The organism is Cognatundibacterium crateris, assembly GCF_010078235.1.
In the GTDB taxonomy this organism is placed as follows: Bacteria; Pseudomonadota; Gammaproteobacteria; order Burkholderiales; family Burkholderiaceae_D; genus Undibacterium; species Undibacterium crateris.
The window spans coordinates 287,428-345,098 of record NZ_JAABOS010000001.1; the positions used below are offsets into that span (position 1 = coordinate 287,428).

General features: G+C 51.6%; 54 protein-coding genes and 1 tRNA gene (1 of these 55 running past the window's edge). 30 read left to right on the forward strand and 25 right to left on the reverse strand.

The genetic code is table 11. The features are described from left to right. A protein-coding gene (locus tag EYB48_RS01240) for a glycoside hydrolase family 94 protein (protein ID WP_235934829.1) crosses the window boundary here: on the reverse strand, positions 1 to 6,939 show its 5' portion. Its footprint begins 1,884 nt before the window's first position; 6,939 of the gene's 8,823 nt are visible here — the first part of the coding sequence; it begins with the start codon at positions 6,937 to 6,939; its stop codon lies off the left edge, out of view. Between the two features lie 214 nt (positions 6,940 to 7,153). Here EYB48_RS01240 and EYB48_RS01245 point away from each other — a divergent pair, with 214 nt between their 5' ends. From EYB48_RS01245 to EYB48_RS01270, 6 genes are all read left to right on the forward strand, one after another. After that, a complete protein-coding gene (locus EYB48_RS01245) occupies positions 7,154 to 7,552 on the forward strand; it encodes a DUF4398 domain-containing protein (RefSeq protein WP_162018461.1) in 399 nt (132 codons plus the stop codon). Between the two features lie 58 nt (positions 7,553 to 7,610). Then, positions 7,611 to 8,534, forward strand: a complete 924-nt coding sequence (locus EYB48_RS01250; RefSeq protein ID WP_235934830.1) for an OmpA family protein — start codon at positions 7,611 to 7,613, stop codon at positions 8,532 to 8,534. 21 nt (positions 8,535 to 8,555) lie between these two features. Continuing rightward, the gene (locus tag EYB48_RS01255) at positions 8,556 to 8,744 is read left to right on the forward strand and encodes a hypothetical protein (RefSeq protein WP_162018462.1); all 189 of its coding nucleotides are present in this window, start codon (positions 8,556 to 8,558) and stop codon (positions 8,742 to 8,744) included. A gap of 123 nt (positions 8,745 to 8,867) precedes the next feature. Further along, on the forward strand, positions 8,868 to 9,545 hold the full coding sequence (locus EYB48_RS01260; RefSeq protein WP_162018463.1) for a thiol:disulfide interchange protein DsbA/DsbL: 678 nt from the start codon (positions 8,868 to 8,870) through the stop codon (positions 9,543 to 9,545). A 36-nt stretch (positions 9,546 to 9,581) separates the two neighbouring features. Next, positions 9,582 to 10,526: an L-lactate dehydrogenase gene (locus EYB48_RS01265; RefSeq protein WP_162018464.1), complete on the forward strand. Its 945-nt coding sequence runs from the start codon at positions 9,582 to 9,584 to the stop codon at positions 10,524 to 10,526. Between the two features lie 182 nt (positions 10,527 to 10,708). Next, a complete protein-coding gene (locus tag EYB48_RS01270) occupies positions 10,709 to 11,494 on the forward strand; it encodes a tetratricopeptide repeat protein (protein ID WP_162018465.1) in 786 nt (261 codons plus the stop codon). 19 nt (positions 11,495 to 11,513) lie between these two features. On the opposite strand, the gene EYB48_RS01275 is transcribed toward EYB48_RS01270, so the two are convergent. The 15 genes from EYB48_RS01275 to EYB48_RS01345 all read right to left on the reverse strand — a co-directional run bounded on the left by EYB48_RS01275 (position 11,514) and on the right by EYB48_RS01345 (position 29,599). Further along, complete coding sequence (locus EYB48_RS01275; protein WP_162018466.1) at positions 11,514 to 14,750, reverse strand: error-prone DNA polymerase; 3,237 nt, start codon at positions 14,748 to 14,750, stop codon at positions 11,514 to 11,516. Further along, complete coding sequence (locus EYB48_RS01280; RefSeq protein ID WP_235934832.1) at positions 14,747 to 16,321, reverse strand: Y-family DNA polymerase; 1,575 nt, start codon at positions 16,319 to 16,321, stop codon at positions 14,747 to 14,749. Before EYB48_RS01280 ends, EYB48_RS01275 begins: the two co-directional genes overlap by 4 nt. A gap of 44 nt (positions 16,322 to 16,365) precedes the next feature. Then, positions 16,366 to 17,067, reverse strand: coding sequence for a translesion DNA synthesis-associated protein ImuA (gene imuA, locus EYB48_RS01285; protein WP_162018467.1), 702 nt, complete (start codon positions 17,065 to 17,067; stop codon positions 16,366 to 16,368). A 166-nt stretch (positions 17,068 to 17,233) separates the two neighbouring features. Beyond that, a complete protein-coding gene (locus EYB48_RS01290) occupies positions 17,234 to 18,841 on the reverse strand; it encodes a sensor domain-containing diguanylate cyclase (RefSeq protein WP_162018468.1) in 1,608 nt (535 codons plus the stop codon). Positions 18,842 to 19,003: 162 nt separating this feature from the next. Next, positions 19,004 to 19,393, reverse strand: coding sequence for a hypothetical protein (locus EYB48_RS01295; RefSeq protein WP_235934833.1), 390 nt, complete (start codon positions 19,391 to 19,393; stop codon positions 19,004 to 19,006). A 38-nt stretch (positions 19,394 to 19,431) separates the two neighbouring features. Further along, positions 19,432 to 20,700 carry a porin gene (locus tag EYB48_RS01300; RefSeq protein WP_162018470.1) on the reverse strand — a complete coding sequence of 423 codons (1,269 nt, stop codon included), beginning with the start codon at positions 20,698 to 20,700 and terminating at the stop codon, positions 19,432 to 19,434. Between the two features lie 101 nt (positions 20,701 to 20,801). Next, positions 20,802 to 21,134 carry a ComEA family DNA-binding protein gene (locus EYB48_RS01305; protein WP_202927624.1) on the reverse strand — a complete coding sequence of 111 codons (333 nt, stop codon included), beginning with the start codon at positions 21,132 to 21,134 and terminating at the stop codon, positions 20,802 to 20,804. A 59-nt stretch (positions 21,135 to 21,193) separates the two neighbouring features. After that, the gene (locus EYB48_RS01310; protein ID WP_162018471.1) at positions 21,194 to 22,039 is read right to left on the reverse strand and encodes a peptidylprolyl isomerase; all 846 of its coding nucleotides are present in this window, start codon (positions 22,037 to 22,039) and stop codon (positions 21,194 to 21,196) included. A 62-nt stretch (positions 22,040 to 22,101) separates the two neighbouring features. Further along, on the reverse strand, positions 22,102 to 23,403 hold the full coding sequence (gene moeA, locus EYB48_RS01315) for a molybdopterin molybdotransferase MoeA (protein ID WP_235934835.1): 1,302 nt from the start codon (positions 23,401 to 23,403) through the stop codon (positions 22,102 to 22,104). Further along, positions 23,393 to 24,016 carry a molybdenum cofactor guanylyltransferase MobA gene (gene mobA / locus EYB48_RS01320; protein ID WP_162018472.1) on the reverse strand — a complete coding sequence of 208 codons (624 nt, stop codon included), beginning with the start codon at positions 24,014 to 24,016 and terminating at the stop codon, positions 23,393 to 23,395. The genes moeA and mobA overlap by 11 nt, the downstream gene beginning before the upstream one ends. A 76-nt stretch (positions 24,017 to 24,092) precedes the next feature. Continuing rightward, a complete protein-coding gene (gene moaA, locus EYB48_RS01325) occupies positions 24,093 to 25,217 on the reverse strand; it encodes a GTP 3',8-cyclase MoaA (protein WP_162018473.1) in 1,125 nt (374 codons plus the stop codon). A 111-nt stretch (positions 25,218 to 25,328) separates the two neighbouring features. Beyond that, the gene (locus tag EYB48_RS01330) at positions 25,329 to 27,431 is read right to left on the reverse strand and encodes a RelA/SpoT family protein (RefSeq protein ID WP_235934861.1); all 2,103 of its coding nucleotides are present in this window, start codon (positions 27,429 to 27,431) and stop codon (positions 25,329 to 25,331) included. Between the two features lie 250 nt (positions 27,432 to 27,681). Continuing rightward, entirely contained in the window at positions 27,682 to 27,885 is a 204-nt protein-coding gene (gene rpoZ, locus EYB48_RS01335; RefSeq protein ID WP_162018475.1) for a DNA-directed RNA polymerase subunit omega, read from the reverse strand. 30 nt (positions 27,886 to 27,915) lie between these two features. After that, positions 27,916 to 28,560: a guanylate kinase gene (gene gmk / locus EYB48_RS01340; RefSeq protein ID WP_162018476.1), complete on the reverse strand. Its 645-nt coding sequence runs from the start codon at positions 28,558 to 28,560 to the stop codon at positions 27,916 to 27,918. Positions 28,561 to 28,681: 121 nt separating this feature from the next. Next, entirely contained in the window at positions 28,682 to 29,599 is a 918-nt protein-coding gene (locus EYB48_RS01345) for a YicC family protein (protein WP_162018839.1), read from the reverse strand. Between the two features lie 153 nt (positions 29,600 to 29,752). On the opposite strand from EYB48_RS01345, the gene EYB48_RS01350 reads away from it, so the two are divergent. The 16 genes from EYB48_RS01350 to EYB48_RS01420 all read left to right on the forward strand — a co-directional run bounded on the left by EYB48_RS01350 (position 29,753) and on the right by EYB48_RS01420 (position 42,751). Further along, positions 29,753 to 30,763, forward strand: a complete 1,011-nt coding sequence (locus EYB48_RS01350; protein ID WP_162018477.1) for a serine/threonine protein kinase — start codon at positions 29,753 to 29,755, stop codon at positions 30,761 to 30,763. Positions 30,764 to 30,816: 53 nt separating this feature from the next. Continuing rightward, positions 30,817 to 31,758: a PP2C family protein-serine/threonine phosphatase gene (locus EYB48_RS01355; RefSeq protein WP_162018478.1), complete on the forward strand. Its 942-nt coding sequence runs from the start codon at positions 30,817 to 30,819 to the stop codon at positions 31,756 to 31,758. Positions 31,759 to 31,761: 3 nt separating this feature from the next. Next, positions 31,762 to 32,499, forward strand: coding sequence for a ribonuclease PH (gene rph / locus EYB48_RS01360; RefSeq protein WP_162018479.1), 738 nt, complete (start codon positions 31,762 to 31,764; stop codon positions 32,497 to 32,499). Between the two features lie 99 nt (positions 32,500 to 32,598). Next, the gene (gene rdgB, locus EYB48_RS01365) at positions 32,599 to 33,183 is read left to right on the forward strand and encodes an RdgB/HAM1 family non-canonical purine NTP pyrophosphatase (RefSeq protein ID WP_162018480.1); all 585 of its coding nucleotides are present in this window, start codon (positions 32,599 to 32,601) and stop codon (positions 33,181 to 33,183) included. Continuing rightward, positions 33,180 to 34,430 carry a radical SAM family heme chaperone HemW gene (hemW, locus tag EYB48_RS01370; protein WP_162018481.1) on the forward strand — a complete coding sequence of 417 codons (1,251 nt, stop codon included), beginning with the start codon at positions 33,180 to 33,182 and terminating at the stop codon, positions 34,428 to 34,430. Before rdgB ends, hemW begins: the two co-directional genes overlap by 4 nt. A 173-nt stretch (positions 34,431 to 34,603) precedes the next feature. Beyond that, positions 34,604 to 35,794, forward strand: a complete 1,191-nt coding sequence (locus tag EYB48_RS01375; RefSeq protein ID WP_162018482.1) for an HDOD domain-containing protein — start codon at positions 34,604 to 34,606, stop codon at positions 35,792 to 35,794. A gap of 1 nt (position 35,795) precedes the next feature. Beyond that, positions 35,796 to 37,802 carry a putative bifunctional diguanylate cyclase/phosphodiesterase gene (locus EYB48_RS01380; RefSeq protein WP_162018483.1) on the forward strand — a complete coding sequence of 669 codons (2,007 nt, stop codon included), beginning with the start codon at positions 35,796 to 35,798 and terminating at the stop codon, positions 37,800 to 37,802. 48 nt (positions 37,803 to 37,850) lie between these two features. Continuing rightward, positions 37,851 to 37,940 (forward strand) — tRNA-Ser (locus EYB48_RS01385). Between the two features lie 724 nt (positions 37,941 to 38,664). Beyond that, the gene (locus tag EYB48_RS01390) at positions 38,665 to 39,012 is read left to right on the forward strand and encodes a hypothetical protein (RefSeq protein ID WP_162018484.1); all 348 of its coding nucleotides are present in this window, start codon (positions 38,665 to 38,667) and stop codon (positions 39,010 to 39,012) included. Between the two features lie 220 nt (positions 39,013 to 39,232). After that, positions 39,233 to 39,616: a transglutaminase-like domain-containing protein gene (locus tag EYB48_RS01395; RefSeq protein ID WP_202927625.1), complete on the forward strand. Its 384-nt coding sequence runs from the start codon at positions 39,233 to 39,235 to the stop codon at positions 39,614 to 39,616. Positions 39,617 to 39,873: 257 nt separating this feature from the next. Beyond that, positions 39,874 to 40,074: a type II toxin-antitoxin system VapB family antitoxin gene (locus tag EYB48_RS01400; RefSeq protein WP_162018486.1), complete on the forward strand. Its 201-nt coding sequence runs from the start codon at positions 39,874 to 39,876 to the stop codon at positions 40,072 to 40,074. Further along, complete coding sequence (locus EYB48_RS01405) at positions 40,074 to 40,457, forward strand: type II toxin-antitoxin system VapC family toxin (protein ID WP_162018487.1); 384 nt, start codon at positions 40,074 to 40,076, stop codon at positions 40,455 to 40,457. The genes EYB48_RS01400 and EYB48_RS01405 overlap by 1 nt, the downstream gene beginning before the upstream one ends. A gap of 104 nt (positions 40,458 to 40,561) precedes the next feature. Beyond that, entirely contained in the window at positions 40,562 to 40,855 is a 294-nt protein-coding gene (locus EYB48_RS19040) for a hypothetical protein (protein ID WP_202927626.1), read from the forward strand. Continuing rightward, entirely contained in the window at positions 40,821 to 41,132 is a 312-nt protein-coding gene (locus EYB48_RS01410; protein ID WP_202927627.1) for a hypothetical protein, read from the forward strand. The genes EYB48_RS19040 and EYB48_RS01410 overlap by 35 nt, the downstream gene beginning before the upstream one ends. Before the next feature lie 293 nt (positions 41,133 to 41,425). Beyond that, positions 41,426 to 42,586, forward strand: coding sequence for a Fic family protein (locus tag EYB48_RS01415; protein WP_162018488.1), 1,161 nt, complete (start codon positions 41,426 to 41,428; stop codon positions 42,584 to 42,586). A gap of 27 nt (positions 42,587 to 42,613) precedes the next feature. After that, a complete protein-coding gene (locus EYB48_RS01420) occupies positions 42,614 to 42,751 on the forward strand; it encodes a hypothetical protein (RefSeq protein ID WP_162018489.1) in 138 nt (45 codons plus the stop codon). Between the two features lie 157 nt (positions 42,752 to 42,908). Here the strand turns inward: EYB48_RS01420 and EYB48_RS01425 are convergent, their stop codons facing one another. Continuing rightward, positions 42,909 to 43,118 (reverse strand): hypothetical protein, encoded by a 210-nt coding sequence (locus tag EYB48_RS01425; RefSeq protein ID WP_162018490.1) that lies wholly within the window; start codon positions 43,116 to 43,118, stop codon positions 42,909 to 42,911. A gap of 410 nt (positions 43,119 to 43,528) precedes the next feature. Here EYB48_RS01425 and EYB48_RS19405 point away from each other — a divergent pair, with 410 nt between their 5' ends. Beyond that, complete coding sequence (locus EYB48_RS19405) at positions 43,529 to 45,187, forward strand: methyl-accepting chemotaxis protein (protein WP_162018491.1); 1,659 nt, start codon at positions 43,529 to 43,531, stop codon at positions 45,185 to 45,187. Between the two features lie 118 nt (positions 45,188 to 45,305). Here EYB48_RS19405 and bufB read toward each other — a convergent pair whose 3' ends face one another. Next, entirely contained in the window at positions 45,306 to 47,006 is a 1,701-nt protein-coding gene (gene bufB / locus EYB48_RS01435; protein ID WP_235934836.1) for an MNIO family bufferin maturase, read from the reverse strand. A 109-nt stretch (positions 47,007 to 47,115) separates the two neighbouring features. Continuing rightward, positions 47,116 to 47,394 (reverse strand): BufA2 family periplasmic bufferin-type metallophore, encoded by a 279-nt coding sequence (gene bufA2 / locus EYB48_RS01440; protein WP_162018493.1) that lies wholly within the window; start codon positions 47,392 to 47,394, stop codon positions 47,116 to 47,118. An 810-nt stretch (positions 47,395 to 48,204) separates the two neighbouring features. Between bufA2 and EYB48_RS01445 the strand changes: the two genes are divergently transcribed. The 7 genes from EYB48_RS01445 (at position 48,205) to EYB48_RS01475 (ending at position 53,917) form a co-directional block, all read left to right on the forward strand. After that, positions 48,205 to 48,909 (forward strand): type 1 glutamine amidotransferase domain-containing protein, encoded by a 705-nt coding sequence (locus tag EYB48_RS01445; protein WP_162018494.1) that lies wholly within the window; start codon positions 48,205 to 48,207, stop codon positions 48,907 to 48,909. 106 nt (positions 48,910 to 49,015) lie between these two features. Then, on the forward strand, positions 49,016 to 50,056 hold the full coding sequence (locus EYB48_RS01450; RefSeq protein WP_162018495.1) for an SLAC1 family transporter: 1,041 nt from the start codon (positions 49,016 to 49,018) through the stop codon (positions 50,054 to 50,056). Positions 50,057 to 50,170: 114 nt separating this feature from the next. Then, positions 50,171 to 50,560, forward strand: a complete 390-nt coding sequence (locus tag EYB48_RS01455) for a DUF4437 domain-containing protein (RefSeq protein ID WP_162018496.1) — start codon at positions 50,171 to 50,173, stop codon at positions 50,558 to 50,560. A 115-nt stretch (positions 50,561 to 50,675) separates the two neighbouring features. Then, complete coding sequence (locus tag EYB48_RS01460; protein WP_162018497.1) at positions 50,676 to 51,392, forward strand: SDR family NAD(P)-dependent oxidoreductase; 717 nt, start codon at positions 50,676 to 50,678, stop codon at positions 51,390 to 51,392. Beyond that, positions 51,389 to 52,459: a flavin monoamine oxidase family protein gene (locus EYB48_RS01465; RefSeq protein ID WP_162018498.1), complete on the forward strand. Its 1,071-nt coding sequence runs from the start codon at positions 51,389 to 51,391 to the stop codon at positions 52,457 to 52,459. The genes EYB48_RS01460 and EYB48_RS01465 overlap by 4 nt, the downstream gene beginning before the upstream one ends. Positions 52,460 to 52,650: 191 nt before the next feature. Further along, on the forward strand, positions 52,651 to 53,322 hold the full coding sequence (locus EYB48_RS01470) for a cupin domain-containing protein (RefSeq protein WP_456243314.1): 672 nt from the start codon (positions 52,651 to 52,653) through the stop codon (positions 53,320 to 53,322). A 7-nt stretch (positions 53,323 to 53,329) separates the two neighbouring features. Continuing rightward, complete coding sequence (locus EYB48_RS01475) at positions 53,330 to 53,917, forward strand: TetR/AcrR family transcriptional regulator (RefSeq protein WP_162018499.1); 588 nt, start codon at positions 53,330 to 53,332, stop codon at positions 53,915 to 53,917. Positions 53,918 to 54,014: 97 nt separating this feature from the next. Here the strand turns inward: EYB48_RS01475 and EYB48_RS01480 are convergent, their stop codons facing one another. The 6 genes from EYB48_RS01480 to EYB48_RS01505 all read right to left on the reverse strand — a co-directional run bounded on the left by EYB48_RS01480 (position 54,015) and on the right by EYB48_RS01505 (position 57,512). Continuing rightward, positions 54,015 to 54,557, reverse strand: coding sequence for a hypothetical protein (locus tag EYB48_RS01480; protein WP_162018500.1), 543 nt, complete (start codon positions 54,555 to 54,557; stop codon positions 54,015 to 54,017). A gap of 238 nt (positions 54,558 to 54,795) precedes the next feature. Beyond that, positions 54,796 to 55,515: a Crp/Fnr family transcriptional regulator gene (locus EYB48_RS01485; RefSeq protein ID WP_162018501.1), complete on the reverse strand. Its 720-nt coding sequence runs from the start codon at positions 55,513 to 55,515 to the stop codon at positions 54,796 to 54,798. A gap of 220 nt (positions 55,516 to 55,735) precedes the next feature. Then, positions 55,736 to 56,449 (reverse strand): Crp/Fnr family transcriptional regulator, encoded by a 714-nt coding sequence (locus EYB48_RS01490; RefSeq protein ID WP_162018502.1) that lies wholly within the window; start codon positions 56,447 to 56,449, stop codon positions 55,736 to 55,738. A gap of 43 nt (positions 56,450 to 56,492) precedes the next feature. Next, on the reverse strand, positions 56,493 to 56,645 hold the full coding sequence (locus EYB48_RS01495; RefSeq protein ID WP_162018503.1) for a DUF3309 family protein: 153 nt from the start codon (positions 56,643 to 56,645) through the stop codon (positions 56,493 to 56,495). Further along, positions 56,642 to 56,956 carry a sll1863 family stress response protein gene (locus EYB48_RS01500; protein ID WP_162018504.1) on the reverse strand — a complete coding sequence of 105 codons (315 nt, stop codon included), beginning with the start codon at positions 56,954 to 56,956 and terminating at the stop codon, positions 56,642 to 56,644. The genes EYB48_RS01495 and EYB48_RS01500 overlap by 4 nt, the downstream gene beginning before the upstream one ends. Positions 56,957 to 57,008: 52 nt before the next feature. Next, positions 57,009 to 57,512, reverse strand: coding sequence for a hypothetical protein (locus EYB48_RS01505; protein ID WP_162018505.1), 504 nt, complete (start codon positions 57,510 to 57,512; stop codon positions 57,009 to 57,011). Positions 57,513 to 57,671: the final 159 nt, after the last annotated feature.

Consider the following 57,671-nt stretch of genomic DNA (forward strand, 5'->3'; position numbering starts at 1 on the left):
ATCTGCAATCGGCTCAGTAACGATATGCATGGCGGACTTACTGCGGAGATCGCCCAGCACCCATTCCACATAAGCCGTGGCAGATAATTTACGCTGCTGCGCCGAGTGGTTGCGCAGTGTTAGCACCGCATATTTAACAGATGCAGTTAAGTCCACATAGACACAGAGTTCAGAAAGTATGCCACTGCGCTGATGGCTGAAAATGCTGTAACCATAGCCATGGCGGGTATGAAACTCTCCTTTGCCATGACAGGGCAGAGCGGTCGGTGACCAGAATTGCCCGCTTTCCTCGTCGCGGATATAGAACACCTCGCCGCCACTATCGCACACCGGATCATTGTGCCAGGGGCTTAATCTGAACTCATGCGCATTCTCTGACCAGCTATACGATGGCCCACTTTCAGAGATGACTGTGCCAAAGCCGGGATTGGCCAGTACATTGACCCAGGGCGCCGGGCTGCGTTGCTGCGCGTAGCTGGTGATCAGATATTCTTTGCCATCTTCTGAAAAACTGCCGATGCCATTATCAAACTGTCTGACTGCTGATACTGTGCTTGCGGTCGGGCTGACTTGCACCTCATCCGGATAGGGTTTTTTAAGCGGTAGCAGTGGTTTCAGCCGGGTCTCGCTCAGATCATAGCGATTTAACTGGTCTGTCAATGTGCCACGCTGATCATTCAGAATGACCCTGGCGATGGCATGAAACAAAATACGGTCTTCATTGGAAATCTGATCGCTGGCACGCACATAAATGCCACCCGGTTTTTCCAGCGCATGGGCGCCGATCACAGAGGAAATTAATCCCAGTATACGGTCCTGCAGAATTTGCCGGTAACTCGCATGGTCTTCATTCCAGATCACCAGATCGACAGCCAGCCCGCGCGCTTGCCAATAGGCGTGCGCCTGTATCAGCTGACGCGCAAAGTCCAGATGTTCCTGGGAGCTGATCAGCAACAGAACGATAGGCATATCGCCTGAAATCGCATAGCTCCATAGGGCCGATTGTCCGCGCTGATTCTGCTTCAGCAAGTCCTGAGGCGCGCGCATGAGTGGATTGGCATAAATGATGGAATTGGCCAGACGGGCATAAAGTTGCGCATCTTTTTCTGAAATATTTAATTGGCGCAGCACCACCTGGCTATGGGTCCAGGACAAATCGATCACACGGTCAGCCAGATGCTGGTCGCGGTATTTTTCTATCAATCCCAGGCATTGTTCCCTGTTATCGGCGACGCCGGTGACCAGGTCGATCACCACAGACTGTTCCGGGTCCAGGGAAATTTGATAGCGTATGGCGACGACAGGGTCCAGCACGGAACCCTGGCTATCTGACAGTTTGCCAGGCTGGTGCATGGCGGCTGGATGGAGCAGGGTATTGCCGCGCCCGATAAACAAAGAGCGGTCGGTTTCATAGGATATTTGCTCAGCGGTGCTGCCATGCAAGGCCATCAGATGCAGCATCATCGGTATTTTTTCATCCGCGGAGCGTGGCCGACGAGTACACAATATCGCGCTGTGTAAAGGCAGTATTTCGGTCTGTACAAACAGCTTGCTGAAGGCAGGATGCAGTTTGTCGGCCAGCGTTGGTGCCAGCACGACTTCGGCATAACTGGTCAGCTCCAGAGTGCGCCGCCGGCCGGAGCGGTTGGTTATGCGGGTGCGCCGCAGCTCTATATTATCTTCGGGTGAGACGACAATCTCGGTATGCAAATCGATGAGCTGATCGCTACGCCTGAATTCTGCCCGCCCTTCAGAGAAAACGGCTTCGTAAGACGGCGTTCTCAGTCCAGCGGGTTGCAGGGTAGTCGACCAGAATTGCGCACTGCCTATGTCACGCACATAGCAAAAACTGCCAGAGTGATCGCGCGTGCTGTCCTCGTCCCAGCGTGTGACAGCCAGGTCATGCCAACGGCTGTAGCCGCCACCGGCGCTGCTGATCATCACATGGTAACGGCCATTCGACAGCAATTGCACTTCAGGCGCATTGTTATCCGAAAGACGCAGCACACGCAGTGGCGTTTCCATGGCTGCGCTGCTGCTGCGGATGTCAGCCAGCTCGGTAGTGTTAGCATAATGCGCGCTGGCTCTGGGGATGCTCTCATGCAGTAAAGGGAGCGCCGCTTTGAATAAGGGGTCTGCCGCAAAAAACTTTTGCATGGGCTGGTCGAGCAAGTGATAGGCCAGTGCCAGCAGTGCCATGCCCTGATGATGCGCCATGAAGGAGCGGATTATCACATGGCTTTGTCCGCGTGGCAGACGGATCGCGGTGTAATCTATCGCTTCGTAGAAGCCGTAAGCGCCTTCAAAGCCCGCTTTGGCCATCCGCAACAAATTATCGCAGGCCGCATCGGGTGCGACCATCAAGGCCATGAAGCTCGCATACGGTGCGATCACCAGATCGTCACCCAGGCCGCGTTTGTATCCCAGGCCGGGCACGCCAAATGCACGGTATTGATAGTTGAGATTCGTATCAAAGGCGTTATAACCCGATTCTGAAATTCCCCACGGTACACCGCGTTGTCCGCCATACTGTATCTGCCTTTGTAGTGCAGAATGATAGGTTTGTTCCAGTAAAGTATGGCTAAACACCGGCATGACTAACAGCGGCATCAGATACTCAAACATAGAGCCGCTCCAGGACAGCAGGATGGGTTCGCCGCCAGCAACAGTCAATTGACGTCCCAGTGCAAACCAGCTCTCCTGTGGCAGCTGCCCTTGTGCGATGCCGGTGTAGCTGGCCAGTCTGGCTTCCGAGGCGAGTAAATCATAATTGCCCGTATCGGTTCTACGCTCAGAGACGTTGTAGCCTATAGAGAGTAAGCGGGTGTTTTTATTGTATAAGAATCCGTATTGCGCAAAGGCGTAGTCCTCAGCCTGGGTGATTAAGTGCGCAATCTCTGTGATGCGTAAGGCAGCCTGTTCTGCGCCGCTGTGTATCTGTCTGATGAGTCTGATGCGCCTGATGTGCTGATCGCTGGATGCGCTCTCAGTTGTGCTGACTTCTTCCGCTAAGGCGCTGATGCAGTGCGCTAAGCCTGACAAGGACGGCATGCCGGCTAATTGCGGGAACAGGTGCAAGCAAGCTGCTTCATCGCCTGAGACCACCCAAGGCGCGAAGGTGATCATCTCATTCAGCGTATCCTGAATCTGCTGGTCCATCGCTGTGAGCCAGAACTGCGTCTGGCTGTTGTGGTCCGGGTTTCGCTGCACCTGCCTGGTCAGATCGCGCAGCGAGTTCAGGCTGTGGCAGGTTCCAGCCATAGTTTGTGGTGGGTTGCGGCACAACTCATCGAGTTCTACACCCAGATGCAGCAGATTATTTTTGCCGGGTACTGATGCTGACTCCAGCAACACCAGCCAGGTATCGCGTAAGCCCTGGAATAGTCGTGGTGATAACAGTGGCTGTTCGCTGAGCCGCGACAGGGCGGATTTCAAGGTGACACAATGGGCGCAGAAATTGCCACTGTCTACGGTTGACACATACATAGGCTGTAAAGGCGTCAGGGTTTGCGTGTCGTACCAGTTGAGAAAGTGCCCGTGGTAACGCTCCATTTTTTGCAGGCTGGCAAAGCTGGCACCCGTGCGTGTCAACAGCGATCCCATAGAGATATAGCCAAATTCGCTGGCGCTTAAGTTAGCCAGCAAGGACAAACCTATGTTGGTGGGCGAAGTCCGGTGTGCAATCACAGAGACCGGATGCTGCTGTATGTTATCCGGTGGCAGCCAGTTATCTTCAGGGCCGACATGGGTTTCAAAAAAAAGCCAGGTCTTGCGTGATAAGCGATGTAAAAAATCCGTTTTTTGCTGGCTCAGTTCCTGTTTTTGCCGCACTTTAGGCAAGCTGATGCGATAGGCGATCCACGGTGAGGCGATCCAGAGCAATAAGAGCGGCGCTGCTGCATACCAGGCAGCCGGAGCAAAGTACAATACGGCGACGCTGAGCACTACGCTGATGGCAGGCGCGACCCACATGCGTCTGAGCGTTGCCAGCAAACTGTCACCGGCACTTAACTGATCGAGATGAGAAGGCGTCCACTCCAGTAAATGCTGATGCGAAATCTGCATACGCCACTGGGTACGTAAGATGGCATCGAGATATACACTGGCTTCGTAGGGGATGAAGCAGAGTTTCAGAAAAGCCTGGCTCAATTGTATGCGGGCCGAGTCAGCGAGTTCTGCCAAGTGCTGCAGCAACTGCAGTTCAGCAGGCTTGTTAAGCAGTTGTAATGATAGTGAAAACACAGCGGGCAGAAACAGCAGAGCCATGACGCTCACCGTGCCTTGCCATGCCTGAGTCGCAGGGCCGAATAGCAGCCAGATTGCGCTCAGAAAGAACAGATTAGCGGCTGGTAGCAGGCTACGTCGCAGATTGTCGAACAACTTCCAGCGTGATAGCGCAGACAAGGGATTGGGATAGCTGCTTGTTTTTCCAGTGGACGCATTGGTCTCGCCCGGTACCTGAGGCAGCAACCACGAGCATAATTGCCAGTCACCTCTGATCCATCTGTGATGGCGGCGCATATCGCTCAGGTAATGCGAGGGACTGGCTTCCAGCAGTATCCCATCACTCATCAGGCCTGAACGGGCATAACAACCTTCAAGCAGATCGTGGCTCAGTATGCGATTGATGGGCATCTTCCCCTTCAGCACTTGCTCGAATGCGTTGACCTCGTAAATTCCTTTGCCGATAAATGAGCCTTCTGCAAACAAGTCCTGATAGACATCTGAAACACAGTGCGTATAGGGGTCCATACCGCTATCAGCGCTATATAATTGCTCATAGTGTGATGCGGTCGGGGAGCTGACGCCCGCCGCAATGCGTGGTTGCAGTATGCCGTAGCCTGCAATAACCCGTGAAGAATTTGCGTCGAATACTGGCTGGTTCAGTCTGTGTGCCATGGTTGCGATAAATACTGCCGCGGCACCACGTGGTAATTCAGTATCGGAATCCAGGGTGATCACATATCTGGTTTGCTTCAGCCCGGCAGGATCGCCCGTAATTAAAGAGAACGCAGTCTCTGCGCTGCCGCGCAAAAAACTGTTTAAATCACTTAATTTGCCGCGTTTTCTTTCAAACGACATCCAGATTTTTTCCTGAGGATTCCATAAGCGGTTTCGATGGAGTAGCAGAAAATAGCTGCCATCGCTACGCGGATATTTTTTGTTTAATGCTGCAATATTGGCGACTACGCGCAGCTTCAGAGTGGTGTCTTCAGCGGTGACTTCCTGCTGCGCATCGGTAAAGTCGCTGAGCAGACAAAACCGTAAATGCGGGTCGCGATTGGCAAGAAAGCGAATTTCCATCGCCTCGGACAACTGATCAATTTGCTCTGCGCTGTTCAATACAGTCGCCACGACCACCAGACTGCTACAGTCAGCTGGAATGCCTTCTGAAAAATCCATGCGTGGCAGCACGCTGGGTGTGGCATATAAGGTGATCAGCCAGTTCAGGATGGAAAGCGCAAACTGACTGCAGATCAATACGCTGGCGGCCAGTGCCAACACTGTCGCGGCCGACAGGTGCAACTGATGCACGCGCCAAATCCAAATACTGCCGGTAGCGATCAGCGTGATGCCTGTCATCGCTGCAAGGTAGAGAAATAGCCGGTGTTGACTGAAATAGCGAGACATGCCCGGCGGCAGCCGGGTCTGTACCCCCAGTGCGCGCCGCAGTTCAGAAATACCGGCATCGACCAGGTAATAGCCTATATGGGACTCTCTGTGTTGCGCTCCCAGGTTGTCGGCTCGCTGTTGCGCCAGACGGCAAACCTGCTGCGCTACCTCAGTTTCCGTGTAATGGCTGAGACGGGACAGTTCTTCTATCCCATGGCGGTAGCGGTCGCGGGTCAGGAAATCCATAGACGCATAGACGCTGGCCGGATCAGCGTACAATATTTTTTCGACGGCGCTCATGCTTTCTACAAACTGACGCCAATCCATCATGGACAGGCATCGCAGGCTGTGTATGCTGTTACTGATAGAAATCTGATCTGCCGCCTGATGTTGAGAGTCTTGCTGCACCAGCTGCTCTATGCTTTCACTCTGTTCTGCCAGACGTTGTGACAGCCAGTTCAGCGGCAAGGTCAGGGTCGGTGCGCGGCCCTGCAATCTTCTGACCAGCTCGGCGACAAAGGAGCTGTCCAGTGGCTGACCTGAGCGTGACATATCCGCCACCAGTACGATCAGATGGCTGGGATCTTTTTCCACCGTTAAGATCATCTCATCTGCCCAGGCGATAGCCAGCTTACGGCTTTCCTGCGTGTTGATCAGGCGTGTAGCGACCCGCCGTAAATTCTCGATCAGGGCCAGACGTAACATGATAGGTATCGCCCATAACTCACCTAGTTTGAGCACCGCGACCGATTGATAGGCCGTGATAAAACGGCTCAGACTTTCCGGGTCTATCCGCCCATCTCCATGGGAAATCAATTCCAGTGCAATGTCATAAACACGTGGATTTGCGCTCTGCCCATCCTGGATCAGGCGTGGCAATTGCTTGCTGTAGTGCTTAGGGAAGTGATGTTTAGCTGTGCGTATCTGATCTTCTATTAAATAAAAATTATCCAGTAACCAGGCAGCAGCCGGGGTGACCTGATGTCCCGACTGTATGCTGGCCGTCAACAAGGTACAGGCAGCGGTGATCTGATCTTCGTTCCCGGCCAGCCGGCTCAATAACTGGTCCTGACCGACTGTGGGACTCAGTTTATGTGTAGTGGCCAAGGCCTGGCCATACTGCTCCATTTGCAGCGCGCTCAGTAATTCTGCGCGCAGCGGTTCTTCCTCAGCGAACCACGATGGATGCGCTGATCTGTTGACATGCGTCGTGAGCCAGAGCTGGCAGCGCCGTCCGGTCTGAAGCAGTGTTTGACAAAGCGTTTGCCACAGCGCTTGCAGCCGCGTTGGCGACTCCGCTGTTAAGCGTTTTTTTATTTTGTTCAAGAGGATTTTCTTTCTGCGCTGATTGCTGAGCCGGTCGGCGAGCAAAGCTAGCCAAGCATAGAGGAAAGCACTTTGGCAGTTGGTGCGCCAACGCACTTACAGGCTCAAACGCAGCGCGAATTCGGTGTTACAGCGCACAGACCGTAATCAAGTACATGGGTACAACTTGAGTCAGCGATTTTCGCCAGACAGACACGATTCGGAGAGGATGAAAATGAAGATTTGGAAAAATATTTGGATAGATACGCATTGGGCGGCCTGCAGTAGCTTGAGCGTACTGTTCATGCTGGGTGGCTGTAGCACGACTGAACATACTTCGGCAGCAGATGTCGCAGTGACAGTCGCTAGCGTGGATCAGGCGAACGCCGCTGGTGCTGATCAGTTTGCGCCAGCAGAAATGCAGTCGGCCCGCGATAAGCTGTTAAAAGCCCAGCTTGCTATGCAGCGTAAGGAGTATGAGCTGTCGAGTGAGTTGGCGATACAGGCACAGGCAGATGCGACCCTGGCGCAGAGCAAAGCAAAAACTGCGCAGGCTCAGGCCGTCGCAAAAACGCTGCAGGACAATATTCGCGTTCTCAGAGATGAACTACAGCGCGTCAATAAAAGCCGTTGATTGATAAAGCACAGAGCCTGCCTCAATGTCAGGTTAATGAAAAATTGAAAGGAAATAGATGATGAAACCACGTCAGACAGACAAACAAACGCAGTCTGAGTACGCGGCAGCAGCTAAAAGCCATGGTTTGAAATCCGCAGCCTTATTGGCGCTGATTTTCGTGGCGGGGTGCAGTTCGGCTCCGCTGGAAACGACTTTGCTGCAAAGTGTCAGGCAAAATTATCGTCAGGCGCAGAATAATCCGCAACTGATGCAGGCGGCAGCGACAGAAATGCGCGATGCCAGTGATGCGATGGGGGCCGCAAATAATGCAGCCGCAGAGCGCGAAAGCGCCGAAAAAATTGATCAGTATGCGTATCTGGCGCAGCAAAAAATCTCGCTGGCGCAGGAGGTGCTCAAGCAAAAAAATGCTGAAGCTGAGATAAAGATGGCGGGGCAGGCGCGCCAGGACATACAGTTGAATCAGCGTACTGAAGAAGCGAAACAGGCGCAGTTACATGCTGCACAGTCTGACATGGACAAACACATGGCGAATGACGAAACGCATCGCGTCAGGCAAGAGATGATGGGGCTGCAAAAAAATCTGGCCGACTTGAAGGCAAAACAAACGGACAGAGGCCCGGTCATTATTTTGGACGACTTTTTGTTTGGGACAGATGATGCAAGACTGAAGCCGGAGGGCATCCATATGGTTCAGCGCTTATCCCGTGTGTTGCAAGAAAATCCGCAGCAGAAGGTCTTAATTGAAGGCTATACCGATAGCACAGGAACCAGGGCGCATAACCAGCAATTATCTGAGCGGCGGGCCGGGGCAGTCAGCAGTGCACTGCAGCTGGATGGCATCGCCAGTACCCGCATTATCGTCCGGGGACATGGTGAGGATGCGCCGGCAGCAGATAATACAAATGCTGTAAACCGGCAGCAGAATCGCAGGGTGGAAGTTTTGTTCTCTGATTTAAATGGGAATTTCAGCAGTCGCTGATCTGGCGTTGAAATGAATAGCATGAAATCAAAGCTGAAGCGCATTCCGCCCGGGGTAATTGACGTCGTCGCTGAACGTGAAAAGGGTATGCAGGAGCAGGCGGTTGAAGATGCATTGGATACGGGATTGGAGGAGACTTTTCCGGCCAGTGATCCGGTTGCCATTACGATCACACCAGCCAGTGCAGCTGTGCTTTTTACCGCAGCCTGACCGGTCTTAGTGTGCTGGCTTGCACGGTGCACGCACAATTTATGCGATACTTGACGGTTTATGTGTATGAACATTTTGCAGGCAGTTTGCACAAGCTGTCTGCCTACAACTGTCGGGGAAAGTATGCGTGGTTTTCGCTGGATGTTTTTAGCTTGTACTCTGTGGGCCGGTGTGGTGTCGGCATCACCGCCAAATCCGGTACGTGGTGCAGAGTTTCAGGTATTGGGTAATCCTATGCCGGTACGGGCGGCTGAGAAAAAAGTCGAGGTGATCGAGTTTTTCATGTACCACTGCCCAGCCTGTAATGCGCTGGAACCTGCGCTGCAGGACTGGTTGAAAAAAATGGGTGATAAAGTCGAATTCCGCCGCATCCATTTGCCGTATTACGGAGAAACCGACCCTGAGGCGCGCATGTTTCTGACGCTGGAAGCGCTCGGTATGGACAAGGAAATGCATGCGCGTTTGCTGATTACCTGGCATGTGCAGCGTAAGCGTTTGCGCACTGATCAGGATAATCTGAGCTGGGCGGTGACGCATGGCATAGACCAAAAGACTTTTCTGGATGCGTATAACTCGTTTTCCGTGCAAAGTATGATGAAGCGCCTGCCGCGTCTGGTGGAAAGTTACGGTGTCACTTCAACCCCTACCTTTGTGATTGATGGCAGGATATTGACCCAGCCATCTATGGTGGCCGAAGCGAATCCTAAGCTCACCAATGATGAAGTCCTGCCTGCTGCTTTTCAGGTGATGGAAGTGCTGGTAGAGCGCGTCGCTAAAGAAAAACAGAGCAAACAAAAATAAACGCTGCGGCGCAGGCCAGACAGAGAAAGCATAGCAATGAAAATCGGGATAGTCGGTGCCGGGCATGTAGGCAGTACTGCTGCTTATACGCTGGTTTTACAAGGCATAGGCAGTGAGCTGGTGCTGGTCGATCAGCAGCCGGCGCTGGCTCAGGCACAGGTGATGGATATTCTGCATGCCACGCCGTTTTCTCATCCTGTGCATCTCCGTGCCGGACAGTATGCCGACTTACAGGATGCGGCGCTGGTGATTGTGGCTGCCGGTGTCAGTCAGCAAGCCGGAGAGAGCCGGCTGGCTTTGTTGCAGCGTAATGCGGATATTTTTGGCCACATCATTCCCGCTATCCTGCGCTATGCGCCGGATGCAGTGCTGCTGATTGCGACTAATCCGCTTGATATCATGACCCAGGTGGCGACCCGGATTGCAGTGGCGGCCGGGGCGGATGCACGGTGTGTGCTGGGGACTGGCACTATGCTCGATACCGCACGTTTCCGCGCCTTACTGGGACAGCATTGTGGTGTGGCGCCAGGTTCTGTACATGCCTATGTATTGGGTGAGCATGGCGATAGTGAAGTGCTGCTCTGGTCCAGTGCCAGCGTGGCTGGTGTGCCTTTAAGCCAGTTTGCGGCTGACCGTGGCTGCAAGCTGGATGCGGCTGTGATGGCACACATCGATCAGGCGGTGCGGCGCGCTGCCTATCAAATCATTGCAGGTAAGGGCGCCACGTATTACGGCATCGGTGCAGCGATTGCCTTCCTGAGCCGCTGCATCCTGTTTGATGAACGTCAGGTTCTGACGGTTTCATCCGTACAGGATCAGGTGCAGGGCGTGCGCGATGTAGCTTTGTCGCTACCGCAGGTAGTCGGGCGGGCTGGCATCCTGCAGACCTTGCATCCGCCACTCGACAGCGCAGAACAACAGGCACTGGTGGCCAGCGCGCAAATCATCTCTGAGCATGTAGCTGGTCTGGTGCTGAACTGATTTTCCCGGCTGGATGCTTGGGTTTGCCAACTGGTCTCTCCGGTCGCACGACTTGATACACCGGCAATTTTTATGTGTGAGCTGGCTGGCTTGCCGCATACTGCGCAGACTTCAGTGTCTGACATCAGACTGTGAATGACTGGCAGACACCTTTAATCATTCATCTGTTCCGGAGCGCCATCATGTCTTCTCAATCTCTCTCTGTTTTTTTAGGTGGCGCGCTGTTAGCGAGCTGTTTCAGCATCGTCAGTGTGCATGCAGCCGAGCTTGCTGCCGATAGCATGGCCAGCAAAGTGGTGACCATCGCTGCCGGTGAGCCGGGTGCGGCGACCAGCTTAAGTGGCGCTCAACTGGCAGAGCTGCAATACCACGCAGGTATGCTGTTCAATAATGGCATTGCCGGTGCCACCAAAGACCCTGCACAAGCCTTGTTCTGGTTTCAGAAATCCGCAGCAGCGGGTCATCCTTTAGGTGCCTATAAGCTGGGTTGCTATTATGCGGGCCAGTTTCCGGGTGTGATCGCGACAGATGATACTCAGGCCTTACATTTTAAAGGGATTGCCGCTGAAGCCGGTTATTCACTCGCGCAACATGATGTCGCATTGCTTTATCAAAAGCAGGGTGACTGGCGGCGCGCACTGAGCTGGTATCAGAAAGCAGCAGATCAGGGTCTTTTTCAAGCGGTGATCAGACTGGCCTGGCTCGCTTACTCTCAGCCTGAAGCAGACAAACAACTGGCTTATCAATATCTGTTAATTGCGCAAAGTCTGCAGCCAGAGCAGACCAAGGCTAAGCCTGAGTTCATGCAAGCCTTTGATGACTTGCAAGCGCGCTTATCCGACAGTCAGAAAGCGGCAGCGCAGCAGGCTGCCCGGCAATGGCGTGCTGCGCCTGCCGCGCTCAGCGTAGAGGCAGCACAAGGCGCGCAGCGTTTGTCGGAGTTGATGCGCTCAGCTGCTCAGTCTTAATGCTGATCCGGCTTTACGTCTAACAAAAATCCCGGCTGTGGGTGCTCAGGGTGCCGATCAAATGACTCATGTCGACCAGGCGTTTGGCGATCAGGTGCTGTACTCCCTGTTCGTTTTGCCAGATGCCATAGACGCCCAACAGCCGGGAACTCAGTATTTCACGTCTTTGCTGTTCGACCAGCGAGGGCCAGATGATCACATTGACTGGCCCGCTTTCATCTTCCAGCGTCAGGAATAACACACCTTTGGCGGTGCCGGGCCGTTGTCTGACGGTGACCAGCCCACAGGCGCGTGCAAACTGACCGGATTGAAAAGTCGCCAGCAGCCGTGCTGGCAAAAAACGCTGCTTCAGTAACTGTGCCCGTAACAGGGCGACCGGGTGTCGTCGCAATGTGAGGCCGGTACTCTGATAGTCACTCAGTATTTGCTGTCCTTCGGCGGGTGCCGTTAATTCCGGTGTGCTTTCTGCGACACTGGCTGGCCGTAGCAAATCCTTATCGGCGACTGCGGCCACCGCCTGCCACAAGGCCTGGCGCCGGTGTCCTGCTAACTGGCTGAGCGCATTGGCGGCCGCCAGGGTTTCCAGTTCATGCCGGTTCAGTTCGGCGCGGCGTGCCAGATCGGCCGTATCCTGAAATGGGCCAACGGCTCTGGCTTGCATGATGCGCTGTGCGGCCGTTGCAGACATGCCCTTGATCAGCGACATACCCAGTCTGACCGCGGCTTGTGGCGTATTGGTATAGCGATTGTGAAACCAGTCAGCGCTGAGTGTGCAGTCCCAGTCACTGTGACAAACGTCGATTGCCTGTATCTGCACGTCATGCCGCTTTGCATCCTGTATCAGTTGTGAGGGCGTGTAAAATCCCATAGGCTGTGAATTCAGCAGCGCGCACAGAAAGACGGCGGGTTCATGACATTTGATCCAGCTGCTGATATAGGCCAGGATCGCAAAGCTGGCAGAGTGACTTTCGGGAAAACCGTATTCGCCAAAGCCCTTTATCTGTTCCACAATTCTTTCTGCATAAGCCTGCTCGTAACCATTGGCCTGCATGCCACTGATGATGCGCGACTGGTAAGCTTCCAGACCGCCTTTACGCTTCCAGGCCGCCATGGCGCGGCGCAGATTATCGGCTTCACCGGCGGTGAAACCCGCAGCCAGCATCGCGATTTGCATCACCTGTTCCTGAAAAATCGGTACTCCCAGCGTGCGCCCCAGCGCTTTCTGCATGGCGGCATCATGATGCTGCTCTACCGGTTCCAGCCCCTGACGGCGGCGCAGATAGGGATGCACCATGCCGCCTTGTATCGGGCCCGGCCTGACGATGGCGACCTGTACCACCAGATCGTAGAATTCGCGCGGTTGTAGTCGTGGCAGCATACTCATCTGAGCGCGTGATTCGATCTGAAAAACACCGATGGTATCGGCCTGGCAAATCATGTCGTAAGTCAGCGGGTCTTCGCGCGGGATGTCTTGCAAGCGGGCTGGTTTGCCGGGTAGGGTCGCCAGCAGATCGAGTGCGCGCCGTATCGCCGATAGCATGCCCAGTGCCAGCACATCGACTTTTAATAATCCCAGCGATTCCAGATCATCTTTATCCCATTGGATCACGCAGCGCTCTTTCATGGCGGCGTTTTCTATCGGTACCAGCCGCGATAATTTTCCTTTGGCGATCACAAAGCCACCGCTGTGCTGCGATAAGTGGCGCGGAAAGCGTAATAACTGAGTCGCCAGAGCCGCCCATTGCTGTGCGATGGCCGAGCTGGTATCGAGTCCGCATTCGGCGAAGCGTGCGAGCAGATCCTGTTTGCTATCGAACCAGCGATGGGATTTGGCCACCGCATCGACGATATCCTGATCGATGCCTAAGGCTTTTCCGGTTTCGCGCAAGGCACCACGTGGCCGGTAGGTGTGGACGGCGGCGGCCAGCGCAGCGCGTTCGCGGCCATATTTGCGGTAAATATACTGCATGACTTCTTCACGCCGCTGATGTTCGAAATCGACATCGATATCAGGCGGTTCGGCACGCTCTTTGGAGATGAAACGTTCGAACAGCAGAGTGTTCACTTCCGGATTGACCTCGGTGATATGCAGGCAGTAGCACACCACAGAATTCGCTGCAGAGCCGCGTCCCTGACACAATATGCCTTGCTGACGTGCGAAGCGCACGATGTCGTGCACGGTCAGAAAATAGGGTTCATACGCGAGATCATTAATCAGATGCAGCTCGTGTTCTATGCGCTGTATCAGGCTGTCGCTGATGCCCTCCGGATAGCGGCGCTGCGCTCCCCGATACACTTGCTGCCGCAGATAACTGGCCGGGGTATAGCCGGGCGGGACGATTTCATCCGGATATTCATAGCGTAATTCATCGAGAGAAAACTGACAGGATTGCGCAATGCGTATGGTGGCAGCCAGCGTGGCGGGCGGATACAGTCTGGCCAGTCGCAGCCGCGAACGCAGATGCTGCTCTGCATTCGGGGCCAGCGCATAGCCGCATTCCGTGAGTGTTTTACCCAGTCGTATCGCTGTCAGCGTATCCTGCAAGGGCTTGCGTGAACGTACATGCATGGTCACCTGACCCAGTGCCACTACCGGTAAGCTATAACTGGCGGCGCTGTGCAGCACGTGTTGCTGCTGATAGTCGTCGGCGGCCTGCAGTAGTAAAGTCAGTCCCAGCCAGCCGCTGTGCTGACCTGCACTTTGAAAATACTGAGCAAACCACTGTAATTGCTGATCCAGTATCGCCGGCCGCACCGGATATTCCGGCAGCAGTATCACGCAACAGCCGGGCAGACCGGCGAGGTGGGCGTAAGCGCTATCGTTGGGCTGCAGATCTTCGGGTTTGAGCAGGTAATTGCCTTTGCTACAGCGGCTGCGTGCCAGCGTAATCAGCTCCGACAAATTGCCATAGCCCTCGCGGTTTTGCGCAATCACCAGCAGCCGCAGGCAGGATAGCGCATCGCTGTCATGGCTGAGCGCGAACCAGGCACCAATCAGCAGTGGCAATTGCTGTGCCTTGGCTTCATCATGCGCACGCACCACGCCGGCCAGCGAGCATTCGTCAGTGATCGCCAGTGCCTGATAGCCTAGCCTGGCGGCGCGCCTGACCAGTTCTTCGGCATGGGAGGCGCCATGTAAAAAGCTGAAATTGGACATGCAGAGCAGCTCTGCGTAATCGGGCAAATTGTGCCCGTAAGCCGCATCCAGAGTGGGTGTTCCATTTTTGGGTATTCCATTTCCGCCCGGCTTACTCATCCGAAAATCCCGTGTAAAAACCAGCTCAGCGCTATCGTATCGCCGTCGGTTTGCGTCACGTTGCGCTCACGGTAGATCCAGTACAGCTGATGCCTGGCATGACTGGCAATGAAGTAATCCCTGACCTGGGTACTGTCACTCCACCAGCCTGCCTCTATGCGTTCGGCCGGTGAAATGATGGTCAGCGCCGATCCTGCATACCAGGGTTGATGCTGGCGCAGTGTCAGCGCCAGTGGCTGGGCCAGCAGCCAGACCGGGCGCAGCAAGGCATGGGCTGCGCTGGCGGCGACATGGGCTTGCGCTGCTTTTTTATGCAGCACGGAGACCCATTGATTCGCAATGTCTGGCCGGAAATCCGCCTGCGGTGCGGCCTGCAATACCTGATGTTCGCCCAGCCTGGCCACCAGCAGTGACAGCAGACGCTGATGATCCTCGGGTTTGCCGCCCGGTTCGGGGAATAAATCCTCGCTGTGTAACTGGCGGCTTGCGGTCTCGGTGGCTTCCAGCTCCAGCGCAATCACAGGACCGCTCAGACTCAGTTGCTGCAGACGTTCACGCAGCAGTAGTTGCAAGTGTGCCTCTTGCCAGCCGGGCTCGGCCAGCATGATGTTGAGCTGGCTGGGGGCGATCGCGCTACGGCCGCGCTCATGGTGTAAGCACAGGCGTAACTGACTCAGGGCCAGCTGTTGCAGCCGCAGCCAGCTGCACAGCTGGGTCAGCAAGGCCTGCACGTACGGCAGTAACTGATCGCTGCGTTCCAGGCGGCCAGCCAGCTCGCGTTTGATATGGAAGGTTTCACTGGCGACGACCCAGAGATGCAGCGCAGTTTCTTTGCCATAGGCCTGATCCAGTTCCTGTAACAAGGCGGCACCACAGCGTCTTTGCAAGCCGGCGCGCGGCAGCTTTTGCAAATCTTTGAGCTGATGGCAAGCCAGCCCTTCGAGCAGATCGAGATAGGCTTGCGCCTGACTCAGGGTGTGGACCGGTAGCTGATCCATGACAGTAGCCAGCTTGCGCGGTGACAGACAATAGCAGGCAGCTTGGGCGCGCTCTGCAGCATAGAGCGCGAGCAAGGCTGCTGCTTTAGAAAATGGTGCACAGGCCAGGCTGACGCTGAGCCCCAGCGCCTGCACAGTCAGGCGTATGCGCTGACGCAGACGGCGTATGCCACCGAACAGACGCAGGCTGCTGCTGACTTCCAGCACAATGCCAGCCGCGCCATGCAGCGCGACCGACGGGGTGTACTGTAACAATGCCAGCGCGGCGGCTTGCAACAAGTCTTGTTGTTTGCGGCTGTCGCAGGGAAAAAAGCTGGCGTCAGGCAGCAGCATTTGCACACCGCCACGACGCATGCCTGTGCGTATTCCGGCAGCGCACGCCGTCGGGCTCATGGCCAGTACGCGCTGTTGCAGCAGGATGACGCTACCGCTGTCATGCTGCTGCCATTCCCAGCGTGGGATAAAGGCTTCCAGCGCCAGATGCGGGAAATGCAGCGCTACCCATAGCGCGGGTTTGCGTTCCGCTACAGGCTGTACCGGATTGGAGCTGGAGCTGGAGTTGGGGGACATCATGCTGTTTTCTGTGCCGGGAAGCGGGTGGCGCCGCAGGCTCACAGTCAGGACGACAGGATGTCGCGTGCCGCCTGGCTGCTGCGTGCGACATCCTGCGGCAAACCTTGCGGACGATCATGACTTAAACCAGCCAGATAAGGATGCTGCGGCAGATACAGCGGCAAGGAAGCGACAGACTGTGCGCCGCGCCGCTTCAGTATTTGTACCTGTAAGCCATAGGAAACACTGTGTACCTGCACCCGCAGCAAGGCAGGGGAGGGATTGCTGGCGACGTGTGCCGGCCGCAGCATAAAAAACGCCATCTGCGTCTGTTGTGCCAGCAAATGCAGGCGGCGTAAGGCTTCCGGGCGTATCGCTGTCTGCCAGAATAAGAGTGCGGCACAACTGCCATGACGGATGATTTGCTCTGCCGCCCACAGGCTGTCCTGATGTTTTTGCGTCGGCAGCCAGAGCAGGCGCTGAGCCGGGATCTGTTGCGCAGTAAAGGCCGCTATCTGCGGTATATGCGGTGGATTCAGTAAGGCAATCGGACCGGAGCGTATCTGACTTAAGGCAGGCAGTAAGAGCCGCATCTCCGCAGCGCTCCCCGGTTCGCTCAGGATTTCTGTCATGCGTCCCAAGGGCCAGCCGCCGCCCGGCAGTTCTGCACGCAGCACGGCATAACCGGTGTCGGTAGTCGCCAGATCGCCATGCGCCAGCTGATTGGCGCGCCAGAGCGCAGGATGAAGTTGTTCAAGAGTAGACATGATAGCGGCTGAAAAGCAGGGCGCTTTTCAGCGCTCCGGGATAATATACTGATTAAATATACAGTATATTATCCCGGAGCGGACTTTTCAAACTTTTCTGGCTTTTTATCTGGCTGTGGCCAGCCTGATGTGCCGCTGTGAACTGTGGCCTCAGACAGGTTCAGGCTCAGGAGGGTGAAAAATGATGGTGATTCCTGCCACTCTTTTTCACGGTGTACAGCGCTTCATCGGCTCTTTCTATCAGACTGGCAGGCGCGAATTCCTGGTTACGGGTGAAGCTGATACCGATGCTGGCGCCGATAGTGACTTGTTCGTTATCCGAAATAGAAATCGGTTGCCGGGTCAGCTGGATAATCTTGTCGGCAATTCTTTGTGCCGTTTCTAATTCACTCACACCTCTGAGTAAAACCACAAACTCATCGCCACCCAGACGCGCGATAAAGTCGGTTTTTCGTAAGCTAGCGTTCAAAATGGCGGAAAAATGCATGAGTACCTTGTCACCGGCAGCATGCCCATAGCTGTCATTCACGTCTTTGAATTTGTCCAGATCGATCAACAGCAGGAAAAAATCACAGCCTGCATGACGTGCATTCTCTTTCGCCAGACGGCTCATTTCTCTTTCAAAACCCAGGCGGTTATGGATATTGGTCAAATGATCGGTGACAGCCAGACGATTCGCCTGTTCTTCATTGAGTTTGCGCTCAGTGATGTCATTCATCAGACCTTGTAGTACGCCGTTTTCAGCCGAATGTATCACCAGATGTATCCATTTCTTTTGACGTAGGCCCTGACCCGTTTCTATCAGGAAGTCTTCGGACGCTGCCTGCGCGGTTTGTGTCGTCTGATCTATCATCAGGTGTAATCTTAACTCCTGTCCCTCCAGAGCTTTTAACAGCACGGTGTCATGCTCTGCGATGCTGCTGATACTGAGCATGCGCAACAAGGCCTGATTACAGGACAGCAGTTGTCCTTCCGGATTGATCTGAAAAATGCCGGTTTCTGCATTATCAAACAGCGTCTGGTATTTTCTCTCCCCCAAAGCATGCTGAATGCGCAGGCGACGTTCTTCATCGAGGGTGTTGACCAGATTGCCTATCAGTTGATTCACATCGCTGACCAGGGTGCCCAGCTCGTCAGACCCATGATAAGACGGTGACTGCAGCAGCTCACCTTTTTCTGGCCTTAAGCGATGCAGACGGTAAGAAATACTCATAATCGGACGTGTGATCAGCACCAGTATCAGAGCGGCCACAATGAGCGCAATCGCAATGGCTTGCAGCAGCAAGAGATAGGCGATGAAACTGGCTTTTTCCGAACTTTGTGTTCGTATCGCGTCCTGATCAGTTTCCATTGCGACGGTACAGACTTGTTCCGTGGCGTTGAAGGGGGAATGAATATTTCTTTGTATCCGGTTGGATGTCCCGGTGACCGACAAAAATTTATCGATAGCACCAGGACTTCTATTTGAGTCGCGCCGGAAGCTGGCCAGTACATGTTCTTTTTGGTAGATCACAATCTGACGGATATCGGGATTTTTACTCAGTCCCTGCACTAATTCTTTGGCCAGATTGGCATCGGATAAATAGCAGGCTATCTGTGCGGTATTTTCAACAGAGTTCAGTAAGTCATGCATAATTTGCACTGCCAGTTTCTGTTCAGCACGCAGAAAATACAGGTAACTGACGGTGGAAAATAATCCACCGATCAATAGCGTAATGCCCAGCACGATGCTGGTACTCCGGAACACGATACTGGTTCTGAATAGTTCTCGCATAATCGCCGATAGTCGCTGGGTGCACTGCATCATCTGCACGGAATCAGCTGGCATAGTGCCAGCACACCGGCTATCTGATGTACAGCATACAGAGATGAATTCTTATTTTTCAGGCGATGCCATCAGCCTGAGTACACAGTTATACAGTTTCACAATAGAAATCTAATCGAAAACATAAATCAGCCTGACCCGTTTATCCAGCTTTTTTTTATCGACATAGCCGATAGCCGTCTTGTTTTCCGCAACGATGCGTAGCACTTCTTCCATCGATTCTGCCTGCACAGGTGGCGAGCCCTGGCCAGAAAAACGCAATCTTGCCCAATAAGAGTTAATTTCAGCGACTTCTTTTCCGACTAACAGCGCATAGAACTGGGCTTTTTCATTCTCTGAACTGTTCAAATCTATCGGCATAGCGTTCATGCCATTCGCGAGTTTACGGGTTCTTCCCATATACAAATTAATGACCTCATCTTTGCTCAGCTTGTCGATACCGCTATGCGGATTAGCGATAACGACTAATTCCGCATGGCTGCTTTCACTGAATAGCAACATAGCGGCGATAAGGAGGGGGGCGAGTACTCTGATCATCACTAAAACACAAAGTTATAGCTTGCACTCAACAGTGTTGCACGCCCATTCCAGTCTGGCGCCTCCTTGCGTACCAGTAATTTGTCCTTGCTGTTGATATAGTCGATCTGTAGTTTCAGATTCGATGAGTCGCTGAGGTCATAACGCAGGCCCAGGCTTAGGGTAGATTGGGAGTTACGCTGGCTGTGTATGCCATTGTTGAGATCTTTGTATAGCTGAACGATCTCAGCCGGTGCATTGACCGGTGGCAATAGCGGTATCTGTGCCGAAACCGGGCGTGAAGCGGACAGCGTTGCATAGGGTGTCCATTTCCCCATTCTGTAACTGGCGGACAGGAAGCCCGCATAGCTGTCGGGGAAATTCAGACTATTGGTACTGGTCTGGCTGAACATGGCCTGAACCTGCAACGGTCCGGCATCGTAGGCCACGCCAGCGGACAGATAGCGGAAGCGTTTGTTTTGCATACCGAGCTGAGCGCTGAGCTGCGCCGCATCCGGTATCAGCAAATTCAAGGGGGCAGTATGGAGGGCGTCAAGGACGGGGACTAAGGATGCGTACTCATTCTTGACCAACAACTGGCTATAGCCCAGTCTGGCACTCCAGGCGCCGCGCTGATAAGCCAGGTGGCCACCAAGTATCCTTGAACCATTCAGTGAAAAGTCATAGTCTGCGTGGCCGGTATAGCTTTTTCCGCGCGCAAAACCGGCATACAACTTGGCCTGATAATTTCCCTGTTGCGCATCCTGAAAAGACAGCACAGCATCCGCACCATCAAAATAAGAAACGATCAGACTGCCAAAAAAATCCACGGGTGGCCGCACCCAGGTGTAAGAATAGGCAACCTGCCGTGAGTCAGCCAGCATATAGACATCAAAGCCCACCCGGCCCAAACGTAGTTTCAGCCTGTCATTCGGGGTATAGGCGGCATACAGCCAGGCCAGTTCCGGCACAAAATCTCTGTCAGCTTTTCTGGCTAAGAGTTGAATAGCCGCTTCTGTACTCTCATTGATGCGGTGATCTAACTGCAGTCCGAAATTACTGTCCAGCGCCAGACTGGTACGTCCACTGGCGCCGACACCGCTGCTTTGGGATAAGTCTCTGACGATATCAGCCTGGCTGGTCGTGCTATGTGCAATGCCCAGCGTACCAAAGCCGGTCAGTTGGGTTCTTGCGGAGTGCAATTCATCAGGGCTGTCCTCTGCATAGGCACAGGTGCTGATGAGCGAAATCAGGGTAGAAATGAGAGAGGGAAAAAGATACGTACGTAACATAGCTCACACTAGTGGGAAGTACGCCTTGGAAAAGTAACCTGGCAGTGGAATTATTTTCTGTTTAAAGAAGTATAAGCGCCACGGCCAGGTTGCAAATCAAATTATTTCTTTTCAGTTGTTTTTTGTTTGGCGATGATCAGATCTTTGATGCCGTTATACACATCTTCAGGAATGATTTTTTTGCTGAGCAGTTCATCTTTGCCGCGATAAGGGCGACCTTTGATGATTGCATCAGAGCGTACATCGCCGATTTTAGGCAAGCCGGATAAGTCTTTTTTGCTGGCGCTGTTGATGTCCAGCAGCTCAGTTTTAGCACTGGCCGCCGTAGCGGAAGCGGCAGCCGCGCTCTTAGGAGTGTCCTTGGCCTGTACCGCTGAGGCCATGAGTAAGACAGCACACAGACCAGATAACAACTTTGCATACTTTGTTTTCACTGCGATTCTCCTTAGATGACAGCCCGCTATGGGCCAGTAGTAAAACTAACTATATCCGCTTACTGAGTCCGTGTTGCTGAGGTAATCAGGACAGGCGTGACCGGTACGAAGGTTAAGCCACCCTGATTTGATACGGTCACACCATTGATTGCATCCATGATTTCTATTCCGGTAATAATCTTACCGAAAACTGCGTAGCCCGCATTTGTTGCTGAGTAATCGAAGGCTGCACTGTTATCTTTTACATTGAAATAAAACTGAGCCGTTGCGGAATTCAGATCGCTGGTGCGTGCCATGCCTATGGTGCCACGTACATTGCTCAGACCATTTTTGGATTCCAGTACGATGGGTGCGGACGCGCTGGCGGGTTGCAAGTCCTTGGTATACCCGCCACCTTGTACCACCAGGTCTTTTTCTACACGGTGAAAAATCTTACTGACATAAAAGCCGCTTTCCACATAATTGAGGAAGTTATCGACTGACACCGGAGCCTTGCCAGGATTGAGCTCAATCACGATATTTCCCATAGACGTGCCCAGTGTTACCTGCGGTTGTGCATTCAGCACAGAAGTCATGGTCGCCTGATAGGCCAGTACATTATTGGCGTTCAACACATTCGTGGTAACACTGCCTACGGTAATGATCTTACAAGTGAAAGTGCGTTGCGTGGCGGTGCCGCCGGCTGATTCTGAGACAGCTGCACAGCCGGTGCTGGATACGGTAATGCCTTTATCGAGATTCTGACCTTGCACCTTGATGGTGGCAATTTTGCGGTAAGCAACCTGATCTATGCTGACGCTGCTGACTGTTGCGAGTACAGTCGGTGCCGGATTGCTTTTTCCGCCGCAGGCGCTCAGTAAACCTAAGGATGCCAATGTGGCGAATACCCATGTTGTTGCTTTCAATCTGATCTCCATGAAATAAATGAATAATAAAAACAGCCCTTAGCCGGTGTGTTCATGTGTGATTAAATCAGTCCCTCGAACAGGGCGACATCAACCACTTCACCAGCCTGGACCTGATCCTGATGATGATGTAAAACGATCATGCAATTCGCTTCAGACATAGAGCGCAATATACCCGAACCTTGTGTGCCTGTGACGGAAACTTCTAACTGTCCACGTAAATTTCTTTTCAAAATTCCACGCTGAAATTCTGTTCTGCCAGACTTTTTATCCAGTTGGCTCGTCGTCACTGCCGGAATCAGCAAGGGCTCCGTCAGCTCAGTCCCCATCATTTGCAGCAAAGCAGGGCGCGCCAGAAAATAGAAGCTGGTCATCACAGCAACCGGGTTGCCGGGTAGCCCGAAGAACAGTGCAGATTGCGTGCCATCATGTATCGTGCCGAAAGCCATAGGGCGGCCCGGACGCATAGCAATTTGCCAGAAGGCGATATCACCGAGCCTGTTCATGGTGAGCCGGGTCAGGTCGGCACTGCCTTGCGATACGCCGCCGGAAGTAATGAGCACATCGGCTTGCTGACACGCGGCACGAAAGGCAGATTCCAGTTGTGCCGCATCATCCGGGATGATGCCCAAATCTATCGCTACACAGCCCAGCCGGCTCAGCATGCCAAGCAGGGTGTAGCGGTTACTGTCATACACGCAGCCATGCTCACTCGCTTCACCCTGGGTGAGAATTTCATCACCGGTAGAAAAGAAAGCGACGCGCAATCGTGTTTCTACTTTTATTTCTGTGAGCCCCAGTGAGGCCAGTAAACCCAGATCCGCCGGTGTAAGTATGCGTCCTTTTTTAAGCGCGATACAGCCACGCTGTAAATCTTCACCGCGCAGACGCCGATGTGCGCCAGGACTGCCAGCATGAGCAGGCAGAGTGATATGCGTGTCGGTCTGTGCTGACAGTTGCTCATACGGGATCACGCTGTCGCAGCCGCTGGGCATTACCGCGCCGGTCATGATGCGTATGCATTCTCCAGTGTTGACCTGTCCCTGAAACGGCACACCAGCTAAGGCAGAACCGATAATGCTGAGTGTAATTTCATCTGTGGCGCTGGCTTCGGATGAAGCAAACGCATAGCCATCCATCGCCGCATTATCATGCGCAGGTACATCAATTGGCGATATCAGATCTTGCGCTAAGACCCTGCCTAAGGCGGCTGTCAGAGCCAATGTCTCATGGCCAGGTTTGCGTCTGGTCAGACTGGCGATTTTTTTCTTCGCCTCATTCAGGCTGAGCAGCGCTTTATTGTCCGCCTTTACACTCGGGACACTGGAGGAAGCATGGGCTGGATGGGGGCTGCTATGCATCATATTTTTCAGCAAGGATTAATTCATGTTCGGTATTAATATTGGTGAAAGCCAGCGACTCTGGAAAATAGCACAGCGCCAGGCGCTGCCCTTCCATCCATAATCTGGCTTTACTTTGCCCACTCTCCAGATACAGGCTTAAATCGGCTGCCAAGTGCTTGCGTACCAGTGCAAATACCGGTTGCGGCTGCAATCCTGATTTACCCATTTCACGGGTGGCAGCAATCGCAATATCCGCAGCTTGCGCCGACAGTGTCGCATATAAGCGTGCAGCCAGGTCCAGCGGGATGAAAGGCGAGTCACAAGCTACGCTGAGTACAAATTCCGTGTCTGCTTGCAGTAAGCCTGCATGCAGTCCTGCCAGTGGCCCGGCAAAGCCGCTAATCTGATCGCTGCAAACGGCATGGCCAAACTGCGCATACTGATCCAGATTTCGGTTCGCATTAATGAGAACAGCCGCCACTTGTGGCTGCAGGCGTTCGCATACCCAGGCTGTCAGCGGGCGACCGCGAAACAGATGCAAGCCTTTATCGCAATTCCCTAAGCGCGATCCGCGCCCGCCCGCCAGCAGCAGGCCAGTTACAGAATGCAAGGGATAGTCAGGCGAGGGCTGCATAGTCGGTCTCTTGGAATAATGAAGCGGGGCATACTGTACAGTGCTGGTGGATATTGGGCTGTCAGGCAGTCGGGTTTCAGCCGCCTATATAAGACATTTCTATCTTTTTATAGCCTGAACCTGGCGTAGACAGCCCGGCACTTCTGAGTTCCGAGTAACGGTCGTCGCGCTGTTGCCAGACGCTGGCTATACCGTTAGCGAGCTCCTGATCGCTGCTGATTCTGGCTGAGCGTAAGAGTGGGCGCAGGTCATAGCCACGGGTCGCAAACAGGCAAGTGTACAACTGCCCCTCAGTCGATAAGCGTATGCGCGAACAATCGCCGCAAAAGGCTTGCGTCACACTCGATATGATGCCGATTTCACCCGCGTACAGCTGATGCTTCCAGCGTCTCGCGGTCTCGCCCGCATAATTGGCATCGAGTGAGTTCAATTGCATTCCCGCCTGTTGTAAGCGCTGCAGTATCTGATCCGCAGTGACTACCTCGCCCATGCGCCAGCCGTTCGAAGCGCCGACATCCATGTATTCGATGAAGCGCAGGATATGTGCAGAGTGTTTGAAATACTCCGCCATAGGAACAATCTGGCTGTCATTGATACCGGCCTTCACCACCATATTCACTTTAACCGGTCCCAGTCCAGCGGCTTCTGCCGCAGCGATACCAGCCAATACCTGATCCACGCTGTAATCAACGTCGTTCATGCGCTTGAATATCTCATCGCTGATCGCATCGAGTGAAACCGTGACCCGTCCTAAACCTGCGTTCTTCAGGCTGACGGCTTTTTTGGCCAGCAGTGATCCATTCGTGGTCAGACTCAGATCAATGGGCGAGCCATCTTTAGTACGCAGGCCGGACAGCATACTGATCAGTTGCTCAATATTTTTTCGGAGTAAAGGTTCGCCGCCGGTGAGGCGGATTTTTTTTACGCCATGCGCAACAAAAATACGCGCAAGCCGGGTGATTTCTTCAAAACTCAGCAAATCCGCATGCGGCAGATAGCGGTAATTCTGATCGAAAATTTCCTTGGGCATGCAATAGACGCAGCGGAAATTGCAGCGGTCAGTGACTGAAATCCGCAAATCGCGTAAAGGACGCTGCAAGCTATCCAGCAATTGTCCGGTAATAGTCTGCTGCAGCCCTGCAGTTGGCAGTGGGGCGGCCTGGTGCCGGATATCAGTGATAGGGATAAATTTTTCCGTCATAAACTGCGGTGACCCGGTAGCAAAGAGGGCGCTGTGGCTGCGCTCAGCGCGAAGCAGCCACGCAGCCCACAGTGCGTGCAGCGAACAACCGCCCTGTGTGCTGCATCGCCATTAGCCACGCTCACGCAAAATACGATGTACACCGTTGAGGTGTTTGATACTGCGCATGATTTTGGCAAGATGCGCGCGGCTGTCCACCTGTATCGTGAAATGGATATGCGTCATATCATTGGCATCGCCATCTTCCATGTTGACGTGGCTGATATTGACATCGGCTTCTCCAATTTCGGCAGCGATTCTGGCCAATGCGCCACGTTCGTTTTTGATCGTGACTGCAATTCTGGTATCGAAACGACGATTCAGTTCTTCACCCCAGGTCACATCTATCCAGCGATCCGGTTCTTTCGCATGCAGGCGTTTGGCGTGCTCGCAATCATCGGTATGCACAACTAAACCCTGATCGCGTTTCAATTGACCGACGATGCCATCGCCCGGTATCGGCAGGCAGCAGGGTGCCAGCTGAACGGACAGGCCCTCACTGCCGTAAATAATCACGGGCGCATGGCGGTAACTGGAACGTTCGCCAAACTGTTGGAAAGGAATATTCGGCGAGTCATCTTCAACCAGGTCAAGGATGTGGCGCGCAACCAGCGCCGCCATGCGTTTTCCTATGCCGATATCGGTATAAATCTCTTCCATCGATTTCGCGCTGGACTCATTGAGCAGCTTATCGATCAGGCTGGCCGGCAGGTCTGGATTCAGATGCACAGCAACCAGAGCCTGAGCCAGCAACTGGCGTCCCAGCTCGGTCGACTCATTCAGATTGATGGTGCGTAGATAGTGGCGTATTGCCGAACGCGCTTTGCCGGTACGCACATACGTCAGCCAGTTCGGAGTAGGACGGGAATTCGGTGAAGTAATGATCTCGACGATATCACCGTTTTTTAATTCAGAACGCAGTGGTACCGGCTCATGGTTGATGCGGGTAGCAATCGCCTGATCACCAATGTCAGTATGAATGTTGTACGCAAAATCGAGTGCGGTGGCGCCACGCGGCAAAGCAATGATTTTCGACTTAGGCGTGAACACATAAACCGAGTCAGGAAACAGATCGACCTTGACATGCTCCAGGAATTCAGCCGAATCCCCGGTTTGTTTCTGAATATCGAGCAAAGACTGCAGCCAGGCATGGGTGCGTTGCTGCAGATCGGTCAGGCTGCCTTCATCATTCTTATACAGCCAGTGCGCTGCCACGCCGGATTCTGCCACTCTGTGCATTTCCTGGGTACGGATCTGGAACTCCACTGGCGTGCCGTAAGGGCCGATCAGGGTGGTATGCAGGGATTGATAGCCATTCGTTTTCGGGATGGCGATATAGTCCTTAAATTTGCCTGGCATAGGCTTGTACAGCGCATGCAGTGTACCCAGTGCGTAATAGCTTTCGCGGAAGTCTTTGACGACGATGCGGAAGCCATACACATCCAGCACCTGAGAAAAGGACAGGTGTTTGTCATGCATTTTGCGGTAGATGCCGTACAGGGTTTTTTCGCGGCCATACACTTCTGCCTGTAACTCAGCTGTTTTCAGCGCGTCATTTACCGCATCCAGAATTTTGTTAACCACTTCACGCCGGTTGCCACGCGCAGCCTTGACTGCTTTGGACAGCGTGCGGTAACGCATGGGATACAAATGCGAGAACGCCAGATCCTGCAGTTCGCGGTAAATATTATTGAGACCAAGACGGTGCGCGATCGGCACATATACGTCCATGGTTTCGCGTGAAATCCTGCGCTTCTTCTCAGGCGACATCACGCCCAGGGTACGCATATTGTGTAAACGGTCAGCCAGTTTGACCAGGATCACGCGTACGTCGCGTGCCATCGCCAGCAGCATTTTGCGGAAATTTTCCGCCTGCGCTTCAATCTGGCTTTGAAACTCGATTTTTTCCAGTTTGGACAGACCATCGACCAGAGTCGCCACCGGTGCGCCGAAGCGTTCTATCAGTTCTTCTTTTTGAACATCCTGATCTTCCATCACATCATGCAGCAGGGCAGCCATAATGGCTTGCACATCCAGCTTCCATTCAGCGCAGATTTCAGCCACTGCGATAGGATGGGAAATGTAGGGCTCACCGGATTTTCTGACCTGACCCAGATGCATTTCATCAGAAAAACGATAGGCTTCCTTGACCTGCTTTAAGTCAGCTGCGGACATGTATTCCGATAACCGTGCACTTAAAGCACTGGTCGAAGCGACGCCGGTATGTGTGGGTTCGGTCGGTTTGGCAGACGCATCATTAGATGCCGGGATATTTTTTTTATCTTGCAACGGACGAAGATTTTCTGAAGGCGGAACGGAAATGGATTCGGCCGGGATGGTAAGCAGAGATGAATTAATATCATTAATGTTCATTCTGTTACTCCCGGCCGAATTCGTGTAAAGCGGTCAGTGCAGGTGCAGCGACTTACACTGGAACTTTTTTCAGCATTTCGATGCCGACTTTACCTTGAGCGATTTCGCGCAGCGCTACAACAGTAGGCTTGTCCTTGGATTCCACTTTCGGTGTGTGGCCTTGCAGCAGCTGACGTGCACGATAGGTTGCGCACAGCGTTAACTGAAAGCGGTTAGGAATCTGTTTCAAAGAATCTTCAATGGTGATACGTGCCATGGTATTTCCTTAATGCGGTAGGTACTGGAATTAGTTGGGGTTGGCATGAATGCCAAGCTGAGCAAAAAGCTCAATGTTGCGGGCTGCTTGCTGCGTGAAACGGCAACGTGTCGCTTTAACGATCGCAACCAGTTCAGACAAAGCAGTGGCAAAGTCCTGATTGATAATAACATATTCGAACTCAGGAGAGTGCGCCATTTCACCGCCTGCCGCCAAAATCCGGCGTGTGATCACATGTGGTTCATCCTGGCCGCGCTTTTTCAGTCTTTCTTCAAGCGCCGGAATCGATGGTGGCAATATAAAAATACCAACTGCGCCAGGAAATTGCTTGCGTACCTGTTGAGCACCTTGCCAGTCTATCTCCAGCAAGACGTCCGTGCCGGCGCGCATTTGCTGTTCTATCAGTATGCGTGAAGTACCGTAGTAATTGCCATGCACCTCGGCTGATTCCAGGAATTCGCCACGTGCTTTTCTTTCCAGGAAGTCCTCTGCTGTGGTGAAGTGGTACTCGCGGCCATCCTGCTCGCCCGGGCGTGGCTGTCTGGTCGTAAACGAAATGGATAGCTTGATTTGCGGCTCTTGTGCCAGCAAGGCATTGACCAGGGTGGATTTTCCCGCGCCCGACGGAGCAGCGACAATAAATAAACTGCCAGCGGTTGAAGTGGTGGGTAGCATGTGTGCTCTCTGCTAGGATGAGGCTTGCCGCCTGGCTCATACTGTACTTAAATAAGTGACGGTCAGGGCAGGGCAGCAGGCGTTAAAAAAATGTGGCGGGAGTATAAGCAAATGCCCGTGCTTATTCAAGGTTCTGCACTTGTTCCCGCATCTGTTCTATCAGCAATTTTAAATCCATAGAGGCATCGGCCAATTCCTTGAGTGCGGCCTTAGAGCCCAGCGTATTGGCTTCGCGATTGAGTTCCTGCATCATGAAATCAAGGCGTTTACCCAGCTGGCCACCTTTTTTCAACAAGTGTCGGGTCTCAGTAAGGTGGGCTGATAAACGTGCTAATTCTTCCGCCACATCGACACGGATGCCATACACAGTGACTTCCTGACGGATGCGGTCCAGTGCCTCTTCGCGTGTAATGGTCTGGGTCGTACTGGCCTGACTGGCGGAATTGCCTGAATTTGCACCGGCAAGGCCTAGGGCTTCTTCCAGTCGGGCAGTCGCTTTTTGCTGGAATTGCTGCAAAATCTGTGGCATCAGCGGTGTAATCCGCGTGACGATTTCTTCCATCGCCGTGATTTTGCTCAGCAACACCTGGCCCAGAGCTGCGCCTTCACGTTCACGGCTCACAACGAAGGCGTCCAGCGTTTGCTGCATCGTGGCTTGTATCGCAGCTTGTAAATGTTCAGCATTGATTTCAGACTCTTCGATGACGCCGGGCCAGCGCAATATCTCTGCACTGGTTAATGCACTCGCGTTTGGAAAGCGGGCGCTGATTGTCGCCTGAAATTCTTCCAGCTGTTGTAAAACGCCAGAATTCAGCGATTTTTGCTGCGTATCGGTTGTTTTTTTTCCAAAGCTGAAGCGACACTCTACTTTGCCACGTGTAATCCGCTTGGAAATGGCTTCTCTGAAATGGCTCTCCAGTGCACGGAACTCGTCATTTATACGGAATTGCAGGTCTAAAAAGCGTGAATTGACGCTTTTTATTTCAATTGTGATGGTTCCTGCTTCAGTTTCCTGTGTGCTGGTCGCGTAGCCAGTCATGCTGTAAATGCTCAAATTTTTTCCTCTTCTTAATTTATTGCTCACTGGAAATAAGTTTTCAGTTGTCGCTGCTAGTTGTTATAAAGCAGGATATTCTTTACAAAACCCGCAATAGTCAACACAATCGCTGCTGTAAACAGGATTGGATGATCAATGGCTGCACAAAATAATGCCCCACTGCCCGATGGCTTGGAAATTGCCGGATACCGCATTGTAAAGAAAATCGCCTCTGGCGGCTTCAGTATTGTATATCTCGCGTCTGATGAAGATGGAAATGCTGTAGCAATTAAAGAGTACCTGCCCAGCTCGCTTGCCTTAAGACAGCAGGGCGAACTGGTACCGGCGATTTCAAATGAAAATTTACCGATTTACCGTATCGGTCTGAAATGCTTTTTTGAAGAAGGGCGTGCGCTGGCACGTATCTCGCACCCGAATGTGGTCAGCGTGGTCAATTTCTTCCGTGCCAATGAAACTGTGTATATGGTGATGGCCTATGAATCTGGCCGTTCCTTGCAGGAACATATTTTACGGCGCCGTGATAAGGGTGAAAAACCGCTGGTGTCCGAGCGTTTTATTCGCCGCATGTTTAATCAGGTGATGAATGGTTTGCGCGAGGTGCATACGAATAAGTTGCTGCATCTGGATTTGAAACCGGCCAATATTTATCTGCGTCTGGATGGGACGCCGATCTTGTTGGATTTTGGTGCGGCAAGGCAAACCCTGAAGACCGATATTCCTAAGTTGTATCCGATGTATACGCCAGGATTTGCGGGGCCTGAGCTGTATCAGAAGAATGGTAACCTTGGACCCTGGACCGATATTTACAGTATTGGTGCGTCGATTTTTGCCTGCATGATAGGCGCGCCGCCACAGCCAGCGGATCAGCGCAAGACGAATGACAAAATGGAATCGCATTACCGTAAGCTGGAAGGCATGTATTCGCCGGAGTTAATTGAGGTAGTCCGCTGGTGCCTGAAGCTGGATCCTCTGGAGCGCCCGCAAAGTGTATTTGCTTTGCAAAAAGCATTGGCGATGAAGGCGCAGCCGCAACCTGAGCCGGGCTTGCTGGATAAAGCCAGACTGAAAATTGCGGGACTTTTCGGCAAGAAAAAGAAAAAAGATGACAGCGATCACACGACGATACAGGAAAGCACCCTGAATTAATGCCGTCCCCTTTAGTGGCTGTTTTTTACTTACATTTTTAAATTTCAATCCACATGCGCTTTTCCGTTTATCAAGAAAGTCATATAGGCGGCCGCAAGGTCAATCAGGATCGCATGGGTTACAGCTTTACCCGTGATGCGATCCTGCTTTTGCTTGCAGATGGCATGGGTGGCCACATCATGGGTGAAATGGCTGCAGCCATTGCGATGCAGACCATAGGCAGTTTGTTCCAGCAACAGGCGCAGCCTATGATAGGTCGCCCTGAGCGTTTTCTGGAAGATAGTTTTCTGGCTGCGCATCAGGAAATTCATCGCTACCGCATCATGAATAATCTGCCTGAAACGCCGCGCACCACCATCGTCGCCTGTCTGATACAGAATGGCTACGCCTATTGGGCACATTGCGGCGATTCACGCCTGTACTGGTTGCGTCAGGGTCAGATCCTGTTACGCACCAAAGATCATTCCAGACTGGAGACTCTGATCGCACAGGGCAAGGTTGATCCGGCCGAGCGTCACAGTCATCCAGACCGCAATAAATTGTTTAACTGCCTTGGCGCACCGAATTCGCCCATCGTTGAACTGTCACGCAGAGCCGTGTTGCAACCTGGCGACCTGATCTTGCTGTGCTCGGATGGTTTCTGGTCTATGCTGCCCGATCATTTGCTGGCCCAGCGTTTGCATGAGCACACCATCGTGCGCGCCATTCCCGAACTGATACGTTCCGCCGTCAGTATCGCTGGCAAGCACAGTGATAACACCACGGCGCTGGCCTTAATGTGGGAAGGCGATGACAGGCTGGATGATACTTCCGTCATCTCGACCAATACCTTGCCGATAGGCTCGGTCACGACCACGATACAGGCACCGATTGATCCTGAGCTGGTTAAAGAACACGGCGAGCAGGATATTTTTAACGATGCGGAGATAGAAAAAGCGATTGCAGAGATACGCAATGCGATCCATAAATCTTCCAAAATCACGAACAAACCTTAATTTATGTCTACCAATTTCCGTCCCAGCGGGCGTGCCACCGACGCCCTGCGTCCTGTCGTCATCAGCCGCCATTTCACCCGTCATGCAGAAGGTTCGGTGCTGATCGAATTCGGTGATACCCGCGTCATTTGTACTGCGAGTATAGAAAATAAAGTACCCGGTTTTCTGAAGGGTAAAGGGCAGGGCTGGCTGACTGCAGAGTACGGTATGTTGCCACGCTCCACGCACACGCGTATGGACCGTGAAGCTGCCAAAGGCAAACAGTCTGGCCGTACCCAGGAAATCCAACGTCTGATTGGCCGCTCTCTGCGCGCAGCGTTTGATCTGGACGCCTTCGGTGAGCGCACCCTGCATATTGATTGCGATGTGATACAGGCTGATGGTGGCACACGCACTGCAGCGATTTCCGGTGCCATGGTCGCCGCCTACGATGCACTGTCTACACTGGTAGCGCAAGGTTTGATTCCGGCGGTACCGCTGAAGCATTTCGTGGCAGCGATTTCTGTCGGCGTGTATCGCGGCATTCCCGTGCTGGATCTGGATTATCCGGAAGACTCTGATTGCGATACCGACATGAATGTCGTCATGACCGATGCGGGCAGCTTCATTGAAGTACAGGGTACCGCTGAAGGCGCAGCATTTGATCGCCAGACCATGAATGCCTTGCTGGAATTGGCTGAAAGTGGCATCTCCGATCTGATCGCGCTGCAAAAGCAGGTGCTGGGTCTGTTAGACGCATAGTTGACGCACAATAGCGTAATAATTATGCCGTAACAGTCGCGTTATCTAAAGTAAATGAAGTAATTGCCAAGAAAAGCAAAGTAAAGCAGAACAGACGGTATGAGTAAAAAGATCGTGTTAGCCTCTAACAATCAGGGCAAACTAAAAGAGTTTCATCAAATTCTGGCGCCGCTGGGCATAGAGTTGCTGCCGCAAGCGGCATTGGCGGTACCGGAAACGGACGAACCTTTTTTTACCTTCGTCGAAAATGCACTCAGAAAAGCCAGGCATGCTGCTGCAGTCACAGGTTTGCCTGCCTTAGCAGACGATTCCGGTATCTGTGTGCCCGCATTGGGTGGCGCCCCCGGAGTACTGTCTGCACGTTATGCAGGTGAACCAAAATCCGATGCGCGCAATAATCAAAAACTGATCAGTGACTTGCAAAATCACAGCGACCATTCCGCTTACTATTATTGTGTTTTGGTGTATGTGCGCAGTGCAGACGACCCTCAACCCGTGATCGCAGATGGTGTCTGGCATGGCACTTTGCTGGCTGAAGCGCGTGGTGATGCGGGTTTCGGTTATGATCCTCACTTTTTGATTCCAGAGTTGCAGCAGACTGTAGCCGAATTATCGCCAGAGCAGAAAAACCGCTTATCGCATCGCGGTCAGGCCTTACGCAGTTTGTTTGAAAAGTTAAAATGATTCCAATTAAACCAGTCGGACCAGCTTCTGTACCTAAGAAAAGTGCTGAACTGTCCGATATTCCTCAGGATGTTTTTGCCCAATACCTGACACCGGGCGCATTGCACCTGACGGCACTTCCGCCATTATCGCTGTATGTGCATTTTCCCTGGTGTGTCAGAAAGTGCCCTTATTGCGATTTTAATTCGCATGAAGTAAAAGGCAGTTTTGATGAGCAGGCCTATCTGCAGGCGCTGCGTACCGATCTGGAGATGTCCTTGCCCATGATCTGGGGGCGCCGCATCCATACTGTGTTTATCGGCGGTGGCACACCCAGCCTGATGTCGGCAGCCGGGGTCGATCGCTTATTATCGGATATCCGCACTTTACTGCCGCTGGATGCTGATGCAGAGATCACTCTGGAAGCCAATCCCGGCACCTTCGAAACAGAAAAGTTTAAGTCTTTCCGCGCCAGTGGCATTAATCGTCTGTCGATAGGCATACAAAGTTTTCACTCCGGCCATCTGCAGGCCTTGGGTCGCATCCACAATGGGGATGAAGCCAGGAAAGCGATAGATATCGCTGGCAGCTACTTTGATAATTTCAATCTGGATCTGATGTTTGCCCTGCCGTCACAAACCCTGGCAGAGTCGGCGCAAGATCTGGAAACCGCGCTGTCGTTTGCGCCGCGCCATTTGTCGTTGTATCACCTGACGATGGAGCCAAACACATACTTTGCTAAATTTCCGCCAGCTTTGCCAGATGAAGACAGCAGTGCGGAAATGCAGGAGCAGATACACGCGCGCATGGAAAGCGCGGGCTACCGCAATTATGAAGTGTCAGCCTATGCTTTGCCAGGACATGAATCCAGACATAATCTGAATTACTGGAATTTCGGTGACTATCTGGGTATAGGTGCAGGTGCACACAGTAAGTTATCGTTCCCCCATCGTGTGGTGCGCCAGGCCAGATATAAACAGCCTAAAGCCTATATGGATGCAGTCCGCGCAGGCAATCCGGCGCAGGAGGCAAATGAAATTGTCGTCAGTGACCTGCCGTTTGAATTCATGCTCAATGCGCTGCGTTTGCAGTCCGGCTTTCCTGTTTCACTATTTCAGGAACGCACAGGCTTGCTGTTAAACCGCATAGAAAAAGAACTACAACAAGCGGAAGCCCGAGGCTTGATTTACCGTGATCATGCATTGATTATGCCGACCGAAAAAGGTAAATTGTTCCTTAACGACCTGCAGGAAATCTTTCTCCCCTAAGCTGAGAGCATGAAGCGACCAGTCAGGTTTGACCTGAAGTGTAGTGCTTGGCACTAGCTGCGTAAGCTGTGTAATGCGGCAATCGCAGCTTTGAGCATTGAAACAACAATTAGCTAAGGCTAAAAAAAGCTAAACAAAAGCTAAACAAAAGCTAAACAGAAGTACGTTTATTTATGACGCTATCCACAGGAATTACCACATTTCAGCCAGTTTTTAATCAGCAGCAGCAACTGATCGCTTTATGCCCTGATTTTGCAAGGATGGATCAGGACGCTGCAATTGCAGCCTTGCAGCATTGGAAACAACTTGAATTATTCGATCAATTATCGGCACTGAACTGGATGGTGGCTGTAAGCGACTTGAGTCAGTTGCCGGCTGATCTGCATCAGCGACTCCCGGCAAGCAGAATTATTTTATGTATTCCTGAACGGGTATGCCAGGGGCAGGAAATGCAAGCCCGTCTTAAGCATTTTTCGAGCTCAGGATTCCGGATTTATACCGATGATTTTCAGTCCGTCTCAGAACTGGCTTGGAGTGACACCAGAGATATCATCATCGATAGTCAGGCAGGGGTTCCGTTTTCCGCTAAGCTTTGGACCTTGCGCCTGAGCCAGGGACAGCACTGGGCTAAAAATGTAGGTACAGCAGCCGTGCTTGAGCAGGCGCTGGCGGCAGGATTAAAAATGTTTTCCGGTGAGTATGCGTTTCACCCGGCAAAGAACAACAGCGCAGCCGACAGTTCTGCTAAAACCCGCTTGCTCAAGTTGCTAGGTTTGGTCGCACGTGATGCAGACTCTAAGGAATTGGAAGACTTGTTTAAACAAGATGCCAATCTGTCCTATTTATTGTTCCGGCTGGTCAGCTCCGCAGCATTTGCGCAGACTGTCAAAGTGAGTAACTTCGGGCAGGCGATCAATTTGTTGGGACGCAGGCAATTGCAACGCTGGTTACAGCTATTGCTGTATGCAAAGCAATCTGATCAGGGGGGCGCACTCAATCCACTGATGGCACGCGCTGCATTTCGCGCTGCAATGATGGAGGCCTTGGCTCAGCGTATGGGTTTCAATCGCGATATGTCCGATGGCGCATTTATGGTTGGTATGTTTTCTTTGCTGGATACTTTATTCGCCAGTCCCTTAACTGAAGTCTTGCAGCCATTGAGTTTGCAAGAAGATTACCTTGCAGCATTATTGCAGCGTAGCGGGCCTTTGGGACGTTGTTTGCAACTGACAGAAATAGCCGACAGACGCTTTGAGCCTGCATTACGGGGTATGCTTACTGAATTAGCATTGTCTGAAGATGACTATTTATTGAGTGTGGCGCATGCATTTGCATGGGTCAATCAGGTATGTAAGGACATGTAGCATGACATCCCCATCTGTTGAGGATCTGACAGTCGCCATCACCTTGAGTGAAGTGGTACTGGTCTTGCCAGATGAAGAACTTGAAGCTGGTATTAATCGGGCCACAACGGGGCTTTTTCCAGATTCGTTGGTTCAATTTGTGTGGGGGAATTCAGATATCAGTGCGGTGCACGAAGATAAGCATGTCTGCAGTCCCGTCACCCCGGAATGTTTTTTTCTGCTTTCCGCCCGCTATGGACAATACAGCGAATCTGATCTCAAAAAGCTGCATGTGCTGACCGCGCTTACGGCGCGTTTGCTTGCTACAAGAAAAGAACTGCTGGAGCAAAAAAATAAGTGGCACAGCTGCCAGTTGCTACATACCCAGATCCTCGACCATTTGCATGATTCTGTTATCACTATGGATCTGGCTGGATTTATCCTGAGTTGGAATCGTGGCGCTGAAAATTTATTCGGTTACAGTGCACAAGAGGTACTCGGTAAAAATGTTATTTTTTTATACGACGATGAAGATCAGGAAGATGAATTACACGACGATCATTTTCTTGAATATGGTGGCAGCACCATGGAAGTCAGGCGTAAAAAGAAGTCTGGTGAAGTATTCTTGGCCAGCCTCACGCTGAACACCTTAAAAGACAAAAACGGCACACCGATTGCTCTGGTCGGTTATCTCAGTGATATCACGCAGCGCAAGCAGACCGAACAACAATTAAATCACCTGGCGTATTTTGATCCTCTGACCAACCTGCCGAACCGGATTTTTTTTAATAAACTGGTCGATCAGCGCTTACAAATTGCTCAGAGAAAGCAGCAGCGTTGTGCTATTTTGTTTGTTGATTTGAACCGTTTCAAAGCGATCAATGACACGCTTGGACATGAAATCGGTAACGCATTACTGCAGCAGGTAGCGCAACGCTTCCGCCAGGCACTGAGAGAAGAAGATCTCGTTGCTCGCTTAGGCAGTGACGAATTCGCGATTGCAATTGCCGATATTGCGAGCCAAACGCATGTCGGACTGGTAGTGGAAAAACTGCTCGCCAGCCTGGATGAGCAATTCCAGGTCGGCAGGATAGATCTCAGTATTGGCGCCAGCGTCGGTATTGCCATGTTCCCCGACGATGGAGGCAATGCAGATGTATTGCTGCAGCGTGCTGATATTGCTATGTATAAAGTAAAGCGTGACGCTACCGCATTTTCCAGTGATTACGCTTACTACAATCAACAGATGAATGCGCATGTTGCGGATCGTTTGTATCTGGAAACCAGTTTGCGTAAAGCGCTGGAGCAACAACAATTTTTCCTTTTGTATCAACCCAAATTTGCGACTACCTCCGGCCAGTTTGTATCCGTTGAGGCTCTGGTCAGGTGGCAACATCCTGAACGTGGCATGGTTTCACCAGCTGAATTCATACAAATAGCCGAAGATACCGGCCTGATCAGCGAGCTGGGGAATTGGGTGCTGCACTCCGCATGCAGGCAAGCACGCATTTGGCAGAATTCCGGTGTTTCGCCATTTCTGATCGGCGTCAATGTTTCTGCCCGTGAGTTCACGGATGCGCTGCCCGGAAAAATCGCTACAGCACTACAAGTTTATGGCATCTCCCCTCAATGGTTGCAGCTGGAAATTACTGAAAGTATGCTGATGCAAGGGGCAGATGAAGTCATCTGGATTATGGAACGTCTCGTTGCACTCGGGGTAGGGTTAGTATTGGATGATTTTGGAACAGGGTACTCCAGTCTTTCTTATCTGAAGCGATTTCCTATTTCTACGTTAAAAATTGATCAGTCATTTGTGCGTGGAATTCCATCAGATTCTAATGATTGTGCGATTGCCAGCGCAATTATCGTGATGGCACATCAGCTCAATTTAGAGGTTGTGGCAGAAGGCGTAGAGACGACAGAGCAATTTGAATTTCTCGGTGAGGCCGGCTGTAATCAGGTTCAGGGATATTTACTGTCGCAGCCAGTGAGTGCGGAAAAAATCGCAAATTTGTATCTAGGGAAATGATGCGCAGATCTTGTCAATGTGATCCCGGCAGGTTATAATCGAAGGCTTGGAAGGTTGGCAGAGCGGTTGAATGCACCAGTCTTGAAAACTGGCGAGGTGTTAAAGCCTTCGTGAGTTCGAATCTCACACCTTCCGCCAGAAATTTAGAAAAAGCCCTTGATTTTCAAGGGCTTTTTTTATTCTTGCTAGCTTCGGTATGCCATCTGGTATGCCATTTGAGATTTAATGGTAATGCTTAACTAAAAATATTGCTAACCCAATCCATTTCTCGAAATTTTTCATTTCACCATGAGTCTAGCACCCGCAACAACAAGTCTATTAATATTTTAGGTAAGTTAATATATGCCGGTGCTTCCTTCGAATTGATACGGACTCTCCTCTTTTGGCCTCCTACAAAGGTCTTGAGAGTCGAGTTTTTCCAAGCTCATCATGCTGAAAGTCAAGCTCACTAAATTAGCAATCGAAGGCTCATCGACCACCATCTGATGATCGAGTAATCTCGAGCCATGCCCAATAGTGATTCGCAGGAGGTTGTGCTCACTCATTCTCCCCGAAGTTAGAAGCTACAATCTTGTGAGGTATTGTGGATCGCTTCGCCGATTTCGTCGGCGGAAGTAATGTGCGCAAAGATGGGGGCTGCCTGAATTGACTGCCGATTGGCATGTCTCAATACGACAAAATAGCTATTAAGAAAGGTATACCGTCGTGCGTGCTAGGTAGTCATCTTGGCGCGTGGGGTATCGAACAATGCCTGCTATTGGCCGTAGGCTGGAGAGGTGGATATAAATGTTCTAGCTTGGTTGGATTTGAGATTCTGTTCATTCATAAGAAACGAAATTAACTCAGTCTGAAGGAAACTGTAATGATCGTTATTTGGGTATATTCGTCCATTGTAGTTCTTTGTTTAGGTTTGGTTCCTTCTTTGCTGCCAAAAATTTTTGGTGGGATATCGAAGGAATATAGAGATTATTACTCGAGGCTATTTTTATTTGTTTCTACGATTGGTTTGTTAAAAATGGCATTCGGTTTGTCGCTGGATGTATTTGGTTATTTGCTGTGGGGGACGGTTGTATTTTGTATCGGGTTGACTTGGCGAGAGTCGAGAGCTTGTAGTCCTCTAAAGTGGATAGCTTGGCAGCAGATAACATTCGGTGTGATTGCGAATATTTCTTATTTCTCTAAGAGTATGTTTGCATTTTTGGCGCATTAAAAAGCCAAAGGGGGGGGCGATTCAGACCACCCCTTGTAGGCTACGATCTAAGGAAAAAATGTCAGGCTACGCCCGATTCCAAACTCTATCCATGAACAAATGCGGCGAGGCAAGGACTCGGCTTTGCAAGGCCTCATCGTTACGTAGGCGCGAAGCAGTGTTTCGCTGTTTTCCTATTCCACCGCCCATTACCCTCCCTGCCACCCCTAACGCAGCAGACTTGGCCGCCACCGAAGACATTCAACTCACTCCCGCGGTCAAAGCACAAGCACTAGCCCTAAACAACAACCCGGTACAAATCTATAACTGGGTCAGAAACAACATCAGCTTTATCCCCAGCTATTGGTCTATCCAGGGCAGTGAACTGACATTACAAAACAAACGCGGCAACGCCTTCGATACCGCGAGTCTGCTGATTGCTCTGTACCGTGCAGCAGGTATTCCAGCCAGATACGTCTACGGCACAATTGATGTGCCAGCCGACAAAGTCATGAACTGGGTCGGAGGCGTCACCAAAGTCGAAGCGGCACGTATTTTGTTAGGGCAGGGCGGCATCCCGAATACGGGGCTGGTCAGTGGCGGCAAGGTCAGCACCATTAGTTAAGGAAAAGTTTGCATATCCATAATGGAATATCTAATTTTTGAATTGTTATCGAATTCGGATATTTCGATGATTGTGAGCTACAGTATATAAAATCCTTTTCATAATAATTCCACTCAAGAATTTACCGGTTCGATATGAAAAAGGATTACATTCTTGCGCCGACAAACATCATTGACGTCTCTCTGGTTGCGCAGGATAGACATCAAAGATGCTTAATTAGATGTAATATGACATCCAATTTGATGTAAGGAGCAGAAATGAGAACCACCGTTACAATCGATGATGATCTCTATGAGAAAGCGCTAGAGATGGCCGACCCGGCTATGGATAAGGCAGATTTGTTTAGAGAAGCCGTTAAAACATTTGTTCGGGTTCAGGCTGCGAAACGCCTCGCTGCCTTGGGTGGCGTGTCACCTGCTATGGCGGATATTCCACGCCGACGTGAGGAGTCTGTTTAATGAATCAAGTTCTGGTGGATACGTCCGTATGGATTGATCACTTCAAAAACCATAATGCCGGTCTCGCAAAACTACTCGCCTTGGATTTAGCGCTGACACACCCCATGGTGTTATTGGAACTTGCTTGTGGCACACCTCCATCCCCGAGAAAGCAAACACTGAGCGATATCGGATTACTCACACAAACACGTCAAGCCAGTATGAGTGAAGTGAAGCAACTCATTGAAACAGAAAAACTATATGGCCTGGGTTGCGGCGTAGTGGATATGTTCCTCTTGGCATCAGCGCTAATTACGCCAGGCACTGAGTTATGGACTCTGGATAAGCGCTTATCAGCATTGACCGAGCAATTCGGTGTTCAATACCAAGAAGTTTTACATTAAGACAGTAAGCATTCGATTCGTCACGCGTGGTTTGAAAAATACTGCAATTTGTCAGCCATCCACTGGTAGCAAAGCACATTTTTTTTGGAATGACCAGATCAGACGTGCAATTCATACGTGAGAACTTTCCGTTCGGCAGCGAACTCAGCTTAGTCTGTGTCGGTAACACACTGATCGTCGGTGAAAGCTGTACCAATAGCGCAGGTGCCAGTGGCGCACGTCTGTTAGCTTTCGATGTCACCCCTAAAAAGCCGGATACCGCAGGTCTGCGTTTCAAATACACCGTCATCCAGGACACCGGCATTGAGAAGAGTCCCAATGGTGCTTCCGACAAAATATCGAAACTGATTAAGCACTTTAAGAATGAGCTTTTTTTCCAGTATGGCGATCATCGTTGATTTGCTGACGACTGGGATAGATGTGCCCAGGATCTGTCATCTGGTGTTTATGCGACGTGTGCGCTCCCGTATCCTGTATGAGCAGATGACAGGTCGTGCCACCCGGCGTTGCGATGAAATCGGCAAAACTGTGTTTAAGATTTTCGATCCTGCAGGCATTTATGCTGCCTTGCAGGCGGTCAGCAATATGCGGCCGCTGCTGAAAGGTCCCAATGTCACAATCGAGCAATTCCGGCTGGCTAAGCAACTCGTGCATGCGGTGGTGCTGGATCATTAGTTTGTGAGTCAAGCCTTCAGTGGTGATGGCGGGGCTAAGCGCCTCAATGTGGCGTTAGATAATCAGCTGGATCTGGTGCAGACTTCGCTGGCGGATGGAATCTGGTCGCAGGCAGCTTGAACTTGCGGTAAGCGCAATAGGCACAATAAATGCCATAAAAGTAAGCGTTCAAAGTAAATTAAGAAAACTTCTTATTTTAATTTTCACGATAAGTTAAAATAGCGACTGTCTTTAATTTAACTTAATTTGCTTTAACTTAATTTGCTTTAAGTTACGCACGCTACTCCATCATCATGCAACGTGGCCTGACCGGTTCCTATATCCCAACCATCGCAGGTGGCATTGCCTGTCAGGCCTTTGTGCCTGCGCCGCTGCCGCCACAGCCTGCGCTCGACCTCAGCGGCAAGCTGCAAAGCCGGCTCAACGAAGCCCTGATTGCGCTGGGCCGGTTGGATGCGATCAGCACCTTGTTGCCGGATGCAAGATTGTTTTTGTACAGCTATGTGCGCAAAGAAGCCGTCATGTCTTCCCAAATCGAAGGCACACAATCATCGCTGAGTGATTTGATGCTGTATGAAATGGAAGGCGTCCCCGGCGTTCCTATGGATGATGTGCAGGAAGTCTCATGCTACGTCCATGCACTGACGCTGGGCGTGCAACGCATACGCGAAGGCCATCCCATCAGTTTTCGTTTACTCACAGAAGTGCACCAGGCCTTGATGACGTCGGGTCGCGGCACGCAGCGCGGTCCCGGTGAATTCCGTCGTAATCAGGTATGGATAGGTGGTCATCGCGCCGACGAAGCCAGTTTTGTGCCGCCACCAGCCAATCAAATCGCAGATTGTTGGGCGGCCTTGGAGCAATTCATTAACGATGTGCCTGAGCAAACCGCACCCGTAATAAAAGCCGCCTTAGTCCACGTGCAGTTTGAAACCATCCATCCTTTCATTGATGGTAATGGCCGCATTGGTCGTTTGCTGATTCCTTTAATTTTGGTGGAGGCGGGCATTTTAAAAGAGCCTTTGCTCTACCTGTCGGTCTTTTTTAAACGCCATCGCGACAGCTATTACCGCTTGCTGCAGCAAGTCCGCACCGAAGGCGATTGGGAAGCCTGGCTCTTATTTTTTGTCGATGCGATTGCCGCCACCGCAAATCAGGCGGTCGCCACGGCGCAAGCCCTGAATCAACTGTTAGCGCAAGATAAGTTGCGCTTAGCAGCATTGGGGCGCTTAGCTGGCTCCGCCACACAAATACTGGATGCCTTGTTTGCGCATCCGGTCGCCAACATAGGCGCGCTGGTCACGGCCACCGGCCTCACACCTGCCACCATAGGCAAGGCACTCGATGCGCTGCAACTGGAGCTGGGCATAGTGCAAGAACTCACAGGCCATAAACGCAATCGCGTATATGCCTATCGCGCCTACATCGACATTTTGAATCAGGAAGCGCAATAAAGCCCCATAATGCTGCTGTTCATCAACATGGAACATGAGAGCACCGAAAGCGGTATGCCACAAACCCATAAACTGCCCGACTATGCGCGCTGGCAAACGATCTCCGGCCTGTCGGGGATTAATTTGCTGAATCACTACCGCGCAACTCTGCTCAAACTCAGTTAGAGCGAAGAGCTGCGCCATTTGAGGCGTTTGAACAAGCTTATGGCAGCGACCCGCACGGCAATAACAACCGGACCGACGAGGGCGAAGCTGGGCACTGACGTGCATTCAGCCGTGCCTGGATTGCAGTACGTAATGACAGCTTAGACATCGCCAGGCTCTAAGACGACAAGGCCGAAGATGCGGCCGATTTACCAAAACCCGCCGTGCTGGCGCAAGCTAAAACAGAGCAGGCTACCGAGGCAGGCCAGGGCAAATCTACCAGACCTAAGCGTGGTGCGGCTGTCAGGCCGGAATAGGGCGCCAGGCCGCGCCACATAAGGGACTCTGCCAGTTCGGCTGGCTCAGCTCTGGCCTCAGCCTCAGCCATGCATAGCAGCGATAAGTGCGGTCCGGTACTGCTGCTATGCTACATCCCGCATCCTATAATCCGCATCCCAGATGCGGAATCTGCGACACCTCATCAGAACAATTGTCAACTCTGTTGAAATACCAACTAATTAACACAAATCAACTTTTTATCTGTGATATCTGCTGATATTGTTTCTTTAAGGAAATCAATAAGGCAGACCGCGCTGTACCTGGCCATTCTTTACCTCGGAATACTGTACTCAGCTTGATTTGTGCCAATGAATTTCCTACTCTGTAACGCTGTGTAACTAAGAATTTTTGATGTTTAACATGATTTAAAAAGTGTCAGGCATGCTGCACGTTACCCATGTCTGCGTCGTTTTTTTGTTTCTGGCATGACGCTTGTTCTGTCTCCTGAGGGGAATTGAAATGAATATCGCAAACATAAAAATTGGCGCACGTCTGGGGCTAGGGTTCGGATTCATCCTGTTGCTGCTGGTTTGTGTCGCTGGCTTGGGCATCTACAGCATGGCAAAAAGCGATGCCGCTTTGCGCCACATTGTCGAGGTGAATGTCAAAAAATCGGCCTATCTGGAAAAAATGGAAGGCTCTGTGCATGTGGTATCGCGCGTGATACGGACCATCGCGTTGTTATCGGATGAGAATGCCGCCAACGCCCAGCGACAAAAAATTCTCGACGTACGCAAGACTTACAATGAGGCCCTTGAAGCCCTGGAAAAAATGCCTTTAGACGAGGAGGATAAGGGACATTTAGCCAAGATCAAAGAATTCCAGCTTGCTGCACGCGCACTGAATGAAAAATTCATCGAATTGGCGAAAACGGATAAAGACGCCGCAGTGCAATTTCTGTTGAAAGACGTGGTGCCAGCCAATAATCACTGGCAGGAAGCGATGGAGGAGTTCGGCGAATTACAGCGACAAGACAATCAGAAAGATGAAGAGGCGGCAGTAGAAAATTATCAGGCTGCGCGGCTGGTCATGCTGGTGATCACCACGCTTGCGGTGCTGGCAGGTGTCCTGTTTGGATGGTTAATCTCCCGCTCAATCACTCAGCCGATAGCTGCTGCAGTCAAAATTGCTCAAACCGTCGCTGTGGGGAATCTGACTAGCCAGATTGAGGTCAAATCTCATGACGAAGTCGGCGACTTGTTGCAGGCTTTGAAGGAAATGACGGCTTCCCTGCAAACGATAGTCAGTCAGGTGCGTGCCGGGACTGAATCCATAGCGGGGGCTTCTTCGGAAATCGCCAGCGGGAATATGGACTTGTCTTCGCGCACAGAACAACAAGCTGGCTCGCTGGAAGAAACTGCCTCGTCGTTGGAAGAGCTGACGTCCACTGTGCAGCAGAATTCGGATAACGCACGACAAGCCAGTAGCCTGGCAAAAACGGCATCGGATGTGGCTGGCCGTGGTGGTGAGGTGGTGTCTGAAGTGGTCGATACCATGACGTCGATTAATGAATCCTCACGCAAAATTGTGGACATCATCAGTGTGATTGACGGCATCGCCTTTCAAACCAATATCCTGGCATTGAATGCGGCAGTCGAAGCAGCGCGCGCTGGTGAGCAGGGCCGCGGCTTTGCTGTGGTTGCGTCAGAAGTGCGGAACCTGGCACAACGCAGTGCCAGTGCCGCCAAGGAAATCAAGGCCTTGATTAGCGATTCAGTTGAAAAAGTCGATGCTGGCAGCCGCCTGGTGGAGCGCGCAGGCAACACCATGAATGAGGTCGTAGTCAGCGTCAAGCGGATGACGGATGTGGTGGCTGAAATCGCAGCCGCAACACAAGAGCAAACGACGGGAATTTCACAGATTAATATCGCTGTGTCTGAAATGGATAATGTGACGCAAAAGAACGCCGCCCTGGTGGAAGAGGCAGCTGCTGCGGCAGGTGCGATGCAGGAACAGGCGAGGGCTCTGGCCAAGCTTGTGAGCACATTTATCATCGATGGCGCACAGACTCTGGCTGCGGCCCCTGTGGTGTCTGGCCGTTCCGCAGTACGTGTTCACGCCAGCCAGGAAAAGCCGTCTCTACGAAAAGTCGGTGCGCAACTGAGGCTGTCGACCTGAACAGGTGGCGTACAAACCTCGTGCGGCAGAGTTGGCAAACAGGCGCAGGCTTAGTTTGGCCGGAAGCGTGTTAATGATGGATTAGCCCCGCCGCAAGCGGGGCTTTTTTGAACCAGACTTAGCGCCGGAAAAATTCTTGCTCCCAGCATTGCTGCAACCATAAGCCCAGCTGTGCCGGATCGCTAGCGCTGCCGGCTTGTTCAGCGTAGTGCGCTATGCTCAGACCGGGTTGCTGCAGCGCCTTCAGGAAATGTGCTTCTTGTGGCTCCAGGCTGCAAAAGTGTGGCTGCCAGCCTTTACGCCATACTGCCAGACTCAGCGGCTGTTCACTATAGCTGGCCTCAGGCACTTCCTGATCATCCACAATGGCGCGCCAGATGTGCAAGGCATTCGAGTACTGGTTCAAAAAGCGCAAGGTGGGATGCAGTATCGGCCATTGCTGAAGGCAGCTGTCTGCACCGCCAGCGAGGATGGCGGCACTGTTCCAGGCAGGATGATCTGCTGCATCAAACACGCAGCGTAAAGCCCACTCTAGCTCGCCTAATTCGTACAGCACGGGATGTTCTGGATAGCACAAGGCCAGATGCGCCGCAAAATGCTCGCCATAACTGCCTAAATGTTCCCCCCGTGGCGGATGTTGTTCTGCATATGCACGTGCCAGCTCGTCAAAGTGCTCGCTGCCTACATACAGCAGGGTGTTGGGGAAATGGTCGGCCAGCACCTCGCTCAAACGCGCACGATACGCGTTGTGATAGATCTCCAGCCCGCGATGGCCGGGCAAGGGGGCACCAGCGTCTAACAGTCGGGGCAGATCCTGTTCAGTCGGGATGCAGGCCGGAGCCAGGATCAGCTCGCTCAGCAGGCTTTGCGTGATGGCGAGTGCCGTCTGCACAGCATGCGCATGCTGGACAGATGTGTTGCTGAACTGTATTCCGGCGGCTAGCTTGGGACTATTTGCGTCAGGTAGCGGCTGCGATGTACTGCCGCTGGCCGCAATATCGCGCACCCGCTGCAATTCAGCCAGCAGCTCAGGCAGCGGCGGGATGTGATCATCTCTTTCTATCATGGTTGCGGTAGGCCCAAACAGCGTGCACGCTTGTGCGTACAGTGCAAACACTTCATCACGGATAGGGTGGTCATGGGTATCGATGATGAAGTCGCCGCTCAAGGAGTGTCCGGCCAGATGGATCTGGCGCACCCGTTCCGCGGGCAGAGCCTGAAGATAAGCCAATGCATCAAAGCCGTGATTGACGCTGCTGACGTAGATATTGTTGACATCGACCAGCAATTCGCAATCGGCTTCATTGGCGACATAGTTGAGAAATTCCCATTCTGTGCGACCTGAAGCCGGGAAGCGCAGGTAGCTGGAAACGTTTTCCAGCACCAAGCGTCTTTGCAACACATCCTGGGCCTGATGAATATGGCTGATTAAAAGCTGAGCCGCTTCCTCGGTATAGGGCAGGGGATACAGATCGTGTAAGGCATGCGTGGCGGTGCCGGTCCAGCACAGATGGTCAGATACCCAGAGTGGCTCTATGCGTTCAGCCAGGGCGCGTACTTTCTTGAGGTAATCCGTATTCAGCCCATGTGCCGCGCCGATAGACATCGCGACCCCATGCAAGGCGATAGGATAATCCTGGCGGAAGCGCTCCAGCATCATCAGTGGCTTCCCGCCCGCCACCAGAAAATTATCGGTGATGACCTCCAGCCAGTCGACCGGCTGCAAGCTGGACAGGAAATCCTGATAGTGCACAGTGCGTAAACCCAGTCCAAAACCAGGTGAGCTGCGTTGCGGGCCGATTCCTGGTAACCGGGGCAAATTGCTGTTGCGGTTCATAGCAGAGGAAGAAATAGTGGAAATGGATCTGGCATGGCAGCCAGATCCGGGAAACGCTGAAAGCGCTTGAAATGCCCTGAAAATACCGCGATCAGAGGTCGCCGATCACGCCTTTTTTGTCGAAGCAGGCTTTAGCGCTGACCGCTTTAAAACCATGACCTTTACATGCATTTTGGCCCTTGCATGCATGTTCAGCGGTCTTGCAATCGCTGTTTCCTTTGCAGTCATGGATGTTGTAGCAATGTACTTTGTCATCAGCACCAACTGCTTTACCAGATGAACCTTTAGGGGCATCTGCAGCACCGGCGACGCCAGCTAAAGCAAATGCAGTTGCAGCGAGCAAGAAAGCGGACGAGGTCTTAACGGACATGTGAGTCTCCAAATATGTTCAGTAGCAACAGCACCATGCCGTCACTTACTGCTTCTTTAGTCGTCCCCGATTGCAGATACTTACAGCCAAAATAAAAATATTTAAAAGAACTTTTCCGGATGCTAAGCACAGCTTTTTCCTTGCAGCTAAAGGAGGGCGTATCTGTGTATGCATTTAAAGAGTGCCAATACAGGGTAAGCAATCCTGCTCACCTGAGATTGATGCTAACCAAGCTGAACAAGCTGAACTTCAGCACGTTGCCAGTCCTTGTGCGTGATGGTGCACCACAGTTGGCGATTTTAGCGCCGCAGTTTTTTTGACGATGGGAAGGCAGTATGTTTAGTGCTGGCTTAGCTCTTTGCTGCGCACACTAAGCGCTGGCTCAGGTGCTGCTGGCTGACAGCACGGCAATAGGAAAGTAGCTTACCTCGTATACCGTCTGGATATCCTGCTATTCGTAGCTGAAAAATTTTTCTTCAAGGCGCTTGACAAGCATAGCAGGGCCAATTAATATGCCTACCAACTAGTCGGCACAATGGCTAATAAGAAGTGATGAGCATGAATGAAAACCATGTCATCTGCGTACATGCTGTATTGGAGTTTGATGGATCTGTATTGGACCTGCCTTGGTCTCTTATAGAATCTAATTTACAGGCTCTTGTCAGGACAGATTTGCGGCTGGCGATATATTTTAAAAGCTCAAAATTTTTTAATTAGTGAGGCTACCAACTAGTCGGATTGGTTGTTGCGTAACTTATCTCTCGCATACAGCTGATTTTAATTATCTCAATTACTTTACAAGGAATGATCATGAAAGCAACTGGCAACAAACAAAAACGCGTACTCCTGGTGATGAGTTCACTCGACGAAATGGGCATCAGCGGTAAGCATACCGGTACCTGGTTCACAGAATTGGCAGCACCTTATTACATCCTGACAGAAGCTGGCTATGAAGTGGTGTTGGCATCTCCTGAAGGCGGCGAAGCGCCTATCGATCTGCTCAGCCATAAGGTTCCTTTCACGACTGAATACACAGAACGCTTCCTGAAAGATCCGGTCGCGCTGTATGCCGCCCGTAATACCCGCAAGTTGCGCAATATCGACTACGACGGCTTTGATGCGCTGTTTGTTCCAGGTGGTTACGGTCTGCTGTGGGACCTGGCTTCGGATTCGCATTTGATCAGGATGATCAAGGAATTCCATGCTGAACAGCGTCCTATCGCGATGGTTTGCCACGCTCCGGCCATCCTGCGTGATGTGAAGAAAGACAATGGCGAGTACCTGGTGAAAGGTGTGAGTCTGACTGGTTTCAAAAACGCCGAAGACGCAGAAATCGAGCTCGACAAGCACTTACTGTTCTCGCTGGAAGATGAGCTGAAAAACCGTGGTGCGAACTATCTGAGCAAAGCGAACTGGGAGCCTAACGTGGTCGTCGATGGTCCTTTGATGACAGGCCAGAGCCCAGCTTCTGCGGCACCACTGGCACAGGCATTGGCTGAGCGTCTGAAAGCTTAAGTTCGTAACTGACCGATAGCAAAGCTGATCCCGGATCGCGATTTCCAACGTGATCCGGGATCTGGGCAGATATTGCAAAGCAGATTGACCTGACAGAGGACGCATCATGCATACCAGCCAGCAGCCTGAACAGCACAAGCAGACTTCGCTGAACATCAGTGTTGAAACAAGTGAGCAGGTTCCTACTCTGCCGGTCGCTTATTTTGGCATGGCGGTCGGCACACTGGCATTCAGCCAGACCTGGCGTGTCGCTGAGCGGGGAATTCGCTTTCCTTTGGAATTCTCTGCCTATCTGGGTGCAGTCGGGCTTGCTATCTGGTCCGTGCTGTTGCTCGCATATGTCGGTAAATGGCTGTTACACACCGGTTTAGCTAAACAGGAAATGCTGCATCCTTTGCAATCTTCTTTAGCAGCACTAGGGCCAATTTCCAGTCTGCTGGCAGCCATCGTTGTGCAACCGTGGTCCAGAACGTTTGGTTTGTTGATCCTGTTGTTTGCTTTGGGATGGCAAACCCTGTTGGGATTCTGGATTTATGGACGATTCTGGAAGGGCGGCAGGGTGCCAGACAGTATCACCGCTGCCATCTATCTGCCTGCGGTTGCGCAGAATTTCGTTGCGGGGCTGGCGGTAACTGCATACGGATGGCAGGAATTAGGCAGTCTGTTATTCGGCGCCGGTTTTTTCTCCTGGCTGGCATTGGAGTCCATGATAGTCAGCCGGGCTGCGCTACATGCACCGATTGCGAGTGAACAACGGCCTTTGCTGGGCATACAGATGGCACCGGCAGTGGTGGCAGGGCTGACGTATACCAGCCTGCGCCCGGAAAACGCAGACATGTTTGCGCTGATGTTACTGGGCTATGGCTTATATCAGTTTGCCTTGCTATTGAGGCTGCTGCCTTGGATTTTGCAGCAAGCTTTTGTACCGTCTTACTGGTCATTCAGCTTTGGTATTGCGGCTTTGGCTAACCTCGCTTTACGTATCGCGGAACATACACAAACCGAGCTGATGCGCGTGTTGTCGTATGGATTGCTCACGATAGCAAGTGTGGTGATCCTGAATCTGCTATCCGGCACGGCATACCTGATCTGGCAGCGCAAATTTGTGGTGTTTGTGAACTACGGTACTCAACAAAATTCTCAGTAAATTTATATCTTCTTTAGGGAGTCAATGATGTCGATCTTAACTAGTACTACAGCAACTTCAGCAGCAAATTCAGCAGCAAAAAAATTAGTCACTGCACTCATAGGTGCCTTAGTTATGACGGTGGCCAGTGCCGCACCCGCTGCGTCCGGCGATATGCTGGTCAAACCATTTGAGCAATTGCAGTTCTCTGAAAAAGTACCTGGCAATCCACAGATATCGCCGGTCAAGGGTATTCCCGAAACGCAGCCATCTTCGATCGTGATGAAAATGGGACGTGGCGCTTTTACTTTGCATACCCACACCGCGAATTATCAACTGGTTGTGATTAAAGGCGTCATGAAACACTGGGATGAAAAAGGCAGCCAGAAGTCTGCACCGAAAATGGGGCCGGGCAGTTACTGGTACCAGCCGGCGGGGCAGGTGCATGGTGATGCATGTGAGAGTAACGAGTGCGTCTGGTTTATTACATTTGACGGACCAAGGGACTTTGCTGTTCATCAGTAAGCGCGTAGTCTGCGAGAAGGGGATGCCAGCCAATGCATGACGGCCCGGCATCCTCCCATTGAAGCGAATCAGGCGCGGGCAGTCATCAGTTAAACTCAGAAAACACAGGCAAATCATGGACACAGAACAGAACAAATTTACAGTGAGCGATGCGCCGCGCAGCATCCTGATTGCGGGGTATAGCGCGGGATTGGGTGTTTCATTGGAAAAGCGTTTTCAGCAGGCAGGCTATGAAGTCATCACCGTGGCCCGTCATCCATCTGCGACTGTGCAATGCGACCTGACAGACGCAGAGGCAACAGCAGCATTGTTTGCCAGACTGGATCAGTCGGCTCCACCTTTAGCTGGCGTGATTCATAATGCGATGGAGTTTCTGCGCAGCCCTATGCTGGAAACCACTGCGCTACAAATGGAATCAGTCTGGCGATCTATGGTGCTGACTGCTTTTAATCTGGCGCAACAGGCTGTACCGCGCCTCGCGCAGCAAGGCGGTGGCAGTATCTTGTTTTCCGGTGCATCCGGAAGTCTGCGTGCCGGGGCCGGATTTTCTGCCTTCAGTTCCGCTAAATTTGCCTTACGTGGTTTCGTACAGGCATTGGCACGCGAACACGGTCAACATGGCATACATGCCGCTCATATCGTGATCGACGGCTTGATACGCTCAGAAAAAACGGCATTGCGTTTTCCAGGCGCAGATCCTGTCAATATGATAGATCCGGATGCGCTGGCCGCACAGTATTTCAATTTGTTTCATCAGGAGGCCAGTGTCTGGTCGCAAGAAATCGACATCCGTCCGCAGGACGCCCATGTCGAGTTAAGGAGCGCAACATGAGCGCGCCAGTTGTAGTTATCGGTGCCGGACTGAGTGGTTTATATGCGGCCTCGCAGCTCTGTGCAGCGGGACGTAAAGTCATACTGGTCGAGGCTCGCGCACGTTTGGGCGGCCGTATTCTCGCGGGAAACATCCCCGAACTAGGGGCATCTTGTGATCTGGGTCCTACCTGGTACTGGCCACAATGGAATCCACGTGTCAGTGCTTTGCTCAGAAAAGCGGGGATCGCGACTTTTGCCCAATATCAGACCGGTGACGACTTGATTGAATTGCGCGACAGGGGGCTAATTCAACAGAAAAAAGACCCGCGTTATGCCAATGATTCTTACAGGGTGCGTGGTGGAATGACGGCCTTGCTGCATTATCTGAGTGATAGCTTGCATGGCGTTGATATTAAACTCAATACAAAACTGATCAGTATGCGCCTGCAGGAGGGCGATGGCATAGACTTGACACTGGAGCAGAATGGCGTGTGCCTTCATCTGCATGCATCTGAAGTGATCAGTACCATTCCTCCCAGACTGCTGGCGGAAACGGTGAATGCTGATCCACCATGGCCAATTGAAACACTGCAATCCTGGAAGCGAACACCAACCTGGATGGCGCCACACGCAAAATTTGTAGCATGCTATGAAAAACCGTTCTGGCGTGACGCTGGCTTATCTGGCGATGCCATGAGTGAAATTGGGCCACTGAGTGAAATCCATGATGCGTCCGATACGGCCTATGCTTTATTTGGTTTCGTTGGTTTTTCTTCTGCGCAACGATCACGGCTGGGCGAGAAACAGTTAAGTGACATGGCCTTAAAACAGTTAGGGCGTTTGTTTGGTGAGGCGGCACTGACACCGATTGCCAGTCATCTCAAAGATTGGACCACGGATGCCTGGACAGCAACCCCTTTAGATGCAGCCGCATTGCGCTCTCATCCTGTTTACCAACGCCCCGATCTGCCCCAAGCGTGGAGGCGTAACTTATTTCTGGCTGGTGCTGAATTTGCGCCTACCCACGGGGGCTTTCTTGAAGGTGCGTTGGAGGCTGCAGAAAATGCTTTGCTCAGTTGTCAATGAAAGACTGAAATTTGTCAGTAAAACGGGTTTTTAAGTGAGGCAAGACTAGGGCATAAGGCTCTGACACAGCTCTATCGCAGGGTGAAATTACTATTTCCATTGGGTGGGCTGATCTTGCATTTCCTTACGACAGACATTGTTTGTTGGGGTACACATTGAGTGACTACCGATTACTTGGTATAATGAGGCTTATGATGAAACTACATTCCGATTTATCTCTTCGTGCAATTGTACAAACGCAGGATTTGCCCTGGGTAGATTCTCCGGTAGCCGGAGTGCAACGCAAGTTAATCGAGCGTGACGGCGAGGAGGTCGCGCGTGCTACCAGCCTGGTCAGATATGCCGCTGGTATGCAGTTTTTTAGCCATGAGCATGAACTGGGAGAGGAATTTCTGGTTCTGGAAGGCGACTTTAACGATGAATACGGCAGCTACGGGCCGGGTAGCTATGTGAAAAATCCGCCAGGCTCAAAACATACGCCATTTACCGTGCACGGTTGTACTATTTGGGTCAAATTACGCCATATGGACAGACGGGATTCGATACGTACCGTGATCGATACCACGACCGCAGCCTGGCAAGCTGGTAACGTCCCCGGCCTGTCAGTTTTGCCTTTGTCTGAATTTGAAACGACGCATACTGCTTTAGTACGTTGGGCACCTGGCACCCAATTCAAACCGCACCGCCATTTTGGTGGTGAAGAGATCTTTGTGCTCGAAGGTGTATTTCAGGATGAATTCGGAGATTATCCGGCCGGAACCTGGATCCGAAGTCCGCATATGAGTTCACACACTCCTTACAGCGAACCAGGCTGTCTGATTTTGGTTAAAATCGGTCACTTGTCAGCGACAGACTATACATAAATTTGATATGAAACACTTTTCAGAAATCTCGGCAACTGCCGAACGTGTGGTGGATGCAGCCGAAGGGCTGATACAGGCACGTGGCTATAACGGATTTTCCTATGATGACGTAGCCCGGCTGGTCGGTATCAAGAAGCCCAGCATTCATCATCATTTTGCGACCAAAAGCGAACTCGCGGCTGTCGTAGCGCAGCGTTATACGCATCGCTTTAAAGAGTTGTTACTGCAGATAGAAGGCCGTAGCGTGAAGGCTGGGGAACGCCTGTCAGCCTATGCTGCTTTGTTTGAAAAAACCTTCAGCACAGATAAGCATTTGTGCGTTTGTGGCATGCTGGGTGCTGAATCGAGCTCGTTGCCAGAGATCGTGAATCATGAGGTACAACGGTTTTTCGATGCGAATCTGGATTGGCTGACGCAGATTGCCGATGATGGTCAGCGTGCCGGTCAATTGACTTCAAAGCTGAGCCCACAACACATCGCTGAGACCTATCTGTCATTACTGGAAGGGGCGATGGTGGTCGGCCGTGGCATGCAGAAAGCAAGTGGCCCCGCCGTCGTTGCGGATCATTTCCTGCAAACCCTGACCGTCAATTAATCGCGCAGTTAATCGCTAAATAAATCTGTAGGGGTTTGTACACGCGACTATGCAGACTCTAAACGAGGTCGGGTATCTGAGTGAAGCCCGACTTCGTTTATGTCGCAACAGCTGAATTTGTAAATATGCGGATGCTGTCAAATTGCAGATGGTGCATGAATTCGCGCAGTATCAGCAAACGCATGGCAAAGGCATTGTCTTCTGGTATGCCCTCAGAACTGGCCGGTTTTCCTTGTATTACTGCAGCCAGCCGGCTGAATACACGTTCCATCGCGTCTATGTGCAGCAGCATTTGCTCACTTTCCGGAACCCCGGCAAGCAGTGCAATTGCTTTCAGCTCAAGACTATCAGTCACCAGCACCGAATTCTTTTCTATCAAACGATGTATGCGTATGATTTCATCTTCGATCGGCTCTATCGCCATTTCGAACTCACTACGTTGGGGCGGCGTGTGACGTAGCAATTCACGGGCAGAACGTTCTGCACCTATCTCCAGCTGTAATACCATTGCCTCCGGCGTCGTACTGGCAACCATCGTGTGTTCAGCTTCTATGTCGAGCAAAGTCAATGCAGCGCCAGACTGTGACTGAGCGCGAATGACCGCCATGCGTGTTTGGTATTTTTCCTTTAAGTTACTCATAAATATCCCATTATTCACTTGGTTTTATATCCGGCTCAGGCTGAATTGTGTCGCCAGGCTTTGAATTTCGAAGTTATAAACTAGTTTAATATATTTCATTATGCCGACTAGTTGGTAGATATGATAATCGGGGAGCATGCCCCTGTCAATGGTTTCCTTGAGTAAAGATGAATGCGTAGCCCAGCCTGAACTACGCTCGCATTGTATTCATTTCATACCAGAGCTAAGCAGCCAGAACTCAGGTGGCCATCTGTTGAGGTAGCAGCCGTTCATATTCTTTTTTAACGACCAGATAGCATTCACAAGTGCGCTTTTCTAATCCTACACGGTCGATAACGGTGATGTGGCCACGGCTGTAGCGTATCAAACCTGCATTCTGTAATTTTAATGCTGCTTCAGTGACGCCTTCACGTCTGACCCCCAGCATGTTGGCGATCAGCTCCTGGGTCATATTGAGATTCACACTGGACAGGCGATCCAGACTGAGCAATAACCAGCGGCATAATTGTTTATCCAGTGTGTGGTGACGGTTACATACTGCCGTCTGCGCCATCTGCGTGATCAAAGCTTGCGTATACCTTAACAACAGATGCTGCACCGGGCCGGCTTTATTAAATACTTCTTTGATGCAGTTAGCTGGCAAGCGATAACCATAGCCTGCGCTTTGTACCACTGCACGGCTGGGCGTGGTTTCTCCACCCATAAACAGAGATACACCAACCACGCCTTCATTGCCAACCACTGCAATTTCAGCTGATCCTCCATCTTCCAGTACATACAACAGGGAAACGATAGACGTGATAGGAAAATACACATAATTCTGAGTCCCCCCAGATTCGTAGAGTACCCGTCCCAGCGTCATGTCGAAGTAATCCAGTTTCGGCAGCATTGTTTCCAGAATAGCCGGTGGAATGCAAGCAAGTAAGTGATTTTTTTGGATGTCGATGAGTGTTTTCATATTCTTCCTTAGAGTCAAAGTAGCTTCTGATCCTATGTAAATGCCTCCATAAAAATCAGAAAAGTAACGGAAAGGAGCAGGCAGTATTATGCAACTAACACGGCTGTAGATATGTTGGTTATCGCACATATGACAATATATTCATGCGGGCTCAGACAATTACTCAAATGCAGGCTTGCTCAGTTATGAAACAGAATAATCTGGAATCAGGGTTTAGCCTTTAGCCTTTAGGCTTTAGACCTATAGTTAAACGTTCATATTCGTTCTGAATAATTCGATGGCAATCACAGGCAAGTTTTTCCAAACCTGTGTGATCTGTGATGGTCAGTTTGCCGCGACTGTATTCGATCAGGCCTAAGCGCTGTAAATATCCGGCAATAGCAGTCACCCGCTCTCGCCGTGTTCCCAGGGTATTGGCAATATATTGTTGTGTCACCAGCTGTTCTGCGTTCTCATTGTGGCGACTATTTTCTAGCAGATAGCGGCACAATTGCTGCAGCAAACTGTGATGGATGGCGCAGACTGAGATTTGTGCCAGTTGTATAATCAAAGTTTGTGTATATCGTAGCAACAATTGCATGAATGCACCTTGACGATGAAACTCATGTTTCAGGCGATCGCCGGGAACACGATAGGCGTAGCCGCTGTATTGCACTTGTGCTGAGCCAAACGAAACGTTATTGGTGAGGATCAGCGATATACCCAGCATGCCTTCTGCCCCGATAGTGATGACTTCAGAGCATGCTGATCCTTCGCCGCTATAAATTAAAGCAATGATCGCTGTCGTTGGGAAATAGGCGTAGCGTTCGATTCGCCCACTTTCATAAATCAGTTCACCTGCCTGCAGTTCAGTCAGTTCTGCGTCTGCGGTGACACGCATTAATTCATGTTTGGGAAGCGCCTTCAGTAGTCGGTTAGTGATTTGGTATTGCATAGCTTTGGCCCACATGAATAATGATGTGCTTAACCGGCCCTAACTAAAGACGACCGGTGAGCAACATGAAGATAAGAATAATCAATACGACACTCATGAGTCCACTGGGCCCATAACCCCAGCTGCGGCTATGAGGCCAGACCGGGACTATGCCGAGAAGTAGCAGCAATAAAATCAGTAGTAGGATTCCCATCATTTTTCTTCTTTCGTCGATTTGTCAGATTTCAATTCCGCTTTGAAGTAATGCAGGGACGCGATTAAGGCATGGTGTAGCACCTCTGTGCTATCAACCATCTGCTCCCAGCTTGCTTCAGTTGCGACGCGCATGTCGTTTAATTTCTCGTTAATCTGCTTAGCCTGCGCTTTCAGTTTGTTTTTTTCCTCCATGAATCTGGCTTGAGCCTTATTCGCTCTATCTCCAGTCTTATCTTCAAACTCATTCAACATCGTGTTGAGCTTGTCCAAATTTTCCTGCATCTTCAATATATATTCGTCGCGTCGTTTCATGAGTTTCTCCTGTCAGTAAATCCAGAGCTAAAGTATTCGTATCTAATCCGTGTCAGATACGGCTGTATTCGCCTTGCGATCGCTTCCATTGCTGTATTTCGTCCAGCGTGCTGAACGCAACACTATGCGTGGTGGCATCCTTTGTGCCGCTTGTTTTGCAGGTCAGCTCGTATTCAAAACGTCGTAGGGCAGAACTATTGAGTGCAATCCCCAGTAGCACACCAAGCAGCATTCCAGTAATTGCACCAGTCAGCGTACCAAGGGCGATACCTTTTGCCAGCGTGTTGGGTGTTGCATGCGTGATGCCCAGGCGCGAAGCCGCTTCGTGAACATAAAGCGCAGAAATAACAAAACCAAGGCAGGCACCGACGGCCGATCCTGTGATTGAGGTCAATACGTTTGACGGGTAATCCAAAATTGCAAACTGACGTATCACTGAAGTTGGCTGATGAAAAGCAGAAGATTGAGTCGGCACATCCGGGATTTCAGCCATTGAACTACGTGTAACCAATAATTTGCGGAATGCGGGCTGTTCGTGTGGAGGCTGGAGCTGCATAGCTGCCTTTCTTTAGCAAGACAGTACAGAGTTTGCTGTCAGACACAGGGCATGACTGTGCGACTCCACACATTGACAGACATTTTTTGCAAGGGGGAATTTACCGGTAACGCTATGTTTTGTTCGTTATCGAACAGATAAAAATTGTGAACAACTTGA

Coding starts and splice junctions, on each gene's coding strand:
- EYB48_RS01245 (WP_162018461.1), top strand. CDS start 7,154: ATGAAGATTTGGAAAAATATTTGGATAGATACGCATTGGGCGGCCTGC.
- EYB48_RS01250 (WP_235934830.1), top strand. CDS start 7,611: ATGATGAAACCACGTCAGACAGACAAACAAACGCAGTCTGAGTACGCG.
- EYB48_RS01255 (WP_162018462.1), top strand. CDS start 8,556: ATGAAATCAAAGCTGAAGCGCATTCCGCCCGGGGTAATTGACGTCGTC.
- EYB48_RS01260 (WP_162018463.1), top strand. CDS start 8,868: ATGCGTGGTTTTCGCTGGATGTTTTTAGCTTGTACTCTGTGGGCCGGT.
- EYB48_RS01265 (WP_162018464.1), top strand. CDS start 9,582: ATGAAAATCGGGATAGTCGGTGCCGGGCATGTAGGCAGTACTGCTGCT.
- EYB48_RS01270 (WP_162018465.1), top strand. CDS start 10,709: ATGTCTTCTCAATCTCTCTCTGTTTTTTTAGGTGGCGCGCTGTTAGCG.
- EYB48_RS01275 (WP_162018466.1), bottom strand. CDS start 14,750: ATGAGTAAGCCGGGCGGAAATGGAATACCCAAAAATGGAACACCCACT.
- EYB48_RS01280 (WP_235934832.1), bottom strand. CDS start 16,321: ATGATGTCCCCCAACTCCAGCTCCAGCTCCAATCCGGTACAGCCTGTA.
- imuA (WP_162018467.1), bottom strand. CDS start 17,067: ATGTCTACTCTTGAACAACTTCATCCTGCGCTCTGGCGCGCCAATCAG.
- EYB48_RS01290 (WP_162018468.1), bottom strand. CDS start 18,841: ATGCGAGAACTATTCAGAACCAGTATCGTGTTCCGGAGTACCAGCATC.
- EYB48_RS01295 (WP_235934833.1), bottom strand. CDS start 19,393: ATGTTGCTATTCAGTGAAAGCAGCCATGCGGAATTAGTCGTTATCGCT.
- EYB48_RS01300 (WP_162018470.1), bottom strand. CDS start 20,700: ATGTTACGTACGTATCTTTTTCCCTCTCTCATTTCTACCCTGATTTCG.
- moeA (WP_235934835.1), bottom strand. CDS start 23,403: ATGATGCATAGCAGCCCCCATCCAGCCCATGCTTCCTCCAGTGTCCCG.
- mobA (WP_162018472.1), bottom strand. CDS start 24,016: ATGCAGCCCTCGCCTGACTATCCCTTGCATTCTGTAACTGGCCTGCTG.
- moaA (WP_162018473.1), bottom strand. CDS start 25,217: ATGACGGAAAAATTTATCCCTATCACTGATATCCGGCACCAGGCCGCC.
- EYB48_RS01330 (WP_235934861.1), bottom strand. CDS start 27,431: ATGTCCGCAGCTGACTTAAAGCAGGTCAAGGAAGCCTATCGTTTTTCT.
- rpoZ (WP_162018475.1), bottom strand. CDS start 27,885: ATGGCACGTATCACCATTGAAGATTCTTTGAAACAGATTCCTAACCGC.
- gmk (WP_162018476.1), bottom strand. CDS start 28,560: ATGCTACCCACCACTTCAACCGCTGGCAGTTTATTTATTGTCGCTGCT.
- EYB48_RS01345 (WP_162018839.1), bottom strand. CDS start 29,599: ATGACTGGCTACGCGACCAGCACACAGGAAACTGAAGCAGGAACCATC.
- EYB48_RS01350 (WP_162018477.1), top strand. CDS start 29,753: ATGGCTGCACAAAATAATGCCCCACTGCCCGATGGCTTGGAAATTGCC.
- EYB48_RS01355 (WP_162018478.1), top strand. CDS start 30,817: ATGCGCTTTTCCGTTTATCAAGAAAGTCATATAGGCGGCCGCAAGGTC.
- rph (WP_162018479.1), top strand. CDS start 31,762: ATGTCTACCAATTTCCGTCCCAGCGGGCGTGCCACCGACGCCCTGCGT.
- rdgB (WP_162018480.1), top strand. CDS start 32,599: ATGAGTAAAAAGATCGTGTTAGCCTCTAACAATCAGGGCAAACTAAAA.
- hemW (WP_162018481.1), top strand. CDS start 33,180: ATGATTCCAATTAAACCAGTCGGACCAGCTTCTGTACCTAAGAAAAGT.
- EYB48_RS01375 (WP_162018482.1), top strand. CDS start 34,604: ATGACGCTATCCACAGGAATTACCACATTTCAGCCAGTTTTTAATCAG.
- EYB48_RS01380 (WP_162018483.1), top strand. CDS start 35,796: ATGACATCCCCATCTGTTGAGGATCTGACAGTCGCCATCACCTTGAGT.
- EYB48_RS01390 (WP_162018484.1), top strand. CDS start 38,665: ATGATCGTTATTTGGGTATATTCGTCCATTGTAGTTCTTTGTTTAGGT.
- EYB48_RS01400 (WP_162018486.1), top strand. CDS start 39,874: ATGAGAACCACCGTTACAATCGATGATGATCTCTATGAGAAAGCGCTA.
- EYB48_RS01405 (WP_162018487.1), top strand. CDS start 40,074: ATGAATCAAGTTCTGGTGGATACGTCCGTATGGATTGATCACTTCAAA.
- EYB48_RS01410 (WP_202927627.1), top strand. CDS start 40,821: ATGAGCTTTTTTTCCAGTATGGCGATCATCGTTGATTTGCTGACGACT.
- EYB48_RS01415 (WP_162018488.1), top strand. CDS start 41,426: ATGCAACGTGGCCTGACCGGTTCCTATATCCCAACCATCGCAGGTGGC.
- EYB48_RS01420 (WP_162018489.1), top strand. CDS start 42,614: ATGGAACATGAGAGCACCGAAAGCGGTATGCCACAAACCCATAAACTG.
- EYB48_RS01425 (WP_162018490.1), bottom strand. CDS start 43,118: ATGGCTGAGGCTGAGGCCAGAGCTGAGCCAGCCGAACTGGCAGAGTCC.
- EYB48_RS19405 (WP_162018491.1), top strand. CDS start 43,529: ATGAATATCGCAAACATAAAAATTGGCGCACGTCTGGGGCTAGGGTTC.
- bufA2 (WP_162018493.1), bottom strand. CDS start 47,394: ATGTCCGTTAAGACCTCGTCCGCTTTCTTGCTCGCTGCAACTGCATTT.
- EYB48_RS01445 (WP_162018494.1), top strand. CDS start 48,205: ATGAAAGCAACTGGCAACAAACAAAAACGCGTACTCCTGGTGATGAGT.
- EYB48_RS01450 (WP_162018495.1), top strand. CDS start 49,016: ATGCATACCAGCCAGCAGCCTGAACAGCACAAGCAGACTTCGCTGAAC.
- EYB48_RS01455 (WP_162018496.1), top strand. CDS start 50,171: ATGACGGTGGCCAGTGCCGCACCCGCTGCGTCCGGCGATATGCTGGTC.
- EYB48_RS01460 (WP_162018497.1), top strand. CDS start 50,676: ATGGACACAGAACAGAACAAATTTACAGTGAGCGATGCGCCGCGCAGC.
- EYB48_RS01465 (WP_162018498.1), top strand. CDS start 51,389: ATGAGCGCGCCAGTTGTAGTTATCGGTGCCGGACTGAGTGGTTTATAT.
- EYB48_RS01470 (WP_456243314.1), top strand. CDS start 52,651: ATGATGAAACTACATTCCGATTTATCTCTTCGTGCAATTGTACAAACG.
- EYB48_RS01475 (WP_162018499.1), top strand. CDS start 53,330: ATGAAACACTTTTCAGAAATCTCGGCAACTGCCGAACGTGTGGTGGAT.
- EYB48_RS01480 (WP_162018500.1), bottom strand. CDS start 54,557: ATGAGTAACTTAAAGGAAAAATACCAAACACGCATGGCGGTCATTCGC.
- EYB48_RS01485 (WP_162018501.1), bottom strand. CDS start 55,515: ATGAAAACACTCATCGACATCCAAAAAAATCACTTACTTGCTTGCATT.
- EYB48_RS01490 (WP_162018502.1), bottom strand. CDS start 56,449: ATGCAATACCAAATCACTAACCGACTACTGAAGGCGCTTCCCAAACAT.
- EYB48_RS01495 (WP_162018503.1), bottom strand. CDS start 56,645: ATGATGGGAATCCTACTACTGATTTTATTGCTGCTACTTCTCGGCATA.
- EYB48_RS01500 (WP_162018504.1), bottom strand. CDS start 56,956: ATGAAACGACGCGACGAATATATATTGAAGATGCAGGAAAATTTGGAC.
- EYB48_RS01505 (WP_162018505.1), bottom strand. CDS start 57,512: ATGCAGCTCCAGCCTCCACACGAACAGCCCGCATTCCGCAAATTATTG.